Source organism: Microcoleus sp. Pol12A5, assembly GCF_036701435.1.
In the GTDB taxonomy this organism is placed as follows: Bacteria; Cyanobacteriota; Cyanobacteriia; order Cyanobacteriales; family Microcoleaceae; genus Microcoleus.
On sequence record NZ_JAUBQU010000049.1, the window covers coordinates 1 to 45,372 of the forward strand.

Below are 45,372 nucleotides of genomic sequence, written 5' to 3' on the forward strand. Positions count from 1 at the left end.
GTAGCGATCGTCAAATTCAGATCCAGCGGCTTACTCAAATAACCACAAGCGCCAGCTTCCAAACATCGATCGCGATCGCCAGGCATCGCCATCGCCGTCACCGCAATCATCGGTACTGACTCCCAGACAGGATCTGCTTTAACTCGGCGCATCAACTCAAAGCCATCAACATCCGGTAACTGAATGTCCATCAAAATCAAATCCGGCAGCAACTCCGGGGCCGCAGAGGCGGCGAGAATACGATCGGCCATCGCCTTCCCATCCGCGAGTATCTCTACCCCATACCCCTCCAATTCCATCACCTCAGAAATTAACATTTGGTTAAAAGGCTGGTCTTCGACAACCAAAATCCGCTTCCTGGCAATTGGTAAAGCAATCGCAGAAGCAGGAACTAACTTCGTATCCAAAGCACAAGAAGCAAAGTTTCCCAACTGTTGACGCATCTCCGTTAAAGGCAGCCAAACCCGGAAAAGACTTCCCCGATCGCAAACAGATTGAAAAGAAACAGTTCCCCCGTGCAATTCTGCCAATCGCTTAGTCAAAGCCAAACCCAAACCTGTACCTTCGTGCCTCCGAGTCAGGGAAGAATCCACCTGTTGAAAAGGTCTAAATAACAAGTGCCAGCGGTCTTGAGGAATGCCGATGCCGGAGTCTTTCACCTCAAAACAAAAATAAGGAGTGCTGGCATTTACAGGAGAACAATCCGGTCGGTAGTCGCCGTCTATTTCGCTGCCGTAGGCCAGACGCCCGCTGAGTTTAACTTGTCCCTGTTCGGGGGTAAATTTGATGGCATTGGAAAGTAAATTAATCACAATTTGTCGCACTCGCCGTTCGTCGAGCCAAACTTTAGTAATACGGTTGTCGAGTTCTAAAGACAAACCGATTCGCTTTTTGTCTGCCCGCGGTTGCATCATTTTCAGGCAGTCTGTCGCGAGTTCTTGAACGCGAACAGGCTGTAAGTTTAGTTCTACTTTACCCGCTTCTATTTTAGAAAGATCGAGAATATCGTTGATTAGCTGCAATAAGTGCTGACCGCTTTTTTCGATCAGTTCTACATAGTTGATTTGTCGATCGCTCAACTGTCCGGCTGTTTGCCGCAGCAGCAAGTCAGAAAAGCCCAGAATGCTGTTCAGAGGCGTCCGCAATTCGTGGGACATCGAGGCTAAAAACTCAGATTTCAACTGAGAAGAATACTCTAATTGTTCGTTAACTTGGCGCAGGTTTTCTTGTGTCTGAGCCCGCTCGATCGCCGCCCCCAGAGTCCGGCAAGCAGCCTCCAGCACTTCTTGGTTGAGGGCGGTTTGCAGTTTTTTGACGTTGCGGGACTCCAGCGTCAGTACGCCGATAATTGTACCGTCGGTGGCTGCGATCGGAAAAATGCCCAGTTGTCCAATTCCCGGATGCCGAAATTCCGGCACGGCATTGGGATGTTGGGCATAATCCTCTACGAACAAAGGTTTACCAGTTTTCACCACTTCCCACAGCAAACCGATGCCGTAGGGAATACCTTTGTCGAGCAATTCTTGCATTGCTGCGACAACTGGTTCCCCGTAAGTAGCCAAAAATTGACTAGAAATTTGGTTGGAAATCGCCGCCGCTTGCCGGTCGTTTCCCTTGCCGTTAATCACCTTGACATCTCCGAAAGCTGCATTCATTGCCTCTACTAAATAGGTGAGGGCAAACTGACCTATTTCTTGCAAACTGTCAGACTTTTGCAGGCGTTCGGTTAAACCTAAAAGAAATCTCAGCCGCCTGACTTCTGCGTTCAAACTAGCTTGGGAGTTTTGATATACCGTAACGTCTCGAAAGGTAAACAGCCGTCCGCCACTGTTGGTAATCGTGGCGCACACCTCCAAACAAACGGCATTGGATTGCTCGAAATAAAATGATAAGCTTTCATGCTTAGATGTTTCGAGTGCTTGCTGGAAGTCTTGCCACTGTTGAACAGATAAGTAACCCCGATCGACAATTTCCGCAAACAGCAAGTGGCACTTCGGCTTTGTTTCCAGCCATTCTGGGGACAGTTCCCACATTCCGGCCAATTTTTTGTTAAACAAAACTAAGCAGTCAGACGAGTCGAACAGAGCGATCGCATTGTCTACTTGGTTGAGAATCAGTTCTTGGTCTGCCCTCAACTGGTGCAAGTCTCTCTCCATTTTCTCTGTGTGTGTAGCTCTTAGTTTCGTTGTCATAACTTTCTAGGGATATGGCAAGAGTTATTTTATAACCCCTTACTTAATGTGACATAATTTTAGGTTTTTGGGCAGTGAGGGGGATCGATCGGCCTTGTGATCTGAGACACTTGCTGGTTTCCGATGGCGATTGGAACCCGCTTTGAATTGCGTCTGCTACATTGCTTAATCATCAGGCAATAAGGAGGGAAATCCTTATGACAGAAGCAGATTTTTTTAATAACAATGCTGTCGAAGTTGATGGCATCTGGCTTAAACTATTGTGTCCAACCCTGTGCTAAATTGACCCATCATAATAAAAACTAATTCCGGCGATAAGAAATCAGCATATAGCAATCCTAAATAATTGGTGAATTTCTTACTCGATCCCAGCGGGTTCTGGGAGGGTTGGGGTGAGGCAAAAAAAATACGACTCCTGCAAGGATTGCTATATGTCAAATGCCATCATGACCTTACCCTTAATTTTTATTAGCAATAACTTGGTTATTTGAATTAACTGCTCAAGCAAGTGTTGGATTCAAAAACATAGGGATAAGGCGCGCCTGGAGCAACCGGAGACAGTGATATCAGTTTCAAAAAAGCAACTATATGCCCGTGATCCCAACCCATACACAATCAGTTATTACCAATAATTTAATCTAAAATTGTGCGACCGATCCCTCACACCGAAGTCGAAAATCTACAATGGTATGAGTTATTACGATCGCGCTTAATTGTAAGGCGCGCAGTTCGCACCCTACAAATGTGAGTTAGAGCGCAAGTATTGTTCATGTTTCTAATGCTTCTTAGGATTTTTCGGAAAAGGAATGCCCAAACTTTCGTGAAAAACAAGCTGAGTTTTATAAGTCAAGCGCCGGTTAACTTGTTTGATAATTTTTTCCAAAAGCGCATCGCCAGTTTTTTCTATCAAAGGCTGAGACATCGATCGAATAAACTTGGGAAAGCAAACCCCCACAGCCAAATCCAGCTTCCACGTAGCGCTGGTAATCGCAGGCGGTAGCTTAGCACGTTCCGAGCTCGGCCAATCGGCGGCAAACTCCTGAGACGGTATCTCCACTAGCTTCATTGCCGATCGAAAATCCACTTCATACCCAGGCGAGGTATAATCCGGAACCGGAATAGTCTTAATTAAATAGCAGCCTTCAGTGTCCGGCGGCAGCAACTCTAAACCAATTCTCGCTTCAACACGGTAGCCGAAAGCCCCAAAACGCCCTATTAATAAATCGTAGCCGTTTTCGCCAAGCGGCTGGGCCTTCATCGGCGAAGCGCACTGGCAAAACCAAGTCTTGTGGTTGTTCAAATGCTTCGCCACCGTCTCCGCATCGGCGTACATCTCCATGCTGTCTTCAAAATGCGTGTGAAACCAAATCGGCTCAACTTCCTCTCCTGCATCCGCGCTTCCACTTTCGGGCTGTCGGAAACTCGCATCTGAGTAGTAATTTTCGTCAGAAGCTTCAACAGTTTGATATTCAGCGGAATCCTGCTTCATCGTATGCTCTCCTGTTATACACGCCAATCAATCTGGTTGGGGATGTGTTAAGGAAGTTTCCTCCCTACAATTGAGAAATTGATAGTAACAAAACTTACCCTAGTTCAGCATAACTCGACTTATGAAAGCATTTGTAGCAGGAGCCACAGGTCAGACAGGCCGCCGCATCGTCGCAGAATTGGTCAAGCGAGGTATTCCCGTGCGCGCCTTAGTCCGAAATCTAGACACAGCTAGACAAATTTTACCACCGGAGGCTGAGTTAGTGACCGGGGATGTATTAAATGCGACTTCCCTGGACGATGCCATCGGCGATAGTACGGTATTGCTGTGCGCGACAGGGGCGGCCCCTGGTTTGGACCCGACAGCGCCTTACAAGGTGGATTTTGAGGGTACTAAAAATTTGGTGGATGCAGCTAAGGCTAAGGGCATTGAGCATTTTGTGCTTGTGACTTCTCTGTGCGTCTCTCAGTTTTTTCACCCGCTGAATTTGTTTTGGCTGATTTTGGTTTGGAAAAAGCAAGCCGAGGAATATTTGCAAAAAAGCGGCTTGACTTATACGATCGTCCGTCCCGGCGGTCTGAAAAATGAGGATAATTCAGATGCGATCGTCATGACAGGTGCGGACAAAATGTTTGAGAGCAGCATTCCCCGCACTAAGGTAGCCCAAGTGTGCGTGGAGGCGCTGTTTCAGCCGACTTCTCGCAACAAGGTTGTGGAAATTGTGGCGAAGTCGGAGGCTCCGCAAAAGAGTTTTGAGGAGTTGTTTGCCAGTGTGATTTGATTGAATTAGCCTCGCTTGGGTTCGGTGCGTCAATCGATTTTAGATTTTAGATTTTAGATTTTAGATTGAAGCATTGACCCCACCGATAAATTCGGGGGCTCCTTTATCGGATACAGGTTTTTTATTTCTGGACGGATGAATCCGGGGGCTTGTATCCTGGATGCTTTCGGTCAGACAAAAAACCATTTGATTTGGGTCTGAGATGTTGCACCATTCTCAATAACAGGCAAGATGCCTGTTCCACAAAAAGTGCATTTTCTTGTGGGGCAGGCATCCTGCCCGCCCAAAAAAGGCTGATCGAGAATGGTGCAAGATGTGATTTGGGTCAAAGATTTGGGCTGACGCACCCTACAACAATTTTCCGATCGCCAAATCTGGCAAAATCTTAATAGTTTTACGATTCGCCGTTAAATTTTCCCTCTCTCAGCATGAAAACTCTCAAGTGGCCAGCTTGGTTCCCCTATCCGATTTCGTGGTTAAGGGCATTTGCTCTCGCTCAGAGTTTTAGTTTTTTCCTTCGCAGGGGTATTCCTTTTGTCAGCGACGATATCGGCTTTCTGACTCTACTGCTGGCGGCTTGGCTGATTCAGTTGCCTGTGTTTTTTGTGTTTCACTTGTTCGCCGTCAAGATCTTAAATCCCTTACTAATTATGCTGCCGGGGCGCTTTCGCGTTGCGCGCAAGTTCAAGCGCAGGCACACTGGTATTCGATCGCACTTGCGAGAAGGCTTGAATGCTGTTGTCGTGATTTTTTTTGCATTTAATCTGTCGCTGTTGGTGCAACTTGCGATTTTTTATTGGCCAGCGCGATCGATCGATCCCGCCCAGTTATTAACAGGAATATCTACTCTGACAAATGTTGCCATAGCCGGTGAATTAGATTTCTGGCTGAGCAAATTGGCGGGGGTTTTATCGAGTTTAACGCTGTTAGCGGCCCCCCTATATCAATACGATTTTCGAGTGCGCCGGATGCGGGTGGCTCGAAAATTAGCCGAAATTTCGGAAATGGAAATGACTTGGCTAGAAGCTGAGAAATTGGGCCGTCGAAAAAGAGGTTTGCTAAGGCAATCGGAGATTCAAATTCTCGGATTTATACTTTTAATCGGCGCGGTGATTGGCGGCGGTGTTTTTTTGGTTGACAGTTTGCGGGGAAATCAGCAGTTGTCGCAGTCGGCAAGCGAGGTGAGAAAATTGCCGCCGCTGGCTATGAAAACCGGAGATCCTTACATTCGGGCGCTGATGCGAACTATTTCTGCTAGCGAGTCGAATGTTGCTCGACCTTATCACGTGGTTTACGGTGGAAAATACGTATTAGATTTGAGCCGCCATCCTGACTGGTGCGTGAAAATTGTTAATGGGCCGAATCGGGGTAAGTGTACTACTGCAGCGGGCAGGTATCAATTTCTGACTACGACTTGGAAGGAGAAGGCTAAGCGCTATCAGGCCCGTCGTGCTAATTTTTTATTCTGGGAAGATTACAGTTTTGAACCAGAAGATCAGGATGCTGTGGTTTATGCTTGGTTGAGCGATCGCAAGTTTTGGAAAGCTGATATTCCTGAGATGTTGCGGCAGGAAAGATTAACCGACGTGTTGCGGATGCTTTCGGGAACTTGGACGAGTTTGGGATATGGAATTGAGAACAATTCTATGAGTTCTCGTTTGCCGAAAGTCTACCGGGAAATGCTGCGGGAAGAATTGGAAAATGCTGGTTCTTAAGGAGTTAAATGTTGACGGTTGACTGTTGACTGTTAACTGTTAATGCCTGTTATTGGTTATTAACCAGCCAAAGCTATTAAGAAATAACCACTAAAAAGTAACGAATAACTAACCCTTCAAGTTTGGTAAAAATGCTGTCAAACATTTGTACAATTCTAATCCCGGTCCAGCTTGCAGCGGATAAAGCCTGTCGAAATTAATGGGGTTTCCCGGTGCTAATTTCCACTCGGTTTTCTGTGCTGTTTTTGGGGAAATTTCGATCGCGCTACCGTGATGTTAATAATGTTGTTCTGCTGGGGGATTCCCCGGAAGCAGTAACTTTTGCCCGTGCGTTTGTCTGAATCGCTGCCGGTGATGTATCTGTCTTGTTTCCGAAATTGGATTTCTCTGAAAGGTCGATCGATCGCAAAGGAGTCTCGGTAGCGGTAGTCTCCGTCGCGCAAGCTTTCGACAGTCGGCCTGATTTGACTTATAAGTGTTGCTGCACTAAGAGTTAGCATCATTGATCCGGGTTCCTCTTGTGAAATCGGTGATTTTGCTTTTCCTGCGTGGTGTCTATGTCGTTGTGGGCGATCCGCTCAAACAAACGTGCGGCGTGTAACCAATTAATAAAAGTTGTTAAGCTGTTTAAGTTGATCCCTAGCTATCGTGAATAATTATTTCATAGTTTTATCTCTGTCACCTATCTGAGTAATAATAGAAACATACAGCAAGCCGTGAGAAAATTTACGGGCATATTTTAGGGATTAATTGACGATACTTAGAGGATACTGCTATGTTTTGCGTGACGGGAGAAACAAATAATTTAGGGCGGGTTGAAACCGGAAATTCCCAACGGCGAGGATCTTTAACCTCTGCGTCTAAAAGTACCCGTATTCTCCGATCGCGAGTTTACAAAGATGAGGCTTTGGTGTCTGCTACCCTTGCGGGACTGCCAAGTCTTTTGGCATCCCTCGAAAGCTTTCGCGATCAGTAGAACTTGGCATTTTCTATTGCTATATATGGTACATGGAGATTTGTGATAGTGGCTGTCAACCAAGCACGGGATGTTTTGATTGCACCTACCATCTTCCTCGATTTGAGTAGAGTTTTTCTGTACTAAACTCTTCCGGGACGCTGAAACCTGGTTGTTTATACAAAAACATTTTTACAGCCCTTTGTCATGGTATGAAAAATGGTATAAAAACCAGGTTTCTTGGTTTGTGTCCGTAAGTCTTGTGTTAACAAAATTTATTTGTTAGTGTCATCGGGTGCGATCGATGCCTCTACCTCTTGGGATGAACGGCTTAACATAGAGTCGTGCAGGTGTTCGTTGTGCTGCCTTTCTTGAGCCATTAATTCTCGGGCTTTTTCTTCAGCAATTCCCTCGCCATGTGTTTCTAGCTCGTGGGAGGAACGGTTGAGCATAGATTCGTGCAAGTGTTCGCTATGCTGCCTTTCTCGTGCAATTAGTTGTCTAGCTTTTTCTTCCGCGTTCATGAGAAATTTCTCCAATTGCTGGTTAGAAGCGATTCTTATATTAAGATGCCACAATTTGAGGGTAAATGTAGCAAGATTAACATAAAATTTTACAAAAAAATGTATAAAAAAAATGTATAAAAAAAATTGAGTTTGCTGGCCGTGGGTATAGAGAGCCGTGGTTGCCGAGCTAATTATTGCCAGACGCCGGAAAAGATATTCTTGACTGCGATCGCAATTCGATTTAAGTCTTCCTTCAGCAGCGGTGGCCAAGAAACTCCTCTGCGGAGTCCAGCTTCAAATTGCTGCAAACCTTCTACTGACAGTAAATGCAGTGCCGAGATTAATTGTCGATCGAGCATTGGAGATTCTTGCAGCCCGTCAAACAATATTTTTAAAGCTAATAAAATCGATGTCACCTGTCCGGGTACGGGCGGTTGACCTTGTTTGAGACGCATCAGGAAGGCGTCGGGATTTTTCTTGGTTTCCAGAGCGGTCCCTTGGTCGATCAGAAAACTGCGGGCTGTTTTGTAATCCATTTGACGTGCGATCGATCTCCTGCAATTAATTAGCTGGCATTATATCACTTTTTGTCTCGCTCAATTTGGTAATATATTTCCATACAGGCTAAACTACAGCTACTGGTGAGGTCCGCCCATAAGCAAGCTACAGCTACTGATAGAGGCGTAGCATTCATCCCACAGTCGTCTCGATAGAAGTGAAACGGAGAGGGAAAAATCAAACAATGGCAAAACACCAAGGAAATAGCAGAAAATCCAAGATTTATCGCTACTTGTGGCTGCTTTTTTTGTGTCTGAGCTTTCTGTTAGTTCCGCTTATCAAAAAAATAGCTGCCGATACGCCATTCCCCCCACCCGCTCCTATTGCAAATAATGCTACTTTCGGAGCGAGGATTCAAAGGACGATGGGGCTACTTGCGGCTAGCACTCCAACAGACCGCCGCCAAGTACGCATCCTATTCTACGGTCAATCCATTACTCAGCAAGATTGGTGGAAAGATGTAGTGAAGGATTTGAGACAGCGATTTCCCTATGCAGATTTGATTGTGGAAAATCGGGGAATCGGAGGATTTGACGCCCCAATTTTAATCCGTCCCAGCGAACACGATTTGTATCCTTTTTATCCAGACTTGCTCATTTTTCACGTCTACGGAGGCGGTGAAGATTACGAAGCCATAGTTGCCAATGTCCGCAGCCGCACTGCTAGCGAAATACTCTTGCATTCAGACCACATCCAGTGGCTGCCCACAGGCAACAGCGACGATCCAGAAGAAGTCAAAAGATACGAATGGCACAACACTCATTCTACTCAATGGCTGCCTGAGTTAGCCGATAAATACGGCTGCGAAATCGCGGAAATTCGCGAACCTTGGCGCAGGTATTTGAAAGACAATCGCTTGCAACCACAACAGCTATTAAGCGACAGCGTTCACCTCAACGATTGGGGAAATTTTCTCCTAGCTGCTCTCATAAAACCGCATCTGCGATACAAACCAAATTCTCCTCAACCGCCGCAGGATTTAGTGAAAACCTATACGGTTGGCAGCGATGTTAAGTGGCAAGATGGCAAGTTGGTTTTAGAATTTGAAGGAAATAGAATAGATGCGATCGCCGATAAAACCTTCAACGGCAAGGCAATGTCTGCTAGAATTGCGATCGACGGCAAAAAACCCTCAGAATTTCCTGAACTTTACAGCATCACCAGACCTAGCGCTAGTCCTGGCGTTCCTTGGCCGGCAATCATCCAAGTATCTAGCCAAAAACCGCTAATCGTCGAAGATTGGAAAGCTGTAATTACTGAGATTAACAGCGACGCCAGCAAGTTTAAATTTGACGTTGTAGGTTCTAAAACAGGTTACGACGGCAGCGGTACAAATGACGAAATGTTTGTCTCAAACTCCGGCCGCATCGTTATTGAACCGAGAAACTGGTGGCTTAAAAATTCTTATGAATACTCTAAAAAACCGACGCCTAAAGGCTTTGAGATTTCCTGGCAGGTGCGGCCAATGTTTGTTGATTCATACGTTCCTCCACAAATTGCAGATTCAAGCCGCGAGTATTCTACAACATTGGCTCAGAATTTGAGCAACTCCAAACACACCCTTGAAATCGTCCCCGAAACAGATAGGGAAGTTCCAATCGAGGCAATTCAAGTGTATCGCCCTCCTTTCTCCAATCTAAAATCTCAAGTTGAGAGTTTTAAACCGCAGATATCAGCGGATGAAAACCGATGAACGCTGATGCAATTTTATCAGCGTTTATTTGCGTTCATCTGCGGTTTAAAAAATCTTCATGTTAATTTTTTTATAGCAATCGCCTTGGTGGCGCAGGGCGTTGATGATTGTTCAAACCCTTAATATTCAAGCATCTTGACTCCTGACTCCTGCTATAATCGCCAAGATTATCAAGTTCTAGGAATCCCCAACTCCTGAGACATCAACAGCGATAAACATAAATCCGCCATAAAAATCAACACCCAAGAAGTTACCACCGCCGCCGTGGCAGCTTGGCCTACTCCTTTCCCTCCGCCCACCGTCGTCAATCCCCAACCGCAACCGACAAGGGCAATTATCAACCCAAAAATAAAACTTTTAATCGCCACAGTTACTAAATCCCAAGGCGCCAAAAAAGTCCGCACTGATTCCAAAAATACTGACGGTTCCAAATTATAAAAATTAACCGCTACAAATAGCCCGCCCAAAATCCCCACCGCTACCGCAAAAATTGTTAAAATCGGCAGCATGATGCAGCAAGCTATCACCCTCGGCACTACTAAATAATCAACCGGATTTGTTCTTAACATATACAGGGCGTCTATTTGTTCCGTCACCTGCATTTCTCCTATCTCCGCCGCAAAGGCCGAACCTACTTGTCCCGCCACCACGCCCCCCGTTAAAAGCGGTGCTAATTCCCCACAAAATGCCACAGCAAAAGGACCTCCCACCGCCTCAACCGCCCCAAAGCGAACCAATTCTCGGGCGGATTGAAAGGTAAAAATCATGCCCCCAAACAAGGCTATTAGCAGCACGGATCGGAAAGAATCCAGGCCTACTGTTACTAAATGTTCCATGATTTTGCGGTGGTCAATTTTGCCTTGGAGTATGCGTAGCAGCACTTGGCCGCCCAGGAACAACGTCACAAAAAAACGCTGAAACCACCTGTTATTGAAGGTTTCATCTAAATGTCGATCGTGCTTTTCTTGGTGTTTTTTAACCACTGACTGAGGGCTCGCGATTAATTGCAAACAGGGCGAAGCACTGCCACCTACTGATTTTTGGCAATCCTACAGCAATTATTGCACGATTTGTCAATATATATTTTCAGTCTGCCTGCCCTGCGGTTGGTACGCTATACCATTTTAGACTTTAGATTGGCAGTGATTGATTCTGTGGTAATCATCACTCATTTCCCAATCTAAACTCTCAAATCTAAAACCCTCGGACTACTCCGCAAGTAATAAGTCGATAAACTTATCCAACTCTTCATTATTCTTGTCGGCTTGATCCTTGCCAATTCTCAGCAGGTCTGATATTTTTTCTTCCGAGGCATCATCAATGGGCAGCGGTTGTTCGTGGCTCAAATCGGGAGTAATTCTTAAATATTGATTCGGTCTTTCAACCGCATCATAAATTTGAATGAGTTGATAATTTACAGTTTCCGCAACTCCAGTCATCATGATATTAATTAAAGGCTCAACCCACTCAACTTGACCCCAATTTTTGACTTTTTCGTAGGAAAATTTTTTCTGAGCTTCTCCAGTTCCCAAGGATAAAATTACCATATCTTTGGCTGTCGGGCTTTTTTCGGGGCTATCGTCAGGAATTCTGAATTTATTTCTAACTTCAGCATAGGCACAAAGTGCGGGATTGTTTGCGAAGACTCCCCCGTCAATTAAAGCATAGCATTCATTGCTAAAAGAGTAGATTTTAGAAACCTCAAAATAAGAGGGAGCTGCCGATGTTGCTCTGGCGATATCTCTAAGGAAATAGTCTTCTGCGGGACATTGTTGACCATCTATTTGATCGAAAAAGTGAGCTTTTCTCCTTTCGATGTCGTAACTGGAAATTAAACAAGGTTTTAGCAGTTCGCTGAGTTTGCAATCTCTAAAATGTTCCCAAAATAATTTTTCTAAGGGATCGCTGGGATATTTCTCATCTCTCAAACCATTTATAGATCTGACTTTTTGCCAAAATGAAGTCTGAAAAACGTCGCGCCCACTCTTAATGGAAAAATTAACAGCGTCTTGGGCTGCCCACCGAGGCCTGCTGGGATTTTCGGCATCGGGACACAAATAGATGCAAGTTAAAATTCCTCCCGCACTCGTGCCCGCGATTAAATCAAAATAGTCAGCTATTCTCGCATCTGGATTGCCACTTTTTTGTTGCAGCTTTGACTCAACGCTAACTAAAATTTGCGCGGGAATAATTCCTCTAATTCCGCCTCCATCTATTGATAAAATCCTGGTATATTTAGCCATAACTGTTGTCTATTCCCGACGTTTGCTCGTTTCCTAATTTCAAATCCCTAAGCCTCGGGATTCATGCACCGCTCACTCTCAAGTCCCAAATCTTCAATCTAAATTTAATTGGCGGGCTGCGATCGTATAGCGAAAAATGTATTCTACAATTTCTACGTAATTGTAGGCAGCGGCTGGCGATTCTGCCCAGACTGTGATGCCGTGATCGCGAATTAACAAAGCGGGTACAGAGGGCGTACAAGTGGCAAAGAATTCACAAATTTCCTTGGCTATCTTAGGGACTTCTAAATAATTTGTAAAGAGGGGTATCGACACTTGCGGGTTTTCCTCCCACACCCCCAAACCTTTCACCATTTCGATCGGGGGCAAAGGCACTGCATCTCCTGCTGTTAGCCGAGAAACTAAATTTGCCTCGATGGAGTGGACGTGATAGCAAGCTTTAGCGTTTGGAAAACAATTGTAAACGGCTAAATGAATGCTGGTTTCGGCCGAAGGTCGGCTGTCGGCCACAGGTTGTTCGACAATTGCGCCGTCTGAGTTTATTCTGATAAAATCTTGTTCAGTTAATTGCCCTTTCGCGCGGCCACTAGCAGTAATCCAAAAACTGCCATCTGGTAAGCGGGCTGAAAGATTGCCAGCAGTCCCAACCATCCAACCGCGATCGTAAAAATGTTTGGCTGCTGCAATTAAATCCGATCTCAAATCGCCACTCATTCTTTACAAATCCTCAGTTTTTAATCTACTTTTTACGTTAATAGGAATTGCGCTGGCCTATCTAAACCTAGGGTAATCCGTACAAAGCTTACCAATACATATAGCTCTAAACGTAGGGCGAGCCATCAGCATCTTACTAAATACACATACCGTCTAGTGCGATTTTTTTGTCGAAATTCCTAATATAGTTTCAATTCCATTTTTGGGACAAATTTTCCAAGACATCAAAAAAATTATCCCATTTAGTATAAGGCTTTTGCTGTTCGTCTAGATACTCGGCAAGCCGATCGCGCGCAAACACCGACGAAGCCTGCAAAGCCATATTAAAATCCGTCAGCGAATCTCCAATCGCCACCTGTTCTTCGGCCGGGTGCTGCGCCATCACCCGCACCTTAGACACCAATTCCTCATCTCCTTCCAACTCAGAATTGACTTGCAACCGAGGGCCACTAGCGTCCACATCCACAGCGTAAATAACGCTCGCCCGGTTGACCAAATCGCCCATTACCGTCTCTACCATAATCCGAAGACCGCCGGACACGATCGCAAAATCTACCTTTTTCTCGTCCAAAAAATCCAGCAATTCCAACAATCCCGGCCGCATCAGCCTTCCCCTAGAAAATTCCACAATTTCCCCGTAACATTCAGAGGGAATAGACTCTAGTAACTGCCGCACTCCCGATCGCAAACTCAGCCTTCTAGCGTATATTTCAGGCATTAGTTGAGACGACAATTCCGGTGCGAAATGCTTGAGCATTGCCACAAAAGTTTCTTCAACGGTTATCGTACCGTCAAAGTCGCAGAATACCACCCGTTGCTGATTGTTCGAGATTGAAGATTTTTGCTTGTCATCGGTCATTGTCAGTCGCACCTTTCGAGAACGGGAAAAGTTTACACAATTCATCGTACACTGTCGAGCGATCGAGCGCGACTGCCCAAAACTAATAGTGACGAGCTGTTTGTTGGCAAATTCCCCCCAGGATTTTATGCAGATTCTTCGAGAGAATCTTCCAGAGAATCTTCCAGGGAATCTTCCAGGGAATCTTCCAGAGAATCTTCCAGAGAATCTTCTAAGTCCTGCTGTTGGTTTGTTGTCTTTTGGGGGTTAGACTTAGCCGGCAAACAGATTAAATTATCATCCTCAGTATTAATCAAACCTTTCGATCGCAACTTACCCATCAGCCGCGTCACCGTCACCCGCGTTGAGCCGATGGCGCTACCAATTTGAGCGTGAGTCAAGGCCCAAGGCAGGCGGTAGCCCCGAACCACATCCGGTTCGCCGTCACCTACGTAAGGTTCGCCGAACTCCTCGATCAACAAAGTGAGAAATCCCAACAGTCGGTCGATCGTCCGGCGCTGTCCCAAAGTGCTCAGCCAGAGAAGTTTCCGCTGGTGTTGGTAGCGAAACGCATCCAAAATTTCCCTACGAAAGTGAGGCCAATTATCCAAGTCGTGCCAGTACATCCACACTACGTGAGTTTGATCGGCATGAGCGTAAGCTTGGAGAGTAAAAGGAGACTGAGCAACCAGTTCAAAGGGCTGGCCAGCGCCGACGAAGCCCAAAAAAGCTTCTTCTGTAGTTTTGTCAGCGGATTTTGACTTCGCCCCTGCAGCGCTAACTTGAGCGCTGCCTACGAGCCGCACAGAACCTTTCTGAACTAAATACAGCAGTCCGGGTCTTGCGGGAATCCGCTCGTCTTTGCTAAAAGTCCGGCAGCGGTAGTGTTCCTGGGCCCAGTCGATAATTCGCTGCCAAGTGATAAAAGGTCGATCGATAGTCTCTAGAGGTGTGGAAGTTGATTGCATAAGTGAGGCTCTGGGATATATTTAATAGTGAGACAAACAGTTTCTGCCAGCAGTGCGATACAAAGTGAGATAACCAACCCCCGATCGAGCTTGTACGCTTCTTACCTGTGCTGACTTTTCTGTGTTTTACCGAAAAATTAAATGTAGCAAAAAATACATCAAAATGGTAGAGATCAGCAAAAAATTTGTCTGAAATAATTGTATATTTAGCCCCAAAATCGCTACAAAGCCCATTAATTCGATTTAGCCCCGTCCGAGGGAGGCGATCGACTATCCCTGACATCCGCATTTTAACGTACAAGAAAAATGCAAGCGGTCACAGTTGATAGTTGCTTTTACGGTAGGATGAGCCGATATGGATACAGCAAAGATCTCACAGTGCCCGGAAGTTACAGTGAAGTGTTTCTTGCTTTCAATGTTCCAAAGCGCGATCGCCCAGCAGGGAACACTGGTCCAAATTCCGTTAAATCCCATAGGTGGCAGCCTTTTTAAGAACAGGCAAGATGCCTGTGAAGCGAAGAGTGAATTGGATTGTGGGGTGGGCATCCAGCCCGCCCATAACAAGCTTATTGAGAAGGGTGCAATAATTCCGTTAAATCGAAGTAAAGATAGCGCGCGGGTGCTGTACGTCTCTGCGATCGCCCTGAAATTGGCTAAAACTTGGCAGCAGACACCGCAGACAATCGCCGCCGAGTTGGTCGAAACACTCGAACCGCTGTGCTACCCAGATTTCGCCGTTAAAGTAGCGCCGGGGGGAATGATCGAGATGGAGTTGACTGATGCAGGTTTAGCCGTCTGGTTGCAGCGTTTAGCTCAAACGAACCTTCCAGTTTCAGGATCTAAAATATTAGATTCTGTTGTGTGTGCCGATCGACTGTTTCCCATTCAGTACAGCCACGCGCGCTGCTGTTCCCTGCTGCGAATGGCCCACCGCGATCGGATAATTGCGATCGCCCAGCCCGATGTGGCTACAGCGCCGCAAATTTGGTCCCTAGCGAGTCCAAATCCTATCCCTTGGATTGACGAGGGCGATCGACTGCGGTTAGTGCATCCAGCAGAACGCCGTTTAATATCGCAACTGTTAACAGTGCTAGACAATTTATATCCTACTTTTGATGTAAAAAACCGCGAAAAACCTGTCAATTATTTCAAATTAGCCGATAGTTTGAGCGAAGCATTTCAGATTTTTTACAGCCAGTGCCGAATTTGGGGTAAAGTTAAAATAGAACAGCGCCAACTCGCCCAATCCCGCTTGGGCTTAATATTAGCAACTCAATCTTTGCTGCGATTTATTTTAGAAGAGTTATTGAACGCTCTTGCTCCTTTAGAACTTTGATTTTGTTCTCATTTTTAGCAACCTTTATTCATAATAAAGGTTGGTTTCCGAAAGTAACCTTGACTTCTTCCATCTGAAAAGCTATCTATTTTATATGGTTCATCCTGAATAATCCAGTAACCTACGGTCGCAGAAAAAAATATAAAAACTTAGCTATTTATATAATAATTAATAATATTTTGGTAATTTGGGCATTCTTATTTTTTCTAATTTATTTAAGTAATCTTTCTTTTGGCTTTTGATAGAAATGATTTTTAGCTTGCATCTATGGCTGTGCTCCTTAAAATACTTAACCTTATATTATACAATTAAGCTGCGTAGCAGCTCATCTATTGGCTATCCAGTATGCTCGAAACACAAGAAGAAGATTACACCTTAGTGGGAACGAATCCTCTCCCTCTTCAGGAAATCCAAGAGGATATAGCCTTACCAGAGACGGTACTTCTGACCAATCCGCCTCTAAAATTTTCCAAACCGGAAACTCGGTTAAGCCTCAGATCGCTAACTTTGGAGAGTGTCTTCGCTACGCTTTTTTACAGCATCATCGGCGGCGCGTTGCTCAGTAATTTCTTGCTGGATTTAGGGGCTGGCCCAGTCGAAATTGGTATGCTCGCCTCCATTCCTCAACTGGTAAATCTGCTCCAACCGTTCGGAGCTTATATAGGAGACCGACTGCAGAGCCGCCACTGGTATTCCATCTGGATTTTCGGACTGTCGCGACTGCTGTGGCTGATTATCGTGCCAGCTATTTGGTTGGGAGGCTCATTTCAGCTCGCTGGACATCAGCTAGTGCAGTTGACATTGGCAATCATCTGGGTAACTCAAGTCTTAGAATCTTTAGGTCGTGCTTCCTTCTTGAGCTGGTTGGCGGTTTTAGTACCTCAGCGGTTGCGCGGGCGGTATTTTGGCTTTCGCAATAGTGCTGTCAGCTTGACGAATCTCATTGGTGTGCCGTTGCTGGCTCTAGTGGTATCGAACTGGCCCGGTGGAAGGCTCCAAGGTTACAGTGCCGTCTTGGTTTTAGGAATTGTGCTTGGCATCATCAGTCTAGGTTGTCAGTTCTTTATGACCGATGTGAACCCAAAGCTTGTACACGTCACGCATTCAGATAGAGGCGAAAAATCATCCATAGGGACAATTTTTAGCTTTCTCAAGGAACCCAATTTTTTAAAGTTTTTGCTTTACTCTGCTCTATGGAGCTTTGCCGTTAACGTCAGCGCTCCCTTCTTTAACCTCTATCTGCTGGATAACCTAAGTATAGATGTCAGTGTGGTAACGCTCTACAACAGCTTAGGAGCGGGTGCTAACTTACTGCTGCTGGTTTTTTGGGGCAAACTGGCTGACCGGGTTGGGAACCGCCCGATCATGATAATAGTGGGAATCTTGGTGGCTCTGACCCCTCTGCTCTGGCTAGAAGCTGGAACGGCTCCAATTTTTATATGGGTGTGGTTCCCGCTGTTGCACATCATCGGCGGTGCCACGTGGGCGGCGATCGACCTGTGCAGTGGTAATCTGATGATGTCGGTGGCACCGCTACGCAATCAGTCGATATACTTTGCGATCGCGGCGGCGGTTCCTGGTGTCACTGGGGCAATGGGAATCACCCTTGGTGGCTTTATCGCCACTTTGACTAATCTCGGTGGCTTGCCAGGGGTGTTTGCCCTCTCAGCCGTCTTACGAGTGGCGGCTCTCCTGCCCTTGGTTTTTGTTGGCGAGCAGCGTTCTGTGTCTTTGGGTAAGTTTTGGCTGCTCTTGTTGCCACCTTGGTGGAGAAAAGTGCCAATTGAACCTGGAAACATCAGGTTTCAACCATTAATAGTTGAACAGTTTGACTCTGGGCCTGAAAGCTCAGGCGATCGCTCTTCAACTCTTGATTGATTGTAGTCCGACAATAATTCAGAAAAGAGTTGATTAACCATTTTTAAAGTGTTAAGATCCTCATATCATCTAAGATGTGACGGCTGTTAGGTCGCTTTTTTTCAGAAATATAAAGTCTGGCAATTGGGGATAAGTTTTGTATGGCATCTAATTATTTTTGGGTGCCTTCAACATTTTTTACGATGGCGATCGTTCGTCGCAGCTCGATCGCCAGTTCTCACCCTCGTCAATAGCTCCTAGAACGACGGTGCTCAATTTAATCACTTGACTAGCGGCTGTTAAGGGTTCTTCCATTTCTGGCATTGTAAAATTGCGAGAGTTTTATTCAGTTTTTTGAGGATAAATCTCATGGTCACACTACCACGTGTAGCCTCACCCAGGCGTCAAATTCATCGATGAATATCCTAAGATAATACCTGCATCTAGTTTAAGGCGTTGCAGGCGAGATTTGCTTTTTTCCAGGTTTTGCGATCGGCAGCGTTACGGTAAATGTACTGCCGATGCCTTCTTCACTGATCAAAGTAATTTCGCCACCGTGCAAGTCCACGCATTTTTTAACAATGCTCAGCCCGAGTCCAGTACCGGGAATTCGACCGACATTTTTAGCCCGGTAAAATGACTCAAACAGCCGTCCTTGGTCGGCGACAGGTATGCCAATTCCTGCATCCAGTACCGAAAAAATCGCCTCGGTTTCAGTAAGTTTTAATTCAAAGATTACTTCGGTATTAGGGGGAGAATACTTAATAGCATTGGACAGCAAATTCCCCAGAATGCGCCGGAGCAAGCTTACCTCCAAACACGCCATCGCTGATGGATTGTGATTTACAAAAATCAGCGTCACCCGGTCATTTTCAGGTTTCAACTTCAGGCTGCTCTGAAATTCCCCTACCAACTCATTACAAAACTTTGCTAAGTCTAGCGGTACCAAGCAAAACCCGGCTTGTCCTGACTCAACACGGCCCAGCAGCAGAACATCGTCTAATAACTGATCGATGCCTTTGGCTGCTGCTTGAGTTTTGTCTAGCAGTTCTTGTGTTTTCTCATCTGTTAATGTCAACTTGTACTTGGTAAGAAGTTGTGTAGTGCCGATGATGAAATTCAAAGGATTGCGAACGTCATGGGCAATCATGTACAGCAAAGATGTTTTCATCTCGTTGAGTTCTTGGGCTGTTTGCAAAGTGCGATCGAGTTGATCGTGAGACAATTTGAGAGTTAAAGACAACTGGCGCGATCGCAGCAAAATCTCCACCCGCGCTTGCAATTCTATCTTCTCAATCGGAGCGATAATCAAATCGTCAATACTTTGCCAAATAAATTGCGTTGCCATCCCTACATCCGAGCGGGATGTAATCAAAAGAAAAGGCAAGGATACCGGGTGTTCTGCCTGTTTTTGGGCGGCCACCCATTGCCAATGGCGTTTCAGGGCAAGACCGTCTATTATCCCCAGGTCAAAAGATTGATTAAATGGTAAAAAATCCTCACTATCTGTTGAGTTGGGCAGCAATACCTCATAGTAAACTGCTAGCCATTCTAATAACAAGCGGCGATTTTCTTTCTGTTCGACAAGCAATAAAATTTGACTCACGCACTTTCTCCTAGCAAGCTGTGAACAATTCCCAGCAAATCTCTAACGATCAAAGGTTTTACCAAGATATTCCGAGCCCCGTGACAGAGGCTTTCGTGCTGAATGGCAGCGCTTTGTTTGGGCGAGAGTATCAGAAAAGGGATTTGGTGATTTCGCAGTTGTTCGCAGCACTCCCAAATCCGGCGGTCGAAACCAGAAATATCTACTAAAGCCATCCCGATCCTAGCAGGCTGACTGATAGCTTGTGCAACATCTTCAAAGTTATAAGCCGCGATCATCTGGTATCCTTCTTTATTAAGAAATTGTGCTAATAGTTCCAAGTTTCGCTGATTGCGGTCTACGGCTAAAATTATTGAAGTGCCAGTCATTTATCAGCTTCCTGTGAATACGGGTTATACCATTTTAGATTTGAGATTTGAGAATGGGGAGTGAGCGATTATATATGGGTTGGGAGGTCACCTAAACTTAGATTTTTTTTATCTGGTATTAGCTTACTTTTCGGCGAGCTATTACATAGGTTTTCAGTTGAGTGAAGTACAGATGCTGGGGTACAGGAAACGGCCGCGTGTCCTGTGCCCCTACTGTATTTCATAGAATTGAAAACTAAACTACGATAAAAGTCGAAAAATACACAAATTCACCAATATATTTAAGTTTTCCAGGACTTAGGCTAGTTGTGAGGTGCGCGGTGCGCCCCCTACTCATTAGTAGATTCACGACTCCAAAATTAGCTGCACTTGCCCCAAAACAGCAGGACAAACCCCGATTCAATCTTCATCCGCTCCCCCCTCAACCCACACCGGCGCCGAACTCAAAATGCCGCGCAGCCCCCGTATCGGTTTGCTGACTTTGATGCCGTAGCGAGTAATCTCAAGTTCTCGCAGAGTTCTCTCGAAATTGCTGACTCGTTTTTTAATTACTCCGATCGCCTTGCGGATTTCTGTCCTGTTGTGCAGTTGGCGTTCCATATAGCGTATAAACAGAAGATTATCCGCCAAATAGCTAATCCCGATCTCGGTCAGCCGAAAATCTCCGCTAATGGCTTCTACCTCATTAATCAAGATAACGGTGACTCCCATATTCTTCAGATACTTACACAAAGCGTGCAAATTGTTCACCAAATCTTGCCCCTGCATCGAAAGCTGATAGCCAGAAATACTGTCAAGCATCACAATCCGCGTCTTTTCCTGCTCCACCTCCTGGCGAACCATACAGGCAAACTGATCTGGCGAGTACAGCAAAGGTTCCACGGGTATCACCGAAAGACTTCCTTGCCCCATCATCGCCCCAACCGGGATGTTAACTGATTCGCAGCGCTGCAGCAGAGTAGAAGTTGACTCCTCAAAAATGTAAACTACCGATCGCTCCCCCCTTCCTGCAGCTTCCTTCATAAACTGAATGCCCACCGTCGTTTTACCAACGCCGCTAGGCCCGCTAATCACCGTCACAGTCCCCCGTTCCAGCCCCCCGTGCAGTAGTTCGTCAATTTGTGGAACCCCAGAAGAAATTGCTTCAGCCACAAAATCCTGTTGATAGTTGTCCGGCAGCAGTCGCGGATATACCTCCATACCAGCCTGAGTCAGGCGCAGCGAATGGCGGCCGCTGCGGAAGTTGGAGCCTCGCAGCTTGGTGACAGAGAGGGCGCGTCCTTCTGTCAATAGTTCTAAATAAATTACTCCGTCGCTGATGAATTGCAAATCGTCGTCGGGAGAACTTGATGTGCCTTCGGAGGTGAACACCACCGTCGCCCCCCCTTCCACCAAAAACCGCAGAAAAGACAAAACTTGCTTGCGAAACTGAAACTCATCTGCCGCTAAGTAGCGAAATTGAGTGATTGCGTCCAAAAACACCCGTTGTGGCTTGACAGCTTGGACTCGCTCGATAATCTTTTGTGTAGTCGGTTCTCGCTCAACCTCGGAGGGGGAGAAAATGTCATAAGTCTGAACTTCTGTAAAGAATTCTGACGATGGACTCAAATCCAGGAACGCCATCGCTTCCATATCAAAACCGAGACTTGCGGCATTGGCCCGCAATTGCGCTTCCGGTTCTCCTAAAGTAATAAACAGGGGGGTTTCTCCCAGAGCCACACCTGCTGCCAAAAAGTGAAAGCCCAGTGTAGTCTTGCCAGTACCCGGGCCGCCGCGCACCAGATAAGAGCGTTGAGAAATTAGGCCGCCGCCAATCACTTCGTTGAGACCGGTAATTCCCAGAGAAATTCGGTTTTGAGACATTTGTTTTTTCATGTTTTGAATATCGGGCCCGTATTAATATTTAATGGTTTTAGGCAGTGTTTTGATAATTTTTTTTACCGGGCGTCTGATAACCTTCATGAAATCTTTTTCTACCGAAAATTACGTAAGCATACAAGAATTAGAAAGTATTGTCGGGGCTGCTGGCATCTGTCGCTGGCAAGATACAGAGCCATTTTGGCAAGAACGGGTAGAAAAAGCAGTTGCCCCGGACACGAAAATAGATTGTACCGTTTACCCGAATACTCAGGAAGAACTGGCGGCTGTTATTGCTTGGGCGCAGCAACATCGCTGTGCAGTCTTGCCTTGTGGCAGCGGCAGCAAACTTGATTGGGGCGGTTTAGTCAAGGGAGTCAAAATTGCCGTGAGCACCGCGCGGCTGAACCGGCTTGTAGAACACGCTGTGGGCGATTTAACCGTAACTGCAGAAGCGGGAATGAAGTTTGCGGATTTGCAGGAAATTTTAGCCGCAGCAGGTCAATTTTTGCCGATCGATCCAGCATATCCGCAAGAGGCAACTTTGGGCGGCATTGTCGCTACTGCTGATGCGGGTTCCTTGCGCCATCGCTATCGGGGGGTGCGCGATTTGCTGTTGGGAATTACCTTTGTGCGATCGGACGGTAAAATTGCGGTAGCCGGGGGTCGAGTTGTTAAAAATGTCGCCGGCTACGACTTGATGAAACTGCTTACTGGTGCTTACGGCACCTTGGGCGTCATTTCTCAAGTAACTTTCCGAGTTTATCCGCTGCCTGAATCATCGGGAACCGTAGTGCTGACAGGGGAAATAAATGCTTTGTCCCAAACGGCTCAAATCTTATTATCCTCTGCTTTGACACCAAGTGCCGTTGATTTGCTCTCACCTGAATTAGTTGCAAAATTAGGCTTAGGAAAGGGCACGGGATTAATCGTCAGATTTCAAAGTATCGCAGAAAGTGTTAAACAACAATCAGCCCGCTTACTGGAAGTTGCCGAAAAGTTGGGTTTGCAAGGCAGTAGCTGCTGCGAAAATGATGAGCATCAGTTATGGCAAAGATTGCCAGAAACAATGCGGGATTCTGCCACAAAGTCGGCAATTATTTGCAAAATAGGAATCCGACCGTCGGAAGCTGTAACGGCAATTAACGAATTGCCCGTACAGGACGCTTGGATTCATGCAGGCAGCGGTTTGGGGGTTTTGCGGTTTGAGACTGCGACGGCCCAAACGCTGTTGCAGGTACGCAGAGGGTGCGAAGCTAAAGGCGGTTTTCTGACTGTTTTAGCAGCGCCGACCGACATCAAGCAACAGTTAGATGTTTGGGGCTATACTGGAAGTGCGATCGATTTAATGGCCCGGATTAAACAGCAGTTTGACCCGGAAAATCTTTTGAGTCCCCATCGTTTTATAAGCGGTATTTAGTTTAAAGTTTGTAGTCAGGACTTGATTCGTTCAGGACTTCTGTAAAAAGTGGTTTTACACGCTACTTATAGCGGCAAATTTCGCGCTGCAAACCTACATATAAAGGTTCAGGATAAATTCCATTAAGCTGACTAAAGTCCTTGCTACGAAGAAAAACAATTAGGTAATATATATATGCAAACTTCCGAAAAATCTCCAGTTCCCAGCGACGATTTTAAACCAGCCAAAGAAAGTAATTTTTTAGCACAAAATCCCCACTTACAAACCCTGGAAATCCCCGGTTTCGACGCCAACAATCCGCCAGATCCAAAATTAATCGATACTTGCGTACACTGCGGCTTTTGCTTGTCCACTTGTCCGAGTTATCGCGTACTCGGCAAAGAAATGGATTCCCCCAGAGGTCGCATTTATTTAATGGACGCAATTAACGAAGGCGACGCACCTTTAAACGCAGCCACCTCACAGCATTTCGATACTTGTTTGGGCTGTTTAGCCTGCGTTACAGCTTGTCCGTCGGGAGTTCAATATGACAAATTAATTTCCGCCACTCGCCACCAAGTTACTAGAAATCAGGAACGCACTTTTTCCGACAATGTAATTCGCACTCTGATTTTTAATCTCTTCCCTTATCCTCACAGATTGCGGCCTTTGCTTGTACCCCTGTTTATTTATCAAAAATTAGGACTGCCAAAACTTGTTCGCAAAACAGGTTTACTGAAAAAAGTCTTTCCCCGCTTGGCGGCGATGGAATCAATTTTGCCGAAAGTTACTGTCGATTCTTTCCGGGATAATTTACCAGAAGTAATTCCGGCACAAGGGGAGAAACGCTATCGAGTCGGCGTGATTTTAGGCTGCGTGCAGCGGCTGTTATTTTCGCCGGTTAATGAAGCTACGGTGAGAGTTTTGACGGCTAACGGTTGCGAGGTTGTGATTCCGAAAAGTCAGGGATGCTGTGCTGCTTTGCCGGAACACCAAGGGCAAGCGGAACAGGCGAAAGCTTTGGCAAGACAAATGATTGATAGCTTTGAAAATACTGGCGTTGATTTTGTGATTATCAACGCTGCTGGGTGCGGTCATACTTTGAAAGAATACGGTCACATTTTAGCAGATGACCCGCAATATCGGGAGAAAGCTGAGAAATTTGCTGCTAATGTTAAGGACGTGCAAGAGTTTTTGGCAAGTGCGGGAATTACGGCCAAACTCAATCCTTTGATTGAGGGAGATTTGACAATTGTTTATCAGGATGCTTGTCATTTGTTGCACGGGCAAAAGATTAGTTTGCAGCCGCGTCAGTTGCTGCAACAAATTCCTGGTGTCAAGTTAAAAGAACCTGTGGATGGGGCTTTGTGCTGCGGGAGTGCCGGGGTTTACAATATGCTTCAGCCGGAGATTGCTGATGAATTAGGAGTCCAAAAGGTGGAGAATTTGCTGAATACTGGCGCGGAGTTGATTGCTTCTTCTAATCCGGGTTGTTCTTTGCAGATTAAGAAGCATTTGGAGTTGCAGGGAAAGGAAGTTACTTTGATGCACCCCATTGAGCTTTTGGATTATTCGATTCGGGGCGTGAAGTTGCTGAGGAAGTAGTTTTGTAGGGCGGGTGGTGTCCGCCCTATTTTCGATGCGCTCTTTTGTGAATGAGATTTTTTTTAATGAATTGCATGAATTCACAGGCGGGGCGCCGGTTCCACAGAGGAGCGTCGGGTGAAGAGTTCCAAATTTCTCGCCCTGACGGCGAACTGTTTGCAAGTTAGGAGGAGGTTTCTCGCAGGTTGGAACAAGCCGAACAGCGGGCAGAACAAGCCCAACAGCGGGCTGCTGTACTGGCAGAAAGACTGCGAGCGATGGGAATTGACCCGGAACAATTGTAAACTAGATGGGGGAAAGACCGATCGCACTTTTAAATTTTAGCAAAAGTGCGATCGGCATAATAACTAATGACTAATAACTAATGACTAATGACTAATGACTGATCACTAATGACTATTTCCCCTCTTCTAACCTTAAAAAATGCACCTGTCCCGAAGCTTCCGCCGCCACAATTGTCACCCCATCAGGTGCAATAGCGCAAGCTTTCAAAGCACTATCTCCCCTGAAACTAGCAATTACTTCTCGAGTTAACAAATCCCAAACTTTGAGAGTATTATCGTCGGAAACAGAAATTGCCTTTGTTCCCATAGTCGCCACAGATGTTACCGCATCAGCATGACCTGTCAAAGTAAAAACTTCTTTTCTACTTGACAAATCCCAAACTTTCAAATTGTGTTCCCGCCCGCCAGAAATTGCCCATTTGCCGTCCGCTGTAACTGCGACAGCATTCACAAAACTCTCATGACCTTTGAGAGTGAAAAGTAGATTTTTGACGGCTAAATTCCATAAATTTGTCAAAATATTCTTTTCTTTCCCCAAACTCCAAACTTTCAGAGTTTGGTCGCCGGAAGCCGAAATTACCCGATTGCTGTCGGGAGTAACTGCCACCGCTTTTATCCCGTCTTCATGACCTGAAAAAGTAAAAAGTTTCTCTCCTGTTTCTAGATTCCAAACTTTAATAGTTTTGTCTGCCGAACCGGAAATCGCCATCGTTCCGTCTGCCGTCACTGCCACAGAATTTACCCAGTCTGTATGACCAGTGAAAGTAAAGATTTCTTTTCTGGTTTCTAGATCCCAAACTTTCACAGTTTTGTCGCCGGAACCCGAAACTACTCGCTTGCTATCCGGTGTTATTGCGATCGCTTTTACCCAATCTTGATGTCCCGAAATAGTAAAAATTTCCTGTCCGTTTTTGAGATTCCATCCTTTAATGCTGTTGTCTCCTGAACCGGAAATCGCTTTCGTACCGTCCGCCGTCACTGCTACAGCATTTACCCAGTCATCGTGACGTGCAAAGGATACATTTTCTTTGCCTCTTTCTAAGTGCCAAACTTTGAGAGTTTTGTCAGAGGAACCAGAAACTATCCGCTTGCCGTCGGGGGTAACAGCCACAGCATTCACTGGGGCGATGTGATTGGTAAAAGTGAAAAGTTCTTCTTTTGTTTCCAGATTCCAAACTTTGAGCGTTTTGTCGCCGGAAGCCGAAATTACCCGTTTACCGTCGGGACTGACTGCCACAGCTTGAACGAAACTGCTGTGTTTTCCTAAAGTGAAAAGTTGCTTTCTTTCTGACAAACTCCAGACTTGAACAGTTCCGTCGTAACTGCCGGAAATTATTTGTTCGCCGTCGGGAGTAACTGCTACACTTTTTACCCAGTCTTCATGACCCGTGAGAGTAAAAAGTTCTTTTCCAGTTTCTAGGTTCCAGACTTTCATGCTGTTGTCTCCGGACCCGGAAATCAACCGTTTGCTATCAGGAGTTACTGCTACTGACTGGACAAAACTGCTATGACCTTTGAAGTTAAAAATTACTTCCCTAGTTGTCAAATCCCAAACTTTAATACTGCCATCCCAAGAACCTGAAATTACTCGCTTGCCGTCGGGAGTTACTGCTACTGCTTCTACGGCAAAAGTATCGCCTGCAAAGGTAAATATTTCTCTCCCAGTTTCTAAATCCCAAATTTTAATGGTATTGTCCCAAGAACCGGAAATTACTTTAGTGCCGTCGGGGGTGACAGCTACAGCATTGACGTAGGTAAGATGACCTTTGAGGGTGGAAAGTTCTTCTCCTGTTTCTAAGTGCCAAATTTTGAGATTGTGGTCGGAGGACGCAGAAATTGCCCGCTTGCCGTCGGGGGTAATTGCTACAGCTTGTACCCAGTCTGTATGTCCGGTGAGGGTACGCAGCAATCGCCCGCCAGGAGGAGTAAAGCTGGGCGTTAGCGGTCGCAGCCAGGGGGATGTTTGGTGTTGTGCCTGTGCTAGCAGTGCTTGAATTTCTGGACTTTCAAAGCACATCAAGCGGGCTATTAGTTGGGTGGCTAGTTGGCTTTTATCTGTGGCTAGAATGTGGGCAGACAGCCGAATTGCTTCTTGGATTAATTTGAGTTGGTCGGCTTTTTGGTCTGAGATAATAATATCGGGAGTTGTTGCTAAATCGTAATCTTCTATTAGCGCCTGTACTCCCGATGCTGACAGCTTGGCTTTAATAAAATTGTAATCTGTTAGTAAGCTGTATAATTTTTCGGAGTCTGAAGTCGCTGCTAGCTGACTTGGCAGGATTCCCAGGTAGTGCCTCTGTTCTGCGGGCTGCATTTTATCCAGCCCTTGTTTAAACTCGGTCATAAATTTACGGATGTGTTTTTAAAATGTATGCGATCGCTAGCTGCACCCTACCGAAAAGCCGATCGAGAATCTTTTCTCTTGACTTAGCATGACATATTTGAATGCTATGTGCTACGGGCTTGCTGTCCTCGGTTTGGTGATGGTTCGATGAATTGCTGGTTTTTTAGTCGAAGTCTGCTTTGAGAATTTTCAAGCAGTGCGATTACAATAAATCGCCGCCAATATCATTCGACTCAGCAACGCCCAATTTACCGATCGATCGATAAAAGTTCGCATATATCGTTGTTTTTCTTAACATACCTGGTATTTGGGCGACGATGGTCGATCGATCGACACTGTCAAAGCTAAAAAATTTCAGGTATCGCAATCCTATTTAATGTGCGAAAAAGACTTTTTATAACGAAATATGATGGCGGATGCTCTAATTTTCTGTCAAGTCGGCCGCATCAGCAAGGCAGATGTCCCCCTGGTTGGGTTTTGTACCTCAACAGTATCTGCAATCTGTTTCGCCCACAGCTCTCAGAAAGCTTTGCAGGTGCGCCCCCTTCCTCTAAAATATAGAAAAGGACTTGCACTCTTAAACCGGGTTTCTAAACAAAATCATTGGTTTGACCGCTAGGTACGCAGGAAGAAACCGGATTTCTGACTCCAGAGCGCGCAAGTCACGATCGCAAATAAAGCAGTATTGACTTTAGAGACAAATTTCATGGATGTTATCGAGTTTTTCGAGTTAAGTGCAGGCAAATGGTTTTCCCAGCGTACCGTACACAATCTCCATTCTGGCGAATTGCAGGCGGGTAAATCCGACCTCAAAATAGAAATACTGACAGCTAGCGATGCAGCAGTCGTCAAACTTTGCCAACAACACTCGATTAACCCGGCTTCAACTGGGCTAAAGGGTGTTCGGATTAGTTGGGACGGTATTCCCGATCGCGACAAAGCTAAACAAATCGGTTCTACAATACTAGCGATCGTACCAAATCCCGACAATCCCAGCGAAGGCAAAGTGTTGCAAGACAAGGGTAACGGCCGCTACGTGATGGGCGACGACGTGCTGACATTGATTACAGAATCAGACACCCTCCATGCCGAAGAAAGGCTGTGGTATCTCATGCCCAACCTGCGGCTGCGGACTAGCATTGTTAAGCAAGCTAACGGTACCGAACAAGCATCTTTTTGTTCGGAGATTCGGATGGGAGGAAGTCCGAAAAATTAACTCTCACAAACAACTATGTAATTCCCAAACATTACACCACTTCCACAAAAAAATGCAACTGTAGGCAGCTCCAAATCACGAGCTTAATCAGTCATTCCTAATTCTTTTATCGACAATCGAAAAGGATATTACACCCTATTTCTGCTTTCTCCCTTCTTTCTTCTGCCTTCTCTGGCAATCGCTTTTAACTTGGTATGAAAATCAGTGTGTTTGACAACAGGGAATGATTTTGCCACAGGTTTGTCCGCTAATTTGTGCTCGGCTTCGGCTCGATCCGCGAGGGCGGTAACAGCCACATCTTCATATACTACAAATTCTGTATTTTCTTTTGTGCGATCGTCGGCGGCAGGTAATTTTCCTGTTTCCTCTGCCTCTGTGTTTGGGACTTCTGCATGAAGCCCCACATCAAGTTGCGCCTCTGACGGCCCACGCAAATCTAACTCTGCGACAGTTACTTCCGATTCCGGGTTGGATAAAAGTATATCTTCCGGTGACAGTTGAGCAGCACTTTCCCCGGTTAAATTTTGAGGAAAATTATTGCATACCAAGCGTTCAAACTCGCGATTGAAATGATAGAGAGGTTGACCTATCCGATGCCACATACTCAATAGCTGTCCCACAGACACAGCCTTGTAGCGGCCTTGATAAAGGGCTTCAACCACTGCTAAACGCAACCAATAGCCGGGATACTTGGTCAGCCATTCACCCGCCAATTTCTCGGCTTTTTTGCCACCTAGGTCAAAACCGTAGTGAACCAGCAGAGCCGCTGCTTGTGCAGATATTGCCGTCACTTCTGTCATTTGTTGTCTGTTGACTGTTGACTGTTATCTGTTGACTGTTATCTGTTGACTGTTGTCTTTTGGTTCCAATTACCCAATTACCAATTCCCCATTACCTATTACCAACGCCCAATTAGCCAATTGAATTAATCGGATAAACGCACGCCTCCTTCTACAGTTCGCGCGTCCCCGGAAAAAGGTTCGGGAGTCCCATTCCAGTTGAAGTCGCTAACTCTAAAAGTCAGGCTGCCGACTTGACGCTCAGGATTAAAACGCAAAATGATTGCGTAGCTGCGGCGACTGTATTCTAAAGTGTAATTCGTACTGATAGTTTCCCCGCTTTCTAAATTAATAGCACTTTGAAATCCAACTCGAAACCCTCCGTAAACTTGCTGGACAAGCCCAAAAGACAGGACTCTCAAATCTACTAAGCGATCGAATAAAAACGGCGATATACCGTCGCGCCCCACCTGGGTATAAGTCACGTTAAACCCAGTGTAATCGAGGAAAGGGCGGGAGAAATGACCGAACTGCCCTTGAATGCCGACACTGCCAGCGAGCGAATTTTGTCTGTCGCCACTGCTGTAATAAGTGCCAACTCCCCGGAGTCCCAAGGCCAGTTGCAAGAAAGGAACCACCGGCGTCCGCGTATACCTCAAACCCTGGGTGGGAGTGCGGGGCAGCGGTTCGCCCTCCCACAAGTTGAAGCCGCGACTCAAGGCGAAGCTGACTTGGGCGCGGCCGAGATCGATGCGGTTATTTTCGCGCACTGGTTCGAGCAAGTCTGCTCGATCGGTGTCAGCATTGATAAATTGATACCCTGCTTGGTAGCTGAGATTGATGCCAGTGCTTCCGAGTTGGATGACTGGGGAAGTCAGGACTGCCCCGAGGCTGCTCTGCACGGTTTGATAGCCCAGAGAACCGTTAAACAGCCGATCGCGATAACTGTATTCTGCTGCCAGAGAGTGAGTGCCGATCAACTGTCGGAGGCGCAAATTGCCCCGAAAGCTGTTTTCCGGCAAATTCGGGAAATCTTCCAAACTCAGAAATATTGCCGATCCGTCCAGGCTGGTGCGCGGGCCGAGACTAGCGCGTAACCTCGCTTTCAGCCCGTAGCTGTCGGGAGAAAACGGATTACCGCCGTTCTCTGCCACAACCCGCTGCAGGTAAATTTGGGGTGTCAGGGTTAGCCGCACCGGCCCGTTTTGCAACACCTCAAAACCGCACTCGGCATACAAACCGCCTCTGTCGCCCCCGTCGTAGCCAAAAGTCAAACACGGGCCGTTTTGCTGCCGGCTGTCAAACACTTGCCTGCGGGGATACACGGGTATTTTCACCCGGTTGTCGAACACCAAGCGGGGTTTAGTTGTGACCAATTCCTCTGCGGTGGGCGAAATCCTTCTAATCGTCGCCCTCCGGGCCCTGTATTCAAATTCCGGCGGGGAAAACGGGTCGTTAGTAAGCCGAATGTTGGTTGCTACCCTCGCGCCGTCTGGCAGCAGTTCGATGCGTTCTGCTTCAAAGCGGACGCGGTTGACCGCACCAGTAACTTGGGGGGCTGCTAGCTGTCCGCCGCCGCCGATAGTCACTGTAGCAGCGCCGGGGGATTTTACTCCGCGCAGGGGCTGCTGGCTGGTAATTCGATCGCTCAGCGGCTGTTCCAGAATCGTCCCGGCACTGATATCTGTGGGCAGTGTGGGAGTCAATTCGGTACCTGCTGCGGGCAGGAATATTTCGCCCCTTGCTTGTTCGACTGCGCCGCTGTTGAGGCCGAGATTGAACTCCATCTGCTGGCCGCGCACTACTTGTTGGCCGCGGGTATAGGCGACATTGCCGGATGCTACCACTTGGCGGGTGACTAAGTTGACGATCGCTCGATCGGCATCAATCACAGTTTGCCGGAACCGCACAACGACATTACCAACCGCCGTGACAATTTGCTGCTTGTCGTCGAATTCTTGGCTGTCAGCCTTAACTTCAATAGTATCGGCCGGAGTTACCGGAAAAGGTACAGTCCGCCCAGAAGGGGGGGTGCGGACTCCCGGCCGGGCGGCTGGTTTAGGTTTCGGTGTCGGCGCAGCGGGTGTTCTGGGTGCGGGGGCAGTTCCTGGTGTGGGAATGTCAAACTGCTGTTGCCCGCTGGGTGCTGGTTCCGGGGCGGGTTCTGGAACGGGAATCTCCGCAGGTTCGGGAGAGTTATTTTCTAACTGCCGGCCTTGGGCCTGATACCAACTTTCCTGCTTTCCGACAACATTCCTCTCCTGTTGTTTCTGCGCCTCTGCGGTTCGTTTTCGATTGCGAATGGCAATAGCATTTTCTACCGAACCCAATTGGTAAGCCGTAAACGAGGAATCTTTTGGAGTTTCCGCAGTTTGGGGTTCTACCACAGGATCCCGACGCTGAAATCCCACCACTGCCTCGCCGCTTTCCACTGCTGCTAGGGGGTCGGCGATTGCTGGAGGCTGGTCGGTGGCCGGAGTAGTGCCGAGGAGTGTGGCTGCGGCTTCTGCTGGGGCTGGTGTGGGTTGTGGCTGAACGATATCTGGGCTTGGTTCCGGTATTTCTGCGGGGTTGCTGCGGGTGTCTCCATCGCCGGCCGCGACAGTGAGGGCGACTTTTTTTGGCTTTGCGATGTAGATGATGCCAGGGGGTTCTGGCGGCGGTACCGGATAGGGCATAGTTACAACAGGTAAGTCATCCGATTTTAGATTTTAGATTTTAGATTTTATAGGGTGCAAATTATTGAAAATTTTTGCATCTAAAAGGCAACTGTTTAGAGATTAATCTGACATCTAAAATTTGCAGTGGTTTTGGCGCGCCGGAATATGGCTGCTTTGAGAACTTGCTTCCGCCACAAGATAACCTCGCTGCTGGTGCGAGGTCAAGTTTTGTTCGACTAATTTTTGCGGGATTGTCGGCTGTTGCAGGGGCTGCGGTGACGCGCCCCCAGCAAGCGGCCGGAATAACTTGTTTATTCCATGTCTCTGCGGTTGGGGTTCCGGGCCGGGTCATTGGACAAAAATCCAAATATGAACAGGGAAACAAAAAATAAAACAACTACATTAACTACGATTTTGAGGGTTAGCACTGTGGGAGTCTCCAAAGATGGCATAATACTGAGCTGATTTGCTGCTGTTGCAGCAACTTTTTTATCATAAGCTAAAGATTAGTCAATTTTATCTTTGCTTTTGAGGATTTTTGGCAAGTTGATTTTTGCCCAATTCCAGAGTTGCTCGGCGATGTTTTCTAGCCGCAGCATAACTCGATCGAGCCATTCGAGCACTTGTTCTAGGGGGTGCTTAATGTATCCCATCGATTCAGCTTTTGTTTCTAAGTATTCGCCGTCCGGTGGGACGCCTGCGCTGGGATTTTTGGGTTCAGCAGCAGCGCGGTTTGCGGGAGTTGCGGGGGTGTATCTGCTAGTTTGCGCGGTGATTGCTGCTGGGGATTGGTGGTTTTGTGCGGTGTTCGGGTTTGTGTTTTTTGGCACTTGGGTTTCCGGCGCGCGCCCTGGGGTTGATTCTGCTGCTAGTGCAGAGCTATTTTTTTGAGTAACTGCTAAATCAGATAAATCAGATGCTGTTTGGGGTTGACTTGTTGGGCTTTTTGCGACGAGCAAGCTCTGTTTTAGCTGCCCCAGCAGGCGGTGAAGTGCTTCGGGGTAAGGGGATATGGAGACTGCGGTCGATCGACCTTCGGGCAATTCTCCTAATTCGGCAATTTCATGCTTGACTTTTGGGCGGGTTTGTGATACTACGCTTTGAACGACTGCCTCTGGTTCGGAACTGCCGTCTATTAAATGCGGAGGTGCTGCTTCCCCGAATAAGTCTTGCCAGTTGAGCCAAGGCCGATCGACCTCTGGGCTATTTTGTGTGTTTTCTAGTTCTTGTCGCTGTTTCAAATAATACTGAATTGCGACTGATTTCTCCGTATTATCACTTGCTGCCGTTTCTTTGCCCAAAAGGTGGTCTACTGACGACCAAATCATTTGTTCTATGTTGCGAGCGTATTTTTCGAGGATGTCGCGGGCTGACAATTCTACATTGGCGTCTGTGCCGGATGTATTAAGTTTGACTCCGGGGGCTTCTGTGGGTGCGGCGGTTGTTTTTGCCGATGGCGGCAGGGTTAATTCCTCAATGTTGACGGCGGCGCGATCGAGTAATGTAAAAAAGGAGAGAGGAGTAGGGGGTCGATCGAACTTGCTGTTAAAATTAGTTTCTAGTTTTGGGGTATTGTGGTCGATCGAATTCGATGCCGCAATTGACTGCTGTGCGGTTTTTGCTTCGATCTGGGCGCGGGCTTTTTGGACTAGGATGGCATTGCGGTCGATCGATTTTTTAACTGCGAGGATTGATTCTCCAAACTGATTTCTTTTCAGAGCAACCGGACTCGTCTGAAGCCATGCCATCAATTCCCAAAAACGACGCACCGGCGGCAACTGCGCTTTTTTGGCCGCTGATTCCAAACCGAGATTAAATTTTAATTCTTTTTGGGTAATTTCCCGCCGTTCGGGCCCGCAGTTGGCTACTTCCCAAGTTATGCGACCTTCGAGCAGTTCCTGCTGTTCGGGTGTCAAAATATCTAATATCTGATTTTCTTTTCCGACCAATACTAAAGTGCGGGCTGGGATAAAACTGGCAATTCCCTCAACTTTCGGTTGCGGTTTTAATTCAGTTTTAGCCAGCGGGTGTTCTAAGACGGAAGTTGTTTGATGCTTTGTGATTTGTCCGCTAAAATTGATTGCCGGATGTAAATCGCTAGCAGTATTTCCCTGATTAATTAACAGCGGGAAGCTGGCTACAGTTTTCGCAGTTTGCGAGGATGTTAGTAAATTTTCGGCTAGGTGTAAAATTTCGGCGAGCGAACTTTCCTCGGAAGTTTCCCCCTGATACCAATTTTGTGGCAAATCGGCATTTTCGTCCCCGCCAAATTCTTGCAATTCCGGTAAATCTACTTTTTGACTTGATTCCCGCAACTGTCGGCCTAGCAGTCGGGAACTTTGCACCAGCAAATAAGCTGGATAAAGCAGAATTTGGGTGGCGGTGAGAGTTGTTTCTTTAATTTGACGCCAAGTTCGATCGCAATTGTCAGCGAGTTGGCGGGACTGTTTCGATATAAAATTTAATAGTCGGCTTTGGTATGGGCCGTAGTAACCGTTGGACATAAGTTTTATTCTTGAATTCAGATTTTTGATTCGCGCTGGAATAGCTGAATATTGCTGTAAAATCAAAGCGAGATCTTAATCGCAGCTTCAAACCCTCTGAAACCTTTATTTCTTCGCGTCCTTTGCGTCGGGGCGGTTCAATCCAATTTTTGATTAATACACAATTCCTATTTTAGCGAAATATGAGCGCTTCTGTGTCACCTGCTAGCAACAATATTTCTGCCACTGTCGAGAAGTTGCGCCGCCTCAGCCAAGTGGAGGTTCAGTCTGGTTGGAGGTACTGCGATTCTGACTCGGCTGTCTCTTCGGTAAATATTTGTAACAGCCCTGTTGCTGAACTTAACAGCAAAGGACATATTGCTTGGCCGTCTGGGAAGCAAGTTTTGTATTTAGGCCAGCAATTTGTAATTCCTGACAATTTGTACGGCTATCCTGTGGTTGGTTTGCGGTTGCTGCTGGGCTTGACTTGGTGGGCAGAAGATGCTCAAATTTTTGTCAACGGCGAGTTAGTCGGACAGGGAGATTTATTTGATTTTGCCGATCGAGTTTTGTTGAGTTCGTCGGCCAATCCCGGAGATGAATTTTTAGTAATTTTGCGGTTGGTAAGTCCGGGTCACGATAAAGGTGCTTTAGTGCGATCGATTTGTTTGTATGAAGCTGCTGACTCTTCTTGTTTCGATCCGGGTTTTGTGGCTGCCGAATTAGAGATTTTGCAAAATTCGTTAACTCACAATTTAGAAAATCTAAATTCCCAATACCTCTCCACCAAAACAATAGCAAATCGCCCCATGTTTGTCAAGGGGGAAACGCTCAAATCTGAGATTGATTTGGCGATGGATTTAATTGATTGGTCGGCGGTGGGCGATCGCGAAAAGTTCGATCGCTCCCTGTCTGTTTTGCGGCACAATTTACTGGGATATCTGTGGGCTTTTTCTGGGGATTTAGATGAGGGAACCGCAGAGTCCGCAGAGGCCACAGAGGGAGGAAGAAAAGAGGAAGTTTCGGAGGTTGGAGAAAATGGCAATTCTACATCTATATATATAGGAGAAAGTAAAGAGCTAACCTCTATACATACAGGTAAAATCTATTTGCTGGGTCACGCTCATTTAGACTTAGCTTGGCTGTGGCCTGTCCCGGAAACTTGGGAAGCGGCAAAGCGAACTTTTGAGTCGGTATTGAAATTGCAATCGGAGTTTCCCGATTTAATTTTCTGTCATTCAACTCCCGCACTTTATGCTTGGATGGAAGAACATCGCCCGGACTTATTTGCTGCGATTAAAAAACAGGTGGCGGCCGGTTGTTGGGAAGTTGTCGGCGGGATGTGGGTAGAACCGGATTTAAACTTGATTTCCGCTGAATCAATGCTGCGGCAAGTTTTTTACGGACAGCGTTACGCAAAAGAAAAATTTGGGGAATTGATGCGGGTGGCTTGGCTACCGGATACTTTCGGTTTTGGGTGGCAATTACCTCAGATTTTGCGGCAAGGCGGAGTTGACTATTTTGTGACGCAAAAGTTGCGTTGGAACGATACAACGGAATTTCCCCACGGTGCGTTTTGGTGGGAAGGGTTGGACGGTACGAAAATATTTAGCATGATGTCTCCTCCAATTGGCGAAAGTATAGAATCTGTGAAAATGGCAAGTTATGCTTTTGACTGGCAAGCTAAAACTAATTTGCAAGATGCTCTTTGGTTGCCTGGGGTTGGCGACCACGGCGGTGGCCCGACTCGTGATATGTTGGAGGTGGCGAAACGCTGGAAAATGTCGCCTTTTTTCCCAAGGTTGGAGTTTGCGAAAGCGGTTGATTATTTGTCTTTGATTGAGAGTCAGTTTTTGCCGGAAGTTGCGACAACTAGGCCAGAAAGTGAGGCTTCAGAATCCGAAAATCAGGAGAATTTGGGGGCGCTAGAATTTTCAAACTTGTCGGCAATGAAGGATGCAACTCCTCCCATCTCACAACTCAAAACTATTCCCCGCACTCTCCCCATTTGGAAAGACGAACTTTACTTAGAATTCCACCGGGGTTGCTACACGACTCGCGCCGACCAAAAACGCCAAAACCGTCGCTGCGAAGAATTGCTCTACCAAGCGGAGTTGTTGTCTTCGCTGGCAACGATTGGTACTGGTGCGGTTTATCCGAAATCCGAGTTAGAATCTGCTTGGAAACAGATTTTGTTTAACCAGTTTCACGATATTTTGCCCGGTTCTGCGATCGCCCAAGTCTACGCCGATGCTAATCTAGCCTTTACCGAGGTCGATCGCACTTGTCGCGAAATCCTGTTAAAATCTTTGGATGCAATCTCGGCTAAAATTTCTCTGCCGAATCCTCCGCAGCCCGACGCTCAACCGATTTTGATTTTCAATACTCTCAATTGGTCGCGCTCTGAGGTTGTCGCTGTACCGCTTCCCGATGCTGCTGATTCAGCTTGGCAAATTTACGACTTGTCCCGACGGCGACTGGCTTCGCAGATTGTCAGGGGCGATCGACTCGAATCGGAATCTAAACTATTATTCTGGGCAAATAATCTCCCTGCCGTTGGCTACCAGGTGTTTTGGCTGTGTCGCGAAGACGCTCAAACTGTGGATAATGCGTCCGCGAGTCCAGAAACTGAAAAAAAGACAGAGTTATCAAAACTTACATACGGTATAGCACAAAAAAACACAGTTAGTCAAGAAACGCCTTTTGCCGCCGCACAAATGGTTTTAGAAAATGAATTTATTCGGGCAACAATAGACGGACAAACCGGGGATTTATCCAGCATTTGGGATAAAGTAAATAACCGAGAAGTCCTGAATGCAGCAGGCGGCAATCAACTGCAAGCATTTCAAGACAGCGGTCAATATTGGGATGCTTGGAACATTGACCCAAATTATGAAAAACATCAACTACCAGCGCCGATACTGAAAGATATTTCCTGGATAGCACAGGGAGAAATACGGCAGAGTTTGCGCGTAGTCCGACAAATTGGCAAATCGGAGTTTTGCCAAGATTATATAGTAGAAATAGGTTCGCCGCTGCTGAAAATCAAGACAGTGGCAGATTGGCAAGAAAAGCACGTTTTAGTAAAAGCAGCCTTTGGGTTAAATGTAGAAGCAGATTTTGCAACTTGCGAAATTCCCGGCGGTGCGATCGCACGCACAACCAAGCCGCAAACAGCCGCCGAAAAAGCCAAATGGGAAGTGCCGATTTTGCGCTGGACTGATATCAGCAATGACGGTTTTGGAGTGAGTTTGCTCAATGATTGCAAATACGGTTGTGACCTTCAACCGAATCGCATTCGGCTGACTTTGCTTCGCGCCTCGACTTGGCCGGATGAACAAGCAGATGTAGGAGTTTCCGAATTTACTTGTGCAGTTTATCCCCACAGCGGAAATTGGCAGGAGGCAGGTACGGTTCGACAGGGGTACGAATTGAATTTACCACTGCTAGTAAAGGTGGTACCCAAGTTAGAGGAAAATAGCCACAAGACTCTGCCCGCAGTTGGCAAGTTTTTGGATTTGTCCGCCGAAAATTTAGTGCTGATGGCTTTCAAACAATCGGAAGACGATTCTAATGTCTGGATTTTGCGGTGTTGCGAGTGTCATGGTGAAGAGGCGAAGTTGGAATTCAAGAGCGATTTTGGTTTGGCGATTAGCCAGCCTGTCGATTTATTAGAACAACCCATAAATTTGCCTCAGAAGTCAGACGATGGGAGAAGTTTCAGAATATCACCGTGGAAAATAGCGAGTTTTGCAGTCAATTTATCCTAAATAGTCGTGGACGCATCAACTAATTATGTAAGGTAGGCAGCGTGCACCCTACCACTACCAATTGAGAATAGTACCCATCGCAAATTTATCCAACCTTTTGAGACTTTGCGAACTTAGTGCGAACAAAATTTGCCAATCGGCGCCAATTAGCCCTCACAACTTTCTTCTGATCTATAATATGCAAAATCGCGAACGCTAAAAATGTGTACGCCAGCCAAAAATGCAAACTCCTAGCCATATCAACTATTGCGGAATTGTGGGGAAACATATCCGGCAAAACAATTCCGAAAAATTTCACATTGTTACTTTTGTAAGAGTTAGAAAGCAAGAAACCAGCAACCGGAACTAGCAACATAAAAACGTACAAACTTGCGTGCAGAGCAAAATTTTTGTACCATTCCTTTGTAAACTTTGGCAGGCGTTTCGTATATTTTTTCCACCATACCCGCAGCAGAGTTAAAATCCGCCAAGTCAGTAAAGCCATTGTCAGCACTCCTACGGATTTGTGAAAATCGTAAAGGGGGCCTCGAATAAACAATTGTCCTGGCAATCGAGCCATAGAAATACCGCCAATAAACAGCACTAAATAGCAACCTGACATTACCCAGTGTAAGGACATCAGTTGTTTGAACGCAGAATTAAGTCTGGGTTTCGCAGCGGGTTGGGTACTCACTCTTCCTTACCTCCTTAGCGTTTGCTGGACAAGATTAAGTATAAACTATCGGACTAAAGCCCGTAGCACATTGTGCATTATAAGATTTACTTAACTTACTTATTACAAATATTTATTAAGTCGAATTCACTAGACCTCTTGCCAAAAAAATATATGTTATAATTAAAGTCTTTAAATTTAATCGCCTAGAGCTAACTCATAATTGTAAATTGCTGACAACAAATTATAATGCAAACCATAACGGCGACGACGATTCCGATAACGACTCGACTAAATGAGAGAAAATTTTGAGAGTCCGATTAACGTGTTCAATTCCCTATTCTTTTCTGGGCTAGAGTTAGATTAAAGTTTTTTGCTAAGAGAGCAGGCTGCCCATTTTTAGGTTTATTTCTGGGAATATAACTATTCTGCCGATCGTCCTTTATGCCTTATAGCCACTATCTTGTAAGGTATCTGTTGCGGGATGAAAATGATTTTTTCTTTTTTAAACAACCTGAAATCGTGGCAACGCCCTGTCCAAAAGCAGTGCAAATAATCTCTTTGGTTTCTAGAGAAATTAATAATTTAAGTTTTTAGAGTCTGCTGCTTTTTATTGAGTGAATAACATTTTATCTGTTTATTTTTGGGTTTTTCAATAGCTGTTTTCGTGACATCCATCACCGCGACTTTTGGATAATCAGAATTTTTGAGTAATGCTTTTTTCCCCGGAATCCGGAACTTTCTTGTTTTCATTAAAGTTGATTCGATGTTAGTTACAAGCGGGCAAATAGTTGATTCAGACGCTCCCCAACTTGTCCCAATATGAAAATATGTTCGATATTCTTGCTAATATTCCAAGGGGACTAAGACTTGTTCTTGAGTTAGAATAGTGCGGCGTCCTCTTATGTATTTATAATTTTCTAACCTGAAGTTATCTAATGCATTAACCATTGCTTTTAAGGTGGGTATTTTGATACCAAATCTACGTTTAAATTCATGAGGTTTCAAATTTAGATAAAATTGATTTTTTATAAGTTAGTTATTGTGTAACTAAAAACAGGACTTTTTAGCATTTTATCTTGTTTATAGCAAAAATTTGTGAAAATTAAGTTAGGCGCTGGGATTTGATCGAGTAAAGCAAAACTTCTTATCTTATCATTAAATTATTTTAAGGTCTATTGTAGGAGGATTATAGGGTTATGATTATAGCCTTTTAGTACAGCCAAAAATAAGCTATGGCTAAAGTAACGAAAGTCAGTGGCAGCCCGAACCGCAAATGTTCTTTAAAAGTCAGCCGATCGCCTGATTTTCCTGCAACCTCAGCTACAATCAAATTAGCCACGGAACCCAACAAAGTTAAATTCCCCGCCAGAGTAGAACCCGCCGCCAACAACAGCCAAGCTTGTGTATCTGTTTTGACAATCACCGATTGCAGAACTAACACCGCGGGTACATTAGAAATTAAGTTAGAAAGAATTACCGTTACTCCTAACAAACTCAGCGGTGTATTAGTCAAATTAGTTAAATTGTCCAACAAACCCAGTTGTTGAGTGGCTTTAGTCAGCACAAACAATCCCCCAAACATTACTAGCAAATTCCAATCGACGCCCTGCAAGAGGCGATCGGACTTGACGCGCCTAGTAATTAACAATATACTGGCAGCTATCCAGGCAGATTCTGCTAAAGGTGCTCCCGCCAAAAAAGCTACTAAAAGTCCTGCTGTCACCCACAAACTTTTTGCTAGTAAAGGCTTGAACAATCGATACCTGACTTGAGTAACCTCCGGCAAAGATTTACAAGAACGCACTTCTGGATAAAGGAACCACAGCCAAGCTACTTGAACCAGCAAACAAATTAAAGCGACTGGGGCTAGAGAGGTGGCAAATTCCCAATAACTAATTCCCGAAAAAGAACCGACGAGAATATTTTGCGGATTCCCACTCACCGTCGCCACCGAACCTAAATTAGTACCTCCGGCTAAAGCCAAAAGATAAGGGATAGGATTGAGAGACAAAGAGCGAGTCAGACTCAGTGTTAAAGGAGCCAGCAAAATAGCAGTAGTGTCGTTAAGAAAAAATGCCGATAGAATGCCGCTGCCAAAAGTAACGGCTACTATAAGGCCGAAAGGAGAACGAGTAAAGCGAGTTAAAAACTCCAAAGCGAGTTGAAAAAACCCCGATGCTCCCAAAGCGGAATTAACGATCATCATTCCGAGCAAAAAAACGATCGTATTGGGGTCGATAGCCTCCCAAGCAGTTTTCAGGTCGAGTATCCCCAAAGCCACCGCAAAAGCTGACCCGATAATTGCAACCGCCGCCCGGTTCACCCGCAGCCCCGGCAAATATCCCAAACCGAATCCCAAGTAGGTCAGTCCCAATACTAGGTATTTGAGTGTTATCATATATACTTAAAATTATTGATTGCCGATTTTTTTATTGTCTAGGATGCTAAAAGTACAGACTGGGTAATTGCAGCTAAACCTGCTGGCATTGCAACTAGCGGGAAATATTGCCGAGAGACGGTCTACCCACTACAAACAAAGTGGTTGCATGGGAAAGCGAAAACCAGCACACTGGACAAGTTGTAATTTTGTTACAACTTGTAACTTTTTTCAAACAACAGGTTTAATTTAGTTTCACAAGAAAGTTAAATTCCAGAAAGTAAAATTAATTACAGTCGAGTTAAGCCAAAAGTGTTTGCTAAAAAATTTAATTCAAGCAACCCAGAAACCAACAATTCTCACTTGACCCGCACTGACGGCGAGCTCGCAGCAGCAAAACAGTCGTGCAGCAAACAAGTCGAACAGGATTGGTATAAAACTCTCTACGACAATTTTCCGGGCATTTACTTTGTTCTAGACGCTTTGGGAAGAGTTTTTTCTCTCAATCAATTCGGCGAGGCGAGACTAGCCTACAAATCGCAGGAATTAATTTGTCATTCAATTTTTAACATATTTTCCTGCCAATATCAAGGAAAAATGCAAAGTGAATTTGCCGGATTGGCACAGCAGGAAAACGGTAAGCAAACTCCAAAAGTTGCCTGTTGGGAAGGCTGCTTGACTTGCAAAGACGGCAGGATTATCTGGGTAAAAGCAACCGCGCGGGCAATGCCTGCGGTAGATTGGAAAATAGAGGAAAACACTAATGGTCGCTCGCTTGCCAATTTCCAACGGCCGGCTGTACTGTTAGTTTGCGAAGAAATTAAGGCTGCTTCGCAGTCACCCACGTCGCCCAACCAGAGAGGAAATTGGCGCAGTCCAACTTTAGCGATCGCAAAATTAGCCAAAAGTCAACTTAAAGAACGCCACAATATAGAAGAATTCATCCGTGAAGTAACAGAAACCGCTGTCAGTATTGTCAACTGCGATCGAGCCAGTATTTGGCTGTATGGCGAAGACAAGACGCAGCTTCACTGCATCGACCTTTACGAAAAAAATACTAAACTCCATTCCGTACAAATCATTATCACAGCAGCCGACTGTCCGGGATATTTTCAAGCTTTAAAATCTGCAAGTGCGATCGCTACTGTGGCAGCAGAAAATGACCCCAGAACGCGAGAACTTGTCGGTCTTTATTTACTCGATCAGGGCACGACTTCCCTGTTAAACGTACCGATTGTGCTAGCAGGTCAAAGGTTGGGAATAGTCAGCGCCGAACGCCAGGGTTCCGACGGTGATTGGACAGAAGAAGAACACGAATTTACCCAAATATTAGCAGATTTTGTATCCTCAAGTTTGTCAGCTAGCGAAAAGTTAAAATTACAAGCAATCCGGCACGAACAGCAGCAAAACTTGCTGACCCAATACTACGATCAACTAGAAGAAAGAGTAGAAAGACGCACTGCTGAACTCAAAAAAGCTAACCAAAAACTGCAAAAAGAAATAATTAAAAGAAAACAAGCAGAAGCCGAACTCCGCCTGCAGCAACAAGAACAGCAAATTATTTTTGATTCCGTGCCGGCGATGATTTGGCTCAAAGATACCGAAAGTCGCCTGCTGCGAATTAATCAAGCCGCCGCTGCATCGAGAGGTTTGCCCCCAGCTCAATTAGAAGGTAAATCTTTTTATGAAATCTATCCAGACGAAGCAGAGCAATATTATTTAGAAGATTTGGAAGTAATCAATTCTGGCGTTCCCAAGCAGGGCCAAGTCGAACTGCTACCAACAGTTTCTGGTCAAAAATGCTGGGTGCGGACAGATAAAATACCTTACCGCGATGAAACAGGTAAAGTCGCTGGTGTAATCGTGTTTGCAGTAGATATTACTGACTTAATTAAAGTCGAAAAAGAACTGCGAGAATATCGCGATCGCCTCGCAGAAAAAGTCGAAAAACGTACTGCTATGTACAGGCAAGCTATGACCGCTTTGTACTCTGCCAATACGCAACTGCAACAGCTAATTAACAACAGCTATTCGAGCGAAAATGGCAGCAGCTACTCAGCAGCGCGTTTGCTCGAATGCGAAGCTTATTTTGAAGCAGTGGCCGTGGCTGACCGCGACACAATTTTGAGCGTCAGCAGTAATTTTGCCCAACTTTTCGGTTACGAACCTGCGGAAATGGTGGGAATGAGCTTGCTGGAATTACTGTCGCCGAAATCATACAAACAGGCGCCGCAAATGATTTCTGCTGCCAGCAATACAGTCTGTGAAACTATTTTTCTTAAGCGAGATGGAACTGCTTTTCCTGCTGACGTTCGCAGCAAATTCGTATTTTGGGAAGGTCGTTTAGTACAGGTGAAAGCAGTCCGAGACCTCACAGAGCGGAAATTGACCGCAGCAGAATTAGAGCGTTCGCGGTCTTTGCTGCACGCTACCTTAGAAGCAACGGCAGACGGCATTCTCGCCGTTACTACCGCCGGAGAAATGATTAGTTATAACGAAAAGTTAGTTCAAATGTGGGGAATTTATGAAGAAGTGAGAAACTCAATGGATAGAACGGTGCGACTGGCATTTCTCACTAAGCAAGTTAAAGATCCGAGAGCTTTTTTGCAGAGAGTTAAAGAATTTTATAGTGATACGGAGTCGGAAGGTTGCGATATTCTAGAATTTAAAGACGGTCGCACTTTTGAGCGCTACACGCAGCCGATTCGAGTCGGACAAAATATTATTGGCAGGGTGTGGCGCTTCCGCGATATTACATCTCGCGAAAAGGTGACGGCAATGTTGGGAGATTCTCAAAGGCGCTTTCGGGCAATTTTTGATTCTTCTTTCCAATTTGTGAGCTTATTGAAACCGGACGGCACTCTGCTGGAAGCTAACCAAACTTCTCTGGATTTTGCGGGAATTAAGCTGCGGGATGTGGCCAATAAACCGTTTTGGCTATTGCCTTGGTGGGGAGATTCTGAGGAAGTTCAGGAACAATTGCAAGAGGCGATTTCTCGATCGGCAAGAGGTGAATTTGTCCGCTATGAAGTGGAAGTTCAAGGCGTAAATCGGACGGCAACTGTTGATTTTTCTCTCAAACCGGTGGCGGATGAAACGGGCAAAATAGTATTGTTGCTGCCGGAAGGTCGGGACATTACTAAAAGTAAGCAAGCCCAAGTCGCGCTGCGGCAACAAATAGAACGGGAACGCCTGATCGGGCAGATTCAATCGCGAATCCGTTCTTCTCTGGATCTCCAAGATATTCTCAACACTACAGTAGCGGAAGTTCGGGAGTTTTTGGCAACCGATCGCGTGCTGGTTTTCCGCTTCCGACCCGACTGGAACGGAGATGTGGTGGTGGAGTCGGTTGCAGAAGGATGGATTCCACTCAAGGGGATGGGAATTGACGATTGCTGTTTTGCCAATACTTACATCGGACAGTATTTAAAGGGTCGCATTCGCGCCATAGAGGATATTCATGCTTCTAATTTGAGCGAGTGTCACCTTAATTTTTTGGAGACGTGTCAGGTGAAGGCAAATTTAGTGGTGCCGATTGTCCAGCAGGGAATAGAACCGAGGGAAGGTAACAGTTCTTGTCAAGTGCCGAAGTTGTGGGGTTTGCTGATTGCCCACCACTGTTCGGCACCCCGCCAGTGGCAGCAGTTTGATGTGGATTTGCTGAGTCAGTTGGGTACTCAAGTTGCGATCGCGATCGAACAATCTTTACTTTACCAGCAGCTAGCTGCGGCCAACCAGCGGTTGGACGGGTTGGCGAATTTGGACAGTCTGACTCAACTAGCTAACCGCCGCCGTTTTGACGAGGTGATCAACCGAGAATGGGAGCAGTCGAGCTCTTCGGAACCGCTATCTTTGATTATGTGCGACATTGACTGTTTTAAACTTTACAACGACAATTACGGCCATCAAGCCGGGGATGCTTGTTTGCAGCAAGTGGCGCGGGCGATCGGGGATGCTTGCACAAACGCACCCGCAGAACGCCTCTATTTGGCTGCTAGGTACGGCGGCGAGGAATTTGGGGTAATTTTGCCAAATACGGATATCGTGGCTGCACAGGCTGTTGCTGAGGGAATCCGCAGCCGCGTCAAAGCCTTAGCAATTCCCCACATTAAGTCTGTTGTCAG

At 46.0% G+C, this 45,372-nt stretch carries 32 protein-coding genes and 1 pseudogene; 10 read left to right on the forward strand and 23 right to left on the reverse strand.

Translation table 11 applies throughout. The features are described 5' to 3' along the window. The coding region (locus QUA45_RS14880) for an ATP-binding protein (protein ID WP_333221319.1) at window positions 1-2,192 on the reverse strand (2,192 nt) is incomplete at its 3' end. A 775-nt stretch (window positions 2,193-2,967) separates the two neighbouring features. Further along, on the reverse strand, window positions 2,968-3,681 hold the full coding sequence (locus QUA45_RS14885; protein WP_333221321.1) for a DUF1997 domain-containing protein: 714 nt from the start codon (window positions 3,679-3,681) through the stop codon (window positions 2,968-2,970). A gap of 121 nt (window positions 3,682-3,802) precedes the next feature. Here QUA45_RS14885 and QUA45_RS14890 point away from each other — a divergent pair, with 121 nt between their 5' ends. Together QUA45_RS14890 and QUA45_RS14895 are read left to right on the forward strand one after the other, a co-directional pair. Continuing rightward, complete coding sequence (locus tag QUA45_RS14890; protein ID WP_333221323.1) at window positions 3,803-4,462, forward strand: NAD(P)H-binding protein; 660 nt, start codon at window positions 3,803-3,805, stop codon at window positions 4,460-4,462. Between the two features lie 428 nt (window positions 4,463-4,890). Then, window positions 4,891-6,177, forward strand: a complete 1,287-nt coding sequence (locus QUA45_RS14895; protein ID WP_333221325.1) for a glycoside hydrolase family protein — start codon at window positions 4,891-4,893, stop codon at window positions 6,175-6,177. A 215-nt stretch (window positions 6,178-6,392) separates the two neighbouring features. On the opposite strand, the gene QUA45_RS14900 is transcribed toward QUA45_RS14895, so the two are convergent. The 3 genes from QUA45_RS14900 to QUA45_RS14910 all read right to left on the reverse strand — a co-directional run bounded on the left by QUA45_RS14900 (window position 6,393) and on the right by QUA45_RS14910 (window position 8,174). Next, window positions 6,393-6,680: a hypothetical protein gene (locus QUA45_RS14900; protein WP_333221327.1), complete on the reverse strand. Its 288-nt coding sequence runs from the start codon at window positions 6,678-6,680 to the stop codon at window positions 6,393-6,395. 727 nt (window positions 6,681-7,407) lie between these two features. Continuing rightward, the gene (locus QUA45_RS14905) at window positions 7,408-7,656 is read right to left on the reverse strand and encodes a hypothetical protein (RefSeq protein WP_333145591.1); all 249 of its coding nucleotides are present in this window, start codon (window positions 7,654-7,656) and stop codon (window positions 7,408-7,410) included. 173 nt (window positions 7,657-7,829) lie between these two features. After that, complete coding sequence (locus QUA45_RS14910) at window positions 7,830-8,174, reverse strand: Dethiobiotin synthetase (RefSeq protein ID WP_333071279.1); 345 nt, start codon at window positions 8,172-8,174, stop codon at window positions 7,830-7,832. A 206-nt stretch (window positions 8,175-8,380) separates the two neighbouring features. Between QUA45_RS14910 and QUA45_RS14915 the strand changes: the two genes are divergently transcribed. After that, a complete protein-coding gene (locus QUA45_RS14915) occupies window positions 8,381-9,889 on the forward strand; it encodes an SGNH/GDSL hydrolase family protein (RefSeq protein ID WP_333099837.1) in 1,509 nt (502 codons plus the stop codon). A gap of 170 nt (window positions 9,890-10,059) precedes the next feature. Here the strand turns inward: QUA45_RS14915 and QUA45_RS14920 are convergent, their stop codons facing one another. The 5 genes from QUA45_RS14920 to QUA45_RS14940 form a co-directional block, all read right to left on the reverse strand. After that, a complete protein-coding gene (locus tag QUA45_RS14920) occupies window positions 10,060-10,872 on the reverse strand; it encodes an MlaE family lipid ABC transporter permease subunit (RefSeq protein WP_333099838.1) in 813 nt (270 codons plus the stop codon). Window positions 10,873-11,097: 225 nt separating this feature from the next. After that, window positions 11,098-12,132, reverse strand: a complete 1,035-nt coding sequence (locus tag QUA45_RS14925; RefSeq protein ID WP_333099839.1) for a patatin-like phospholipase family protein — start codon at window positions 12,130-12,132, stop codon at window positions 11,098-11,100. Window positions 12,133-12,225: 93 nt separating this feature from the next. Further along, window positions 12,226-12,846, reverse strand: a complete 621-nt coding sequence (gene mtnB / locus QUA45_RS14930) for a methylthioribulose 1-phosphate dehydratase (RefSeq protein WP_333099840.1) — start codon at window positions 12,844-12,846, stop codon at window positions 12,226-12,228. 190 nt (window positions 12,847-13,036) lie between these two features. Then, entirely contained in the window at window positions 13,037-13,705 is a 669-nt protein-coding gene (locus QUA45_RS14935) for an HAD-IB family phosphatase (protein WP_333099841.1), read from the reverse strand. Between the two features lie 125 nt (window positions 13,706-13,830). After that, a complete protein-coding gene (locus tag QUA45_RS14940) occupies window positions 13,831-14,652 on the reverse strand; it encodes a Crp/Fnr family transcriptional regulator (protein WP_333099842.1) in 822 nt (273 codons plus the stop codon). A gap of 355 nt (window positions 14,653-15,007) precedes the next feature. Between QUA45_RS14940 and QUA45_RS14945 the strand changes: the two genes are divergently transcribed. Together QUA45_RS14945 and QUA45_RS14950 are read left to right on the forward strand one after the other, a co-directional pair. After that, window positions 15,008-15,988: a DALR anticodon-binding domain-containing protein gene (locus QUA45_RS14945; RefSeq protein ID WP_333099843.1), complete on the forward strand. Its 981-nt coding sequence runs from the start codon at window positions 15,008-15,010 to the stop codon at window positions 15,986-15,988. 345 nt (window positions 15,989-16,333) lie between these two features. Continuing rightward, window positions 16,334-17,866: an MFS transporter gene (locus QUA45_RS14950; RefSeq protein WP_333145578.1), complete on the forward strand. Its 1,533-nt coding sequence runs from the start codon at window positions 16,334-16,336 to the stop codon at window positions 17,864-17,866. 177 nt (window positions 17,867-18,043) lie between these two features. Here QUA45_RS14950 and QUA45_RS14955 read toward each other — a convergent pair whose 3' ends face one another. The 4 genes from QUA45_RS14955 to QUA45_RS14970 form a co-directional block, all read right to left on the reverse strand. Beyond that, on the reverse strand, window positions 18,044-18,169 hold the full coding sequence (locus QUA45_RS14955; RefSeq protein WP_333221329.1) for a hypothetical protein: 126 nt from the start codon (window positions 18,167-18,169) through the stop codon (window positions 18,044-18,046). 124 nt (window positions 18,170-18,293) lie between these two features. After that, window positions 18,294-19,451, reverse strand: coding sequence for a HAMP domain-containing sensor histidine kinase (locus QUA45_RS14960; RefSeq protein ID WP_333221331.1), 1,158 nt, complete (start codon window positions 19,449-19,451; stop codon window positions 18,294-18,296). Continuing rightward, a complete protein-coding gene (locus tag QUA45_RS14965; RefSeq protein WP_333099847.1) occupies window positions 19,448-19,819 on the reverse strand; it encodes a response regulator in 372 nt (123 codons plus the stop codon). Before QUA45_RS14965 ends, QUA45_RS14960 begins: the two co-directional genes overlap by 4 nt. Before the next feature lie 399 nt (window positions 19,820-20,218). Then, on the reverse strand, window positions 20,219-21,682 hold the full coding sequence (locus QUA45_RS14970) for an ATPase domain-containing protein (protein WP_333099848.1): 1,464 nt from the start codon (window positions 21,680-21,682) through the stop codon (window positions 20,219-20,221). A gap of 97 nt (window positions 21,683-21,779) precedes the next feature. On the opposite strand from QUA45_RS14970, the gene QUA45_RS14975 reads away from it, so the two are divergent. Beyond that, a complete protein-coding gene (locus tag QUA45_RS14975) occupies window positions 21,780-23,096 on the forward strand; it encodes an FAD-binding oxidoreductase (RefSeq protein ID WP_333221333.1) in 1,317 nt (438 codons plus the stop codon). A 174-nt stretch (window positions 23,097-23,270) separates the two neighbouring features. Beyond that, on the forward strand, window positions 23,271-24,680 hold the full coding sequence (locus QUA45_RS14980) for a heterodisulfide reductase-related iron-sulfur binding cluster (RefSeq protein ID WP_333221334.1): 1,410 nt from the start codon (window positions 23,271-23,273) through the stop codon (window positions 24,678-24,680). Between the two features lie 396 nt (window positions 24,681-25,076). Here QUA45_RS14980 and QUA45_RS14985 read toward each other — a convergent pair whose 3' ends face one another. After that, window positions 25,077-27,308 (reverse strand): hypothetical protein, encoded by a 2,232-nt coding sequence (locus QUA45_RS14985; protein ID WP_333099851.1) that lies wholly within the window; start codon window positions 27,306-27,308, stop codon window positions 25,077-25,079. A 202-nt stretch (window positions 27,309-27,510) separates the two neighbouring features. Beyond that, entirely contained in the window at window positions 27,511-27,675 is a 165-nt protein-coding gene (locus tag QUA45_RS14990) for a hypothetical protein (protein ID WP_333099852.1), read from the reverse strand. A 339-nt stretch (window positions 27,676-28,014) separates the two neighbouring features. Between QUA45_RS14990 and QUA45_RS14995 the strand changes: the two genes are divergently transcribed. After that, window positions 28,015-28,524, forward strand: a complete 510-nt coding sequence (locus tag QUA45_RS14995; protein ID WP_333099853.1) for a phycobiliprotein lyase — start codon at window positions 28,015-28,017, stop codon at window positions 28,522-28,524. A gap of 128 nt (window positions 28,525-28,652) precedes the next feature. Here QUA45_RS14995 and QUA45_RS15000 read toward each other — a convergent pair whose 3' ends face one another. From QUA45_RS15000 to QUA45_RS15015, 4 genes are all read right to left on the reverse strand, one after another. Further along, window positions 28,653-29,324, reverse strand: a complete 672-nt coding sequence (locus tag QUA45_RS15000) for a hypothetical protein (protein ID WP_333221335.1) — start codon at window positions 29,322-29,324, stop codon at window positions 28,653-28,655. Window positions 29,325-29,449: 125 nt separating this feature from the next. Beyond that, window positions 29,450-31,981, reverse strand: coding sequence for a DUF3769 domain-containing protein (locus QUA45_RS15005; RefSeq protein WP_333221337.1), 2,532 nt, complete (start codon window positions 31,979-31,981; stop codon window positions 29,450-29,452). Window positions 31,982-32,274: 293 nt separating this feature from the next. Then, the gene (locus tag QUA45_RS15010) at window positions 32,275-32,391 is read right to left on the reverse strand and encodes a photosystem II reaction center protein I (protein WP_039887172.1); all 117 of its coding nucleotides are present in this window, start codon (window positions 32,389-32,391) and stop codon (window positions 32,275-32,277) included. Window positions 32,392-32,469: 78 nt separating this feature from the next. Continuing rightward, window positions 32,470-34,467 carry a hypothetical protein gene (locus tag QUA45_RS15015; RefSeq protein WP_333221338.1) on the reverse strand — a complete coding sequence of 666 codons (1,998 nt, stop codon included), beginning with the start codon at window positions 34,465-34,467 and terminating at the stop codon, window positions 32,470-32,472. A gap of 182 nt (window positions 34,468-34,649) precedes the next feature. Between QUA45_RS15015 and QUA45_RS15020 the strand changes: the two genes are divergently transcribed. Next, a complete protein-coding gene (locus QUA45_RS15020) occupies window positions 34,650-38,216 on the forward strand; it encodes an alpha-mannosidase (protein ID WP_333221340.1) in 3,567 nt (1,188 codons plus the stop codon). Window positions 38,217-38,301: 85 nt separating this feature from the next. Here the strand turns inward: QUA45_RS15020 and QUA45_RS15025 are convergent, their stop codons facing one another. The 3 genes and pseudogenes from QUA45_RS15025 to QUA45_RS15035 all read right to left on the reverse strand — a co-directional run bounded on the left by QUA45_RS15025 (window position 38,302) and on the right by QUA45_RS15035 (window position 41,269). After that, window positions 38,302-38,889 (reverse strand): cytochrome b, encoded by a 588-nt coding sequence (locus QUA45_RS15025; RefSeq protein WP_333099857.1) that lies wholly within the window; start codon window positions 38,887-38,889, stop codon window positions 38,302-38,304. Window positions 38,890-39,066: 177 nt separating this feature from the next. Continuing rightward, a pseudogene (locus QUA45_RS15030) lies at window positions 39,067-39,900 on the reverse strand (transposase family protein). Between the two features lie 181 nt (window positions 39,901-40,081). Beyond that, on the reverse strand, window positions 40,082-41,269 hold the full coding sequence (locus QUA45_RS15035) for an anion transporter (protein WP_333221342.1): 1,188 nt from the start codon (window positions 41,267-41,269) through the stop codon (window positions 40,082-40,084). 291 nt (window positions 41,270-41,560) lie between these two features. Here QUA45_RS15035 and QUA45_RS15040 point away from each other — a divergent pair. After that, window positions 41,561-45,372, forward strand: a 3,812-nt coding sequence (locus QUA45_RS15040; protein ID WP_333221344.1) for a PAS domain S-box protein, incomplete at its 3' end; no start/stop codon positions are given.

Coding starts and splice junctions, on each gene's coding strand:
- QUA45_RS14885 (WP_333221321.1), bottom strand. CDS start 3,681: ATGAAGCAGGATTCCGCTGAATATCAAACTGTTGAAGCTTCTGACGAA.
- QUA45_RS14890 (WP_333221323.1), top strand. CDS start 3,803: ATGAAAGCATTTGTAGCAGGAGCCACAGGTCAGACAGGCCGCCGCATC.
- QUA45_RS14895 (WP_333221325.1), top strand. CDS start 4,891: ATGAAAACTCTCAAGTGGCCAGCTTGGTTCCCCTATCCGATTTCGTGG.
- QUA45_RS14900 (WP_333221327.1), bottom strand. CDS start 6,680: ATGATGCTAACTCTTAGTGCAGCAACACTTATAAGTCAAATCAGGCCG.
- QUA45_RS14905 (WP_333145591.1), bottom strand. CDS start 7,656: ATGAACGCGGAAGAAAAAGCTAGACAACTAATTGCACGAGAAAGGCAG.
- QUA45_RS14910 (WP_333071279.1), bottom strand. CDS start 8,174: ATGGATTACAAAACAGCCCGCAGTTTTCTGATCGACCAAGGGACCGCT.
- QUA45_RS14915 (WP_333099837.1), top strand. CDS start 8,381: ATGGCAAAACACCAAGGAAATAGCAGAAAATCCAAGATTTATCGCTAC.
- QUA45_RS14925 (WP_333099839.1), bottom strand. CDS start 12,132: ATGGCTAAATATACCAGGATTTTATCAATAGATGGAGGCGGAATTAGA.
- mtnB (WP_333099840.1), bottom strand. CDS start 12,846: ATGAGTGGCGATTTGAGATCGGATTTAATTGCAGCAGCCAAACATTTT.
- QUA45_RS14935 (WP_333099841.1), bottom strand. CDS start 13,705: ATGACCGATGACAAGCAAAAATCTTCAATCTCGAACAATCAGCAACGG.
- QUA45_RS14940 (WP_333099842.1), bottom strand. CDS start 14,652: ATGCAATCAACTTCCACACCTCTAGAGACTATCGATCGACCTTTTATC.
- QUA45_RS14945 (WP_333099843.1), top strand. CDS start 15,008: ATGGATACAGCAAAGATCTCACAGTGCCCGGAAGTTACAGTGAAGTGT.
- QUA45_RS14950 (WP_333145578.1), top strand. CDS start 16,334: ATGCTCGAAACACAAGAAGAAGATTACACCTTAGTGGGAACGAATCCT.
- QUA45_RS14955 (WP_333221329.1), bottom strand. CDS start 18,169: ATGCCAGAAATGGAAGAACCCTTAACAGCCGCTAGTCAAGTGATTAAA.
- QUA45_RS14965 (WP_333099847.1), bottom strand. CDS start 19,819: ATGACTGGCACTTCAATAATTTTAGCCGTAGACCGCAATCAGCGAAAC.
- QUA45_RS14970 (WP_333099848.1), bottom strand. CDS start 21,682: ATGTCTCAAAACCGAATTTCTCTGGGAATTACCGGTCTCAACGAAGTG.
- QUA45_RS14975 (WP_333221333.1), top strand. CDS start 21,780: ATGAAATCTTTTTCTACCGAAAATTACGTAAGCATACAAGAATTAGAA.
- QUA45_RS14980 (WP_333221334.1), top strand. CDS start 23,271: ATGCAAACTTCCGAAAAATCTCCAGTTCCCAGCGACGATTTTAAACCA.
- QUA45_RS14985 (WP_333099851.1), bottom strand. CDS start 27,308: ATGACCGAGTTTAAACAAGGGCTGGATAAAATGCAGCCCGCAGAACAG.
- QUA45_RS14995 (WP_333099853.1), top strand. CDS start 28,015: ATGGATGTTATCGAGTTTTTCGAGTTAAGTGCAGGCAAATGGTTTTCC.
- QUA45_RS15000 (WP_333221335.1), bottom strand. CDS start 29,324: ATGACAGAAGTGACGGCAATATCTGCACAAGCAGCGGCTCTGCTGGTT.
- QUA45_RS15005 (WP_333221337.1), bottom strand. CDS start 31,981: ATGCCCTATCCGGTACCGCCGCCAGAACCCCCTGGCATCATCTACATC.
- QUA45_RS15015 (WP_333221338.1), bottom strand. CDS start 34,467: ATGTCCAACGGTTACTACGGCCCATACCAAAGCCGACTATTAAATTTT.
- QUA45_RS15020 (WP_333221340.1), top strand. CDS start 34,650: ATGAGCGCTTCTGTGTCACCTGCTAGCAACAATATTTCTGCCACTGTC.
- QUA45_RS15035 (WP_333221342.1), bottom strand. CDS start 41,269: ATGATAACACTCAAATACCTAGTATTGGGACTGACCTACTTGGGATTC.